Raw genomic sequence first — 50,483 nt, 5'->3', positions numbered from 1 at the left:
CCGAACGCGCCGAACGCGCCGAACACGCAGCCGGCCCCCACGCCGCAGCCCGCCGCCTCATCGCTCGATGCGCGCGCCGTCATGCCGACGCCGGCGCGTTCGACGAAGCCGAACGGCTCGCGCATCAGCATGCCGTCGTGCATGGCCCGACCGTCGACGCGTTCTATCTGCTGGGCCTGATCGCCGATGCGCGCGGCCGCAGCGCCGATGCCGCCGACTTCTATCGCAAGGCACTGTATCTGGACCCGGCGCACTACGAAGCGCTCACGCATCTGGCCGCGCTGCTCGACATCGGCGGCGACCGCGCGGGCGCGCATCACCTGATGCAGCGCGCGCGACGCTCGGCCGCACATATTGCGCAGTCGACGCACGCGGCCCCGAACACCATCGACGCGCCACGCTCACGAGGATTCGATGCTTCACGACGCTCCTGATCGCGCGAGCGCGCCGCTCTTGCGCGTCGACGACTGCTGGAATCGCATCGGCGTGCGAGGCGACCATTCGTGCCCGCATCTCGCCGAGTATTCGCGCTGTCTGAACTGCCCGGTGTTCGCGCAAGGCGCCGCGCGGCTGCTCGACCGGCCGTTGCGCGAGGCGGATCTGGTGCGCGGCGCGGACGCAGGCGCCGACATGCCGCGCGACCGCGCGCGCGAACACACGACGACCCATTCCGCCCTCGCCTTTCGCGTCGCGGGCGAATGGCTCGCATTGCCCACCCACGCGCTGCGCGAAGTCGACGATATCCGCGCGATCCATTCGCTGCCGCATCGGCGCACGCGCGCGGTGCTCGGCGTCGTCAATGTACGCGGCGCGCTGACCGTTGCCGTGTCGCTCGCCGAGCTGCTGAACATGGAGCGCGCCGCCGACGCGAGCCAGTCCGCGCGCAGCGGCTATCCGCGCATGCTGGTCGCGGCGCACGACAGCGAGCCGGTCGCGCTGCCCGTCGATGAAGTGGAAGGCGTCGTGCGCTACGCCGACGACGCGCTGCTGCCCGTGCCCGCGACGCTCGCACACGCGACGGCTTCGCACGCGCGCGGCGTGCTCGCCTGGCGCGAGCGCACCATCGGCCTGCTCGACCCCGCGCGGCTATTCGACTCGATCGCCCGGAGCCTGCGATGACGGATGACGACCTGAGCCGGCAGTCGCTGCTCGAGCTGTTCCGCGAAGAAGCCGCGACGCAAGCGCGCGTGCTGTCCGATGGTCTGCTCGCGCTCGAACAGCGTCCCGCCGATTCCGCCGCGCTCGACGCTTGCATGCGCGCCGCGCATTCGCTCAAGGGCGCGGCGCGCATCATCGGCTTGCAGGACGGCGTCGATATCGCGCACGTGATGGAAGAGTGCTTCGTCGGCGCGCAGCGCGGCGAGCTGTCGTTGACGCCCGCGCATGTCGACGTGCTGCTGCGCGTCGATCTGTTGCTGCGCGTCGGCGAAGCGAAACCGCAGATGGCCGACGCATCGGTCACGCGCGCCGATATCGACGGATTCGCGCAACGGCTCGCATCGCCTGCGAGCGGCGCGAGCCTGAGCCGCGACGACGCGGCGCCGCATGGCGGCGATGACGATGCCGATGCATACACGCAATTGCAGGCGCAATCGCAGGCACAATCGCAAGCCCAGTTGCAAGCCCAGTTGCAAGCGCAATTGCCACCGGATGCCCGCGCGCGGCACGACGAAACCGCCGTGCCGCAAGTCAGCGAGCCGATCGACGAAACCCGTGCCGCCGACGGCCACGGCACGCACGCCGCGCCTCGCCACGCAGATCGCATGCTGCGCGTGCGCGCCGCAAACCTCGACCGCGTGCTGAGCCTGTCCGGCGAGGCGCTCGTCGAATCGCGCTGGCTCAAGCCGTTCGCGGCGTCGATGCTGCGCGTGAAGCGCACGCAGCGCGAGACGTCGCTGGCACTCGACGCGCTCTACGACTCGCTCGCCGATCATCTCGACGACGCCGCATTGACCGCGCTCGCCGACGTGCGCGCCGCGCTCAATGGCGTGCAGCACACACTCGCCGCGCGTATCGACGAACTCGATCATTACGAGCGCGGCAGCGCCAACCTCGCGCAACGGCTGTACGACGAAGCGCTGCAATGCCGGATGCGGCCGTTCGGCGACGCGACGCATGCGTACCCGCGCGTCGTGCGCGACCTCGCGCGCTCGCTCGGCAAGCGTGTGAAGCTCGTCATCGTCGGCACGGCGACGCAGGTGGACCGCGACATTCTCGATCTGCTCGATGCGCCGCTCGGACACCTGCTGCGCAATGCGATCGATCACGGCGTCGAGCCGCCCGACGAGCGCGTCGCGCGCGGCAAGCCCGCCGAAGCGCAGATCACGCTCGAAGCGCGTCACAGCGCGGGCAAGCTGCTGATCAGCGTCAGCGACGACGGCGCGGGCATCGATCTCGATAACGTGCGCGCGTCCGTGATCCGCCGTCAGCTCGCCGATAGCGAGACGGCCGCGCGCCTGTCCGAACAGGAACTGCTCGACTTTCTGCTGCTGCCCGGCTTCTCGATGCGCGAACAGGTGACGGATGTCTCGGGACGCGGCGTCGGGCTCGATGCCGTGCACGAAATGGTCAAAGCCGTGCGCGGCACCGTGCGCATCTTCAACGAGCCGGGACGCGGCGCGCGCTTCGTGATGCAGTTGCCGCTCACGCTCTCCGTGGTGCGCAGCCTGCTCGTCGAAGTGAGCGGCGAAGCGTACGCATTTCCGCTCGCACATGTGCGCCGCACCCTCGAACTTTCGGGCGGCGACATCGACATGCTCGAAGGCCAGCAGCATTTCGCGTTCGACGGCAAACCGATCGGGCTCGTCACCGCGCATCAGCTGCTCGGCGCGCAGGCGCCGGGCGGTGCGCGCGAATCTGTTGCCGTGGTCGTGATCGGCGACGAGCGCGAAACCTATGGCATAGCCGTCGACCGTTTTCTCGGCGAGCGCATGCTCGTCGTGCAGCCGCTCGATGCGCGTCTGGGCAAGGTCAAGGACATCGCGGCGGCCGCGCTGATGGAAAACGGCGACGCCGTGCTGATCGTCGATGTCGACGACCTGCTGCGCTCCGTCGACAAGCTCGTGCGCGGCGGCCAGCTCGACAAGGTGAGCCGCGCGCGGCACGTCGCGGCGCGGCAGCGCAAGCATGTGCTCGTGGTCGAAGATTCGCTGACGGTGCGCGAACTCGAACGCAAGCTGCTGGAAAAGTGCGGCTACGCGGTGACGATCGCCGTCGACGGGATGGACGGCTGGAATGCGCTGCGCAACCCGACAAGCGGCTCGTTCGACCTCGTCGTCACCGATATCGACATGCCGCGCATGGACGGCATCGAACTCGTCACGCTGATCAAGCGCGACCCGCTGCTCAAGCCGGTGCCTGTGATGATCGTGTCGTACAAGGACCGCGACGAGGACCGGCGGCGCGGGCTCGAAGCAGGCGCGGACTACTATCTCGCGAAGGGCAGCTTCCACGACGAAGCGCTGCTCGATGCCGTGCGCGATCTGATCGGCGAGGCGCTCGAATGACATCGCGAACCGAGGCGCCGGCATGAACATCGGCATTGCCAACGACCTGCCCCTTGCCGTCGAGGCATTGCGCCGCGCGATCGCGCTGCGCCCGGAGCATCGCGTGCTGTGGGTGGCCGCCGACGGCGAGGAAGCCGTCGATTTCTGCGCCGCGCAGACACCCGACGTCGTGCTGATGGACCTCATCATGCCGAAGCTCGACGGCGTCGAGGCGACGCGCCGCATCATGGCGCGCACGCCCTGCCCGATTCTGATCGTGACGAGCAGCGTCGGCGCGAACACCTGGCGCGTGTACGAGGCGATGGGCGCGGGCGCGCTCGATGCCGTCGATACGCCGACGCTCGCCGGGCGCGGCGTTCACGAGCATGCGCAACTGCTGCTGCAGAAGATCGATCAGATCGGCCGGCTGGACAGGCCGTCGACGCTGCGCGAGACGCGCGCGGCGCCGTTGCGGCGGGACGCGCAGCGGCTCGTCGCGATCGGTGCGTCGGCGGGCGGACCGGCTGCTCTCGCAAGCGTGCTCGGCGCGCTGCCCGCGAGCTTCGAGGCACCCATCGTGATCGTGCAGCACGTCGACAAGGTATTCGCCGACGGCATGGCGCAATGGCTCGACGGACAGACATCGCTCGCCGTGCGCGCCGCCCGCGAGGGCGAGTCGCCGCGCGCGGGCGTCGCGCTGCTAGCGGCCACCAACGATCACATGCTGCTCACGCAACACGGCACGCTGCACTACACTCCCGATCCAGCCGAATTGCCATACCGCCCGTCCGTCGACGTGTTCTTTCACAGCGTCGTCGAGCATTGGCCCGGCGAGGCGCTCGGCGTGCTGTTGACGGGCATGGGCCGCGATGGCGCGATCGGATTGAAGGCGATGCGCGCGAAAGGGTACGACACGATCGCGCAGGACGAGACGACGAGCGCCGTCTACGGCATGCCGAAGGCGGCTGCCACGCTCGGCGCCGCGCGGCGCATCTTGCCGCTTGGCAGCATCGCGGACCAGCTCGCCGCCTTTGCGCGACGATGACGCACGACCATGAAGCGCGACCATGAAGCGCGACGCCCGACCATGACGCAAGCGGCGCCCGCGCGCACAAGGGCAACGACGGACCATTCAAGACAACGGCAGCACGCAGTCGAAGGTAAAAGCAGAGGCACAGGCCACGCATGAGCAGCATTTCCGACAGAGGTACGCAAATGGACTTCGATCAAATCGGGGCACGGGACCAGGGGGGTTCCACCTCCACATCGGCCGATCGCGCGAACGCCGCGCTCGAGGCTGCGCGCGCCGCGCTGGAGACGGCCGCGCTCTCCGATGTGCCCATCATGGTGCTGCTCGTCGACGACCAGGCAATCGTCGCCGAAGCCGTGCGGCGCGCGCTCGCGGACGAGGACGGCATCGACCTGCACTACTGCGCGAGCGCCGACGAAGCGATCCACGCGGCCACCCACACGCGTCCCACGGCGATCCTGCAGGACCTGGTGATGCCGGGCATCGACGGCCTCACGCTCGTCAAGGCGTACCGCGCGAACCCGAAGCTGCGCGACGTGCCCATCATCGTGCTGTCCACGAAAGAAGAGCCGACGATCAAGAGCGCGGCCTTCGCGGCGGGCGCGAACGACTATCTCGTCAAGCTGCCCGATCGCATCGAGCTGGTGGCGCGCATCCGCTATCACTCGCGCTCGTATGTGAACCTGCTGCAGCGCGACGAGGCGTACCGCGCGCTGCGCGAGTCGCAGCAGCAACTGCTGGAGGCGAATCTCGAACTGCGCAAGCTCACGCAGTCGGACGGCCTGACGGGGCTGTCGAACCGGCGCTATCTCGACGAATATCTGAACGCCGAATGGCGGCGCGGCATGCGCGCGCAGACGGAAATCTCGCTGCTGATGATCGACGTCGACAACTTCAAGCCGTACAACGATACCTACGGCCACGTCGCGGGCGACGAAGTGCTCAAGCAGATCGCGTCGACCGTCGAAGGCTGTCTCGGGCGGCCGGGCGACCTCGCCGCGCGTTTCGGCGGCGAAGAGTTCGCGGTGGTGCTGCCGGGCACGTCGGCGGGCGGCACGCGGCTGCTCGCCGAAAAAATCCGGCTCGAAGTGGAAGCGCTGCGCATCCCGCATGCGGGCTCGTCGTCGGGTCAGCAGGTGACGATCAGCGTCGGCTGCGCGACGCTCGTGCCCGCGCCCGACAGCCCGATGACGACGCTGATCGAAGCCGCCGACCTCGCGCTGTATCGCGCGAAACGCAATGGCAAGAATCGCGTTGCCGCGATGGAAAGCGGCCGCACGGACGTGCGCGGCGCGACGCAGTAACGGCGTCGCGACTCGCGGCCTGCGACTGCCGCCGCCGCTGACATGACATGCTGACACGCTGGCACCGCTGAGAACGCTGCGGCGCCCTAACCCGGCATGCCGTCCTCGCGCGGGCGCATCAACGGCAGCGCGTACGCGCCCGCATAGATCGCAAACGCAGCGATCCAGCACGCGCCCGCGCCCCAGATCCACGTCTGATAGTGGCCCGGCGCGACAAGCGGCCCGATGATCCGCAACACCGAACCCAGCGTGACAAGCGCGTAGCTCGCGATATCGCGTGTATCGGCAACGAGCGGCCGCCCTGTGTGGCCGCGCGCCGTGCGCGTGATCATCGCGATGATCGCGCCGCCGATCACGCCCGTCGTGAACGCGTGCATCGCGACGGAATGCGTCACGAGGCCCAGCGCGCTCAGGCCGAGCAGCGCGAAACCGACGGGCAGCCACGCATAGGCGCCGTGCAGGATCAGCAGAATGGCCGGGCCGCGCACCTTGTACGAGCGCCAGCCGATCAGCCGCGCGGCGTGAACGGCGCACGCGGCGAACGCCAGCGGCGCGACGACGGCAGCGGGCAGCGCGGCGGCATCGGCGAACAGCGCGACGAGCGTCAACGGCGCGGCGCTCGCTTCCACGGGCTGCCAGCGGCGCGTGACGAAGCCGGGAATCGCATTCGACGTGAACATCGGTATCACGCGCGCGCCGATCACGCTGACGAGCAGCACGACGACACCCGCTGCCGCGTAAAGGCAGCGCAACGCGAGATCGGGCCGGCCGGACTGGATCAGGGCGTGGAAGGCGGCGTCGAGCGCGCCGAACGTCAGCAGCACGGGCACGAGAAAGTAGTTGCGTCGATTGCCTGCCTTCGACAGCACGCGCAGCACCACGATGGCGACGGCGGGCAAAAACGCGCTGTCGACGATCGCGGCAGGCACGGCGGGCCCGCTCCACACCAGCACGCGCGCGCACAGCCATAGCAGCGCGAGCACGGCAAGCGTGCGCGGGCTCGTGGTCGCCATGCCCGTCCATGCGCGCACGGCGGTCAGCAGAAAGCCCGCGACGATTGCAGCCGCAAAGCCGAACACCATTTCGTGCGCATGCCAGCCGATGGGATCGAGCGCGAGCAGATAGCCGCCCTTCGCGGGCACGCCGGCCAGCACCATCAGCCATACCGTCAAGGCGAGCGCCGCGAAGCCGGCGCCCGCGAGGTAGAACGGGCGAAAGCCGAGGTTGAGCAGCGCAAAGCGCTGCGCGGGACGATGACGTCCGGGCGGCGGGATGAAGGTGGTGCGCGGCTCGACGGTTTTCATGGTGCGATTGGTCTCGGGCATGGAACGACACCACGACAGACAGGTTCCGTGCCAACGCCGGATGCACGCCAGTACAGGCGTTGGCGGGCGCGACTAGTCAGTTCGACCAGAGTCGTTGTGACTCGCTGCCGGGTCGGTTCGACTGGCACGCTGAAAACAAAAACCCCGCCGAAGCGGGGTTTCCCGTTTGAACCCTCCATCTTCGCTTATCGGCCCGTTGGCCCTGCCGCGGCGACGACCTGCGCCAACGCGACGCCTTGCTGGACCAGCGTCGTGATTTCTTGCGGCTTCACATTCGACGAAAGCGCGTTGATCGCGATCAGCGCAGCAGCGAAACCAAGCTGAAGGTGGGAAACGGCTTTTCTTTTCATCGCTCTCTCCTTTGCGAAATCTCAAAGTTAGCGAGATGCAATTGAGAGAAGGATAGGACTATTCTTAAACCCGTCGGCGGAACCTGCGGCGAATGGTCACTGATCACCGTGAGGACGCCGTCGCATCAGGCCGACTCCCGTTCCACCACGCTAAACCCCACGTCGACGAACGCGCGCTCGTGCACGCCGTTGAACCGGTCGAGCAGAAAGCGCGCGGCGCTCACGCCGATACGCGTGCCGTCGACGCGCACCGTCGTCAGTTGCGGCGTGGTTTCCGTTGCGAAGTCGAGATCGCCGAAGCCGCAGACGGCCAGTTGCGACGGCACCTGCAGCCCCATCTGCCTCGCCGCGCCCAGGGCGCCGATTGCGAGCAGGTCCGAGCCGCAAAACACGGCGTCCACATCCGGCGCGCCCTGCAGCAGTTGCGGCAACGCCGACTTGCCCGTTGCGAGCGAGCTGGGCGGCGCGACGATCACTTCGGCCACGGACGTCATGCCCGCCTGCGCGAGCCGGTCGCGAAAGCCGGCGCGGCGCGCCAGCGCGCGCGCATCGCTCGCCACGATCAAGGCCGGGCGCTTCATGCCGCGCGCGAGAAAACGCTCGGCGACGGCCTCGCCGATCCGGTAGTGCGAAAAACCGACCAGCATGTCGATCGGCGTGTCCGTCATGTCCCACGTTTCGACGACGGGAATGCCGACATTGCGCAGCCGCTCCCGCAGCGACTCCGTGTGCGCGACGCCTGTGAGCAGCACGCCTTCGGGACGGCGGCTCAACACGGTGTCGAGCAGGCTTTCTTCGTTCGTATCGCTGTAGCCGCTCAGCGCCAGCAGCACTTCGTAGCCCGCGCGCGACATGGTTTCGCTGAATACCTGAATGGTTTCGGAGAACAGCGAGTGCGCGATGGTCGGCACGATGGCCGCGATCAGCCGCGAGCGCGCCGACGACAAGCCGCCCGCCAGCCGGTTGGGCACATAGCCGAGCTTCTGCACGACCTGGCGCACGCGTTCGAGCGTTTCGGGCGCGACGGAGGCGGGATTGTTGAACACGCGCGACACTGTGATGGGCGAGACACCCGCCTGCGCCGCGACATCGGTGATGCGCAAGCCCTTGGTGCCGCCGCGCGTGCGACGCGCGGACGCGGTGCGGCCCTCGAGATCGATCGAAGCGTCGGTGGGCTTGGCAGTCGGCATGAACGTGGGCACCTGTTGGCGTGGCGCGGCTATTGTAGCCAATGCATCGCGGGCGCTATTCGGCGACGGCCGCGCCGTTGACGCTTTGCGACGGCCTGCCGCCGCGCCGCAGAACGAAGATCGTCACGAGCGCGAAGATCAGCATGCACGCGGCGGGAATCAGCATCGGCGCGCGCGTGCTGCCCGTCGTCTGCTTGACGAACGGCACGAGGTTCTGCGCGATGAAGCCGCCGATATTGCCGAGCGAATTGATGGCCGCAATGCCCGCGGCGGCGCGCGCGCCGAACAGGAACTTCGGCGGCAGCGTCCAGAAGCACGGAATCAGCAGGTACATGCACGGCGCGCCGAAACACAGCGCGACGAAGCGCAGCGTGTTGGTCGGCAGAAACACCGACGACAGGAAGAACATCATGCCGAGCAGCGCCGACGCGAGCATCGCGATAACGGCGCGATTGCCCGCGCGCAGCTTCGACGGCAGCCACGCGAGCACGATCGTCGCCAGCAGCCACGGGATGATGTTGAGAAAGCCGTTGGTCGTGTTGCTCACGCCGAAGCCTTTGACGAGCGTCGGCAGCCAGTAGCTCACGCCATACACGGAGATCGACAGCATCATGTAGTACAGCGCCATGCCGATCACGCGCGGCTCGGCGAGCACGGCGAGCAGCGTCGTGTGACGCGCGGCGCTCTTGCGCGCCTGCGCGCTTTCGCTGTCGAGCGTGCGCGTGAGCCAGGACTTTTCATCGTCGGTGAGAAACGTTGCCGCGCGCGGCGAGGCGGGCAGACAGAACAGCACGACGAGCGTCAGCAGCACGGAAGGAATTCCCGTGACGACGAACACCAGTTGCCAGCCTTGCAGCCCGAACAGTCCGCTCTTGTCGAGCAGCCAGCCGCAGATCGGCGCGCCGACCATGTTGCCGAGACTGCTGCCGACGGTGAAGTAGCCAAGCATCCGCACACGATGCCGCTGCGGAAACCATAGCGTCAGGTAGTAGATCACGCCGGGATACAGCCCTGCTTCCGATGCGCCGAGCAGAAAGCGCAGCACGTAGAACATTGTCGCGTTCTTCGTGAACGCGAGCAGGATGGTCACGACGCCCCACGTGAACATGATGCGCGCCATCCACTTCGGCGCGCCGTACTTGTGCAGCAGCACGTTGCTGGGCACTTCGAAAATCAGATAGCCGATGAAGAACAGCGACGCGCCCAATCCGTACGCCACTTCGGACAAGCCGAGACTGCCGAGCATCTGCAGCTTCGCGAAGCTGATGTTCGAGCGGTCGATATACGCGACGAGATACAGCACGCCGAGCAGCGGCATGAGCCGCAACGCGAGGCGATTGATGAGGCGCGATTCGTCGATGACTGAAGTGGCGGTGTTCACGTTGTCTCCCGGGTCCGGGCGTTTTCGCGCGGGCCTCGTTGTGCGAGTTGCGTTGTCGACGCTTGCGGTGACGCTTATGTGCCGCTGAGGCGACGCTTGCCGCGTTACGTCTTCTGCGCGTCGCGCCACGCCTTGTACGCGGCAAGCGTTTCCTCGTTCGGCGGATAGGTGCCGCGCAGCGGCCTGCCTTCGGCGATGCGTTGCTGGATGAACACTTCGAGCCGTTCCTGCTCGGTGGCATCGCGCGCGACCTCTTCGGCCATTTCGCGCGGCACGATCACGACGCCGTCCACATCCGCGACGACGATGTCGCCCGGATACACGGGCACGCCGCCGCACGCGATGGGCACGTTCATGTCGACGGCGTGATGCTTCGCGAGATTCAGCGGCGCGCTCGCGCCCGCGCACCAGATGGGCAACCCGAGTTCCGCGATCGTGCCGCTGTCGCGCACGGCGCCGTCGGAGACCATGCCCGCGACGCCGCGCTTCGCGAGGCGCAGCGCGAGAATCGAACCGACGGATGCGACCGTGCGGTCGCCGCGGCAATCCTGCACCAGCACGCTGCCCGGCGGCGCCGTTTCGACGGCCTTGCGTTGTGGGTGATCCGGGTTCTGAAACACGCCGACATGATCGAGATCCTCGCGCGCCGGAATATTGCGCAGCGTGAACGCGGGACCGACCAGGTTCGTCGCGCCCGGCGCCGGCTTCACGAGCGGCGCGACGCCTTGCAGAAACACATTGCGCAGGCCGCGCTTGAAGAGTTGCGTGGTGAGCGTCGCGGTGCTCACGTGACGGAGTTGTTCGAGCGCTTCGGCGCTCACGGTGGTGTCGGTCATTGTTCGGTGCACGTCGATCGGGTTAATGGATTTCCGGCTCGTTGCGGCTCGCTTCGCTGGTCACGGAGGTCGTCAGTGTTTCTTCGAGGAAGTCGAAATCGCAACCCTTGTTCGCCTGCGTAACGTGCAGCTGATGCATCACGCCGAAGCCGCGTTCGAACGGACGCTTCGGCGGCTGCCAGGCTTTCTTGCGCTTCGCGAGTTCCGCGTCGCTGACGTGGAGATGCAAACGGCGCGCCGCCACGTCGAGTTCGATGATGTCGCCGTCCTTCACGAGCGCGAGCGGCCCGCCGACGAACGATTCCGGCGCCACGTGCAGCACGCACGCGCCGTAGCTGGTGCCGCTCATGCGCGCATCCGAAATGCGCAGCATGTCGCGCACGCCCTGCTTCAAGAGCTTTTGCGGGATCGGCAGTTGTCCCCATTCGGGCATGCCGGGCGCGCCCACAGGCCCCGCATGCTGCAGCACGATCACGGAATCGGCCGTCACCTCAAGTGCTTCGCTATCGATGCGCGCGGCCATGTCGTTGTAGTCGCTGAACACGACGGCGGGACCGCGATGCTTCAGCAGATGCGATTCCATCGCGGCGGGCTTGATGACGGCGCCGTCCGGCGCGAGATTGCCCGTCAGCACCGCAAGACCGTCGCGCTCGACGAGCGGATTGGCGCGCTTGCGGATCACGTCGTCGTTGAAAATTTCCGCGCCCGCGATGTTCTCGCCGAGCGTGCTGCCGCTCACCGTCATCTGCGAGCCGTCGATCAGTTCGCCCAGTTCGACCAGCAGCGCGCGCAAACCGCCCGCGTAATAGAAGTCCTCCATCAGGTACTGGCCGGCGGGACGGATGTTGCCGAGCACGGGCGTGACGCGCGCGAGTTCGTCGAACCGGGTCGTGGTCAGATCGATCCCCGAGCGGCGCGCGACGGCCACGAGGTGCACGATCGCGTTGGTCGAACCGGACATCGCGAGCACGGTCGTGACGGCGTTATCGAAGGATTTGGCGGTGAGAATGTCGGACGGTTTCTGGTCGGTCCACACCATCTCGACGATGCGCTGGCCGGTGAGCGACGCGTATTGCGCGTGACGCGAATCGGCGGCGGGAATCGACGAGAAACCGGGCAGCGTGAGGCCCAGCGCTTCCGTCGCGCTCGTCATCGTCGATGCCGTGCCCATCGTCATGCAATGCCCCGGCGAGCGCGCGATGCCGCTCTCGATGCCCTTCCATTCGTGCTCGGTGATCTTGCCCGCGCGCAGTTCGGCCCAGTACTTCCAGGTGTCCGAGCCGCTGCCGAGCGTGCGGCCATTCCAGTTGCCGCGCAGCATCGGGCCGGCGGGCAGATAGATCGCGGGCAGATCCATGCTGATCGCGCCCATCAGCAGGCCGGGCGTAGTCTTGTCGCAACCGCCCATCAGCACGCAGCCGTCGAACGGATAGGACTTCAGCAGTTCTTCCGTCTCCATCGCGAGAAAGTTGCGATAGAGCATCGTGGTCGGCTTCTGGAATGGCTCGGCGAGCGTCATCACGGGCATTTCGACGGGAAAGCCGCCCGCTTGCCAGATGCCGCGCTTGACCTCTTCCACACGCTGCTTGAAGTGCGTGTGACACGAGTTGATCTCGCTCCATGTATTGACGACGGCGATCACGGGCTTGCCCATGTAATCCGACGAGTGATAGCCCATCTGCGCAGTGCGCGAGCGGTGGCCGAACGAGCGCAGATCGTTGACGCCATACCATCGGTAGCTGCGCAACTCGTCGGGCTTTTTGCGGGGTTTCTCGTGATCGGCGGGCAAAATCAGTCTCCTTGGTAGCGCTACCATTTGCGGTCGGGTGTTTCTCACGACGGCATGCGGCATGGACTCGCATTCGCTAGTACGGACTGGCAGCGGGATGAACCGATGGTAGCGTTATCATGCGCATCGTTGCGCCAGGGATAACACTTAAGTCACAGGCTCCGCGGGGCCATCGCTGTGGTCGGAAGGCAACGCGTGTTCTATACGCTCGACATGAAGAAAGTGCTTTCGGTAACGGCTCGCTGCATTAAGCATGCAGAGCAGGACCGCGGGAAATGGCCCGCATCCGGCGCCGATCCGGGCGTTTCAACCCAGCCAGGCGGTTCCCCAGCCACTAAAGCCACGTCAGCCGCGCGTCAAACTTCCTTCGTATCGAACACAAGCAGTTCGACGCCCGCCTGCGCGAAGTTCTGCAGATCGGCGGTGGTGGCTGCGGCTTCGGGCGTGTTCATCGCCTGCAGCAGCGAGTCGAAGGTGTCGAAGCTGAGGATGGCGGCGAGGCCGAACTCCGACTCGCCCTTGGCGCTCGCGATCGGCCCGACGCTCACCTCGTAGCGGCGCAGGCCGGGAATCGCCTTGGCGAGCGGAACGTGTTTGTCGAAGTAATGGGCGTCGAATGCGTTGCGGTCGGCTGGCTTTCTGTAGAGCGCGACGAGCTTTGCCATGTCATGCCTCCTGTAACGGACGATGCGCGATGCCGCTCGAACGGCTCATGGATTCTACGCTCGGACCACGCAAGCCCCGTGTCGAGGGGACGCCTTACGTTCGCGCCGTTCGCCACGTACACATCACCGCCACCCGGCCTCACGGACACGCGCCGCGAGCTTCCGCGAGGCGATTCAGCGCGTCGGGCGCCTGCGCAACGCCCACCAGCCCGCGAGCGCGGTAAAGCTGACGACGAGCAGCACCATCACCCAGAAGCCGTGCTTGTTCTCCGCGAGCGGCACGCCGCCGACGTTCATGCCGAACAGGCCCGCAATGATGTTGATGGGCAGCGCGAGCACCGTGACGATGGTCAGCGTGAACAGCGTGCGGTTGGTCTGCTCGTTCAGCCGCGCGGCGATTTCTTCCTGCAGCAGCTTGATGCGCTCCGCGAGACCCGACAGGTCGCCGAGCACCAGCGAGAACTCTTCCGTCGAATCGCGCAGGCTCTGCACATCGGCGGGCAACAGCCACGCCGGCGGGCGCACCAGCAGACGGAAGATCGAGCCCGGCTCCGGCGCCAGAAGCCGCTGCAGACGCACCAGCACGCGCCGCATCGCGCCGAGATCGCGATTGCTTTGATACACGCGCTGCGACAGGAAATGATCTTCGACACGGTCCACTTCGATGCTCGTCCGGCGCACGATTTCGACGAGCAGATCGGCCTGGTCGCGCAGCAGATGGACCAGCAGCTCGGCCGCCGTGTCGAAGCTCTCGCCGTCGCGCACCGACGCGCGCAGCCGGTCGACGGAACGCAGCTGCTTCAGTCGCGCCGTCACCATGATCCGCTTGTGCGTGTAGACCCACAGCGTGGCGATTTCGGAAGGCGTCTGCTCGAAGTCGTACATCACGTCGTTGACGACGGCGAGCAGCGCGCCGTGTTGATGCTCGATGCGCGTGGAGTGCGAGCCTTCGCGCAGGCCCTCGAAGAAGGCCTCGGGCAGATCGAGATGCGTGCGCATCCAGCGCTCGCTCGAGACATGCGCGAGATTGAAGTGAAGCCACAGGAACTCGCCCGGATTCGCGTTCGACGCCTTCGTCTGATCGGGCTGGCCCATTCCGGGCTGGGCCAGCCCGCTATGCGCCAGCCCGCTATGGGCCAGCCATTGCGCGGCTTCGTCGGTATCGACGGCAACGCCGGGCTGGTCGGGTGCAAAACGGAAGCCGCAAACGAGGCCGGAGCGGTCGGCCCCATACGTGGTGGGCGCCAGGTGCAGAGTCATGTGCGTTTCGAGGTGAATTCCACGAAAGCGCCATTCTGACATGAGCGTGCGGCAGGAGCGTTACGTGACAGCCGCTTGACGCTGATTTGACGCCCGCTTGATTGACGCCTGCCTGACAGGCGTTGGACAGATCCGGCTCGCAGCCTGGGCCGCGAGCGCCGTCATCGGGCCGCCCGCACGCTGGCGGACGGCCTCGCGCGGGCGCTCAGGCGTTGAAGCCGCCGTCGATCGTCAGGCTCGCGCCCGTCACGAAACCCGCTTCCGGGCTCGCCACATAGGCGACCATGCCCGCCACTTCTTCGGGCGTCGCGTGACGCTGGATCGCCATCAACGCATGCAGCGATGTGGCGAATTCGCTGTTTTCGGGGTTCATGTCGGTATTGGTCGGACCAGGCTGCACGTTGTTGACAGTGATGCCCTTCGGACCCAGATCGCGCGCGAGACCTTGCACGAGACCTTGCAGCGCCGACTTGCTCATCGCGTAAGCCGCGCCGCCCGCGAACGGAATGCGCTCGGCGTTGCAGCTGCCGATGTTGATGATCCGGCCGCCCTCGCCCATGTGCGAGATCACCGCCTTCGACGCGACGAACACGGCGCGCACGTTCACCTGCACGGTCGCGTCGAAGTCGTCGAGCGTGAACACGTCGAGCGTGCCCAGGCGCAGCACGCCCGCGTTGTTGACGAGGATGTCGATCTTGCCTAGCTGGCGGGCCGTCTCGTTGATCGCGTTGGTGAGCGACGCGGCATCGGCCACGTCCGCCTTCACGGCGACGGCGCGGCCGCCCGCCTTTTCGATGCTCGCGACCAGCTCGTTCGCCGACGCCGCCGAACTGTGATAGGTGAAAGCGACCGTCGCGCCGTCGTTCGCGAGCCGCCGCACGACTGCCGCGCCGATGCCGCGCGCGCCACCCGTGACGAAAGCAACCTTGCCTTGCAGATTCGTGTTCATGCTGTGCTCCAGATGAGTTGTGGTGATCGGTGAAGAGAGTATGGCGAGCGGATTAGGGTGCCGGTAGTATCGACTCACGACTAACAGTTTCAACCGCAGGTATAAAGCGAGCCACACTGACCCACGCAGGCTAGCAGGTACGCACAAACAAAGATGGAAGCCCTCAATCTGATCGAATCGTTCATCCACACGGCCGAAACAGGCAGCTTTTCGGCGGCGGCGCGGCGCCTCGGCCTGACGCCCGCCGCCGTCAGCAAGAACGTTGCGCGGCTCGAGGCACAGCTCGGCGTGCGGCTCTTTCACCGCAGCACCCGCAAGCTGACCATGACGCCCGGCGGCGAGCAGTTATGGGCCGACGCGGGCGGCCCGTTCGCCAGCCTGCAGGACGCGTTCGCGCGCGCCGCCGGCCATGGCGGCGCACCGTCGGGCGTGCTGAAGGTGGGCATGGCCGTTGCGTTCGGACGCGAATATCTCGTGCCGCTGCTCGGCGACTTTCTGCAGCGCTACCCCGACATCGTGCCCGACTGGCACTTCGACAACCGCGCCGCCGATCTGATCGCGGGCGGCTTCGATGCGGCAATCGGCGGCGGCATCGAACTGACGCAAGGCGTGATCGCGCGCGAGCTGGCGCGGCCCTGCACGATCGTCGCGGCGTCGCCGGCCTATATGGCGCGACGGCGGCTGCCCGCGCATCCGTCCGATCTCGCCGAACTCGATGGCATCGTGCGCCGCTCCAGCAACACGGGGCGCATCCGCGCGTGGACGCTGCGCAACCAGATCGGCGAGGAGGCGCTCGCCGAATGCCGCACGCGCATGATCTTCGACGACCCCGAAGCGATGGCGCACGCCGCGATGCAAGGTCTCGGCATCGCGTTCCTGCCCACGCCGCACGCCGCGCCCTGGCTCGAAAACGGCCGGTTGATGCGGCTTCTGCCCGGATGGCATGCCGAACTCAGCCCGCTCACGCTGTACTACCCGAACCGCAAGCTGCTGCCCGCGAAGACACGCGTGTTCATCGATTTCATCGTCGGCGCGTTCCGCGACGGCCGGCTCGCCGCGCGTTTCGACGCCCGCTGAAGCGCGTCGTGCCCGTCGCAGTGCTTTCTACGTGTAAGCGCTAACAGGGTTTCCCTCTAGCAAGACGCCGCCGCATCGGTCGATATATCAGGTGGAGAGACATGCGCGCTGAATCAGGCGCACCCACATTCCTATATCGCCCAATCAGAGAGGCGTTCGCATGGTGAAGCTGAGTTTTTCCCAGAAGCTGTGGCTGCCGCTCGTCATCAGCCTGATCGCGTTGCTGCTGGTGTCGGTGTCGGCGGCGTATCTGTCGCGCGAAACGCGCATCGAGGAACGCAAGAACGATCTTGTGAACGTCGCGCATGTCGGGTTGTCGCTGGTGCAGGAATATGCGGCGCTCGCGCAGAGCGGCAAGCTGAGCGAAGCGGACGCGCGCAAGGAGGCGCTCGCGCGGCTGCGCGACATCCGCTACGGCGAGGACGGCTACTTTCTCGTGATCGACTCGACGCCGCGCATGGTCATGCATCCGATCAAGCCCGCGACGAACGGCAAGGATCTCGCCGGCACCGCCGACGCCGACGGCCGCCACCATTACGTGAGCTTCGCGAAGGTCGCGCAGTCGCCCGAAGGCGGCTTCGTCGACTATGTGTTTCCGCATTCGAAAGCGGCTTCGGCATCGGGCCCCGCCGAGGCCGTCGGCAAGATCGGCTACGTCGTGCGCTTCGCGCCGTGGGACTGGATCATCGCGACAGGCGCGTATGTCGACGACATCGATGCCGCCTTCATGCGCTCGCTGTATCTGATCGGCGCCGTGTTCATCGCGATTGCCGTGCTGCTCGCCACGCTCGTCGCGCTGACCAACCGCAGCATCCTGCGCACGATCGGCGGTGATCCCGGCTATGCCGCCGACGTCGCGAACGCAATTGCCGTCGGCGACCTGACGGTGTCGATCGACACGCGGCGCGACGACGAACGCAGTCTGCTGCGCGAAATGCGCCGCATGCGCGACACGCTGACGGACACGGTCCGCTCCATCAAGCACGCCGCCGATCACGTCGCGACGGGCGCGAACGAAATCGCCAGCGGCAACGCCGATCTGTCGTCGCGCACCGAAAATCAGGCGGCGTCGCTGCAGGAAACGGCGGCCAGCATGGAGCAGATGACGTCGATGGTGCGGCAGACCGCCGAGAACGCGCGCACTGCGAGCGAGCTCGCCGCGAACGCCGAGCAGATTGCGAACCAGGGCAGCACGATGGTCGACGAGGCCGTCGCAACGATGCGCGACATCTCGACGGAATCGCGCAAGATGGTCGAGGTGATCGCCGTCATCGAAAGCATCGCGTTCCAGACCAACATCCTCGCGCTCAATGCCGCCGTCGAAGCGGCTCGCGCGGGCGAACAGGGACGCGGCTTCGCCGTCGTCGCGGGCGAAGTGCGCACGCTCGCGCATCGCAGCGCCGGCGCGGCGAAGGAAGTGCGGCAACTGATCAGCCGCGCAGTGGATCAGGTCGGCAGCGGCGCGGGACTGGTCGAGCGTACGGGCACGACGATCCAGCAGGCGCGCGATGCGATTGCGAGCGTCACGGGCGTGATGCAGGAAATCGCCGCCGCGGCCGCCGAGCAGAGCGCGGGCATCGATCAGGTGAATCTCGCCGTCACGCAGATGGACAGCCTCACGCAGGAAAACGCGGCGCTCGTCGAGCAGGCGGCGGCCGCCGCGCATTCGCTGACCGAGCAGGCCGGCCGGCTGAAAACTTCCGTCGACGCGTTCCAGGTGGCCGACGCCGCCTAGCGCCGTACCGTCGGCATCGCGCGGCTCTGGTTGGACCAATCGGCCGCGCGATCTCTACCGCTCAGAGCTTTCCTTCATCGACGTGAATGCGCACGTAATCGATGTGCGTGTGCATGGCCGTGCGCGCTTCTTCGGGACGCCGCGTGCAGATGGCGTCGCACACCGCGCGGTGCTGGATCAGCAGCTGATCGGCGCGGTCGCGGCCGAGCTGGCGCAGATCGGTGCCGCTGATCGTGATGTGCTCGCGCAGCATGCCGAGAATACTCGTGTGCAAATGGAGGAACATCGTGTTGTGCGACGCGAGCGCGATCGCTTCGTGCAACTGCGTATCGGCGGCGGCTTCGCTGACCTTGTCGTCGCACGCGTGCGAGCGTTCGAGTTCGCGCATCAGTGAACGGATGCGCGCGATATCCGCCCGGTTCGCGCGCATGGCCGCGAAATAGGCCGTCGCGCCTTCCAGCACGCGGCGGAATTCGATGATGTCGTCGCGCAGCGCGGGATGATCGGCGACAAGCTGCCCCCACGGCGACGCAATGCCCGCGCGCAGCTGGTCGGTCGCGAATACGCCAGCGCCGCGCCGGCTTTGCAGCAGGCCGCGCGCGGCAAGCCGCTGGATCGCCTCGCGCACCGTGTTGCGCGATACGCCGTACTGTTCGGCAAGGGTGCGCTCCGCGGGCAGCCTTGAACCCGGCGGCCATGTGCCGTCGAGCAACGCCGTTTCCATCCCGCGCATCACGCGCTCTACCGTGCCCCGCTGCAGCGTTCCCGTTGCCATGCGCTTTCTCCTTCGTTGCTCATTTTCTCGTCACTGGTCCAACCAATTTGAATTGTCGCGCACATTTGGCAATCATGCGTCAACGATTCAAGCGATCCGCGCCACCGCATGTCCCTCGATGCGGCCCGACAAAGCGGACGCATACTGGAGCGAGATATGAAGGAAAGGCACTACCCGGCGGCCCCGCGCGACGTCTATCTGTTCGCGACCTGCCTCGTCGATCTGTTCGTGCCCGAGGCCGGGCTCGATGCCGTCAGGCTGCTGGAACGCGAAGGCCTCGTCGTGCACTTTCCTCGTGAGCAAAGCTGCTGCGGCCAGCCCGCGTACAGCAGCGGCAACCCCGAACAGGCCCGCGACGTCGCGCGCGCCCAACTCGATCTGTTCTCCGAGCCTTGGCCCGTCATCGTGCCTTCGGGCTCGTGCGCGGGCATGATGCGCCACCACTGGCCGCGCCTGTTCGCCGATGATCCGGCGACCGCGGCCAAGGCCCAGGAGCTCGGCGAACGCGTCTATGAACTGAGCGAATTTCTGCTGCGCGTGCTGCACATCGAATTGCCGGACACGGCCGACGCACCCGCCGAATGCGTCGTGCTGCACACGTCCTGCGCGGCGCGCCGCGAAATGGGCACGCGCGTGCACGGCGTCGAACTCGTCGATGCGTTGCCCGGCGTCACGCGCATCGAGCACGAGCGTGAATCGGAATGCTGCGGATTTGGCGGCACCTTTTCGCTCAAGCATCCCGACATCTCCGGCGCGATGGTGCGCGACAAGGTCGGGTCGGCATGCGCGACGGGCTGCGAGCGCATCGTGTCCGCCGACTGCGGCTGTCTGCTGAACATCGGACACGCGGCGCGTCATCAGGGCGCGCCCGTGCAGGTTGAACACATCGCGAGCTTCCTGTGGCGGCGCACGCAACGCGCCGACGCACAAGGCAACGGAGACAAGGCATGAACGCGCGCGAACGCATGCTCGGGCGCTTGCGCGCCGCCGCGCCCGCCCAGATTGCTGAAGATCGGCTGCAGCAGCTCGATCAACGCATCGACATGCATTACGACAGCCGCCGCCCTGCGCGCCCTGAAGCGGCGGCACTCGTCGAATCGATGCAGGCTGCGCTGGTCGCGTCGCATGCCGAAGTGTTTCGCGCGACGGAGCGCACGTGGCCCACATTGATCGCACAACGCCTGCTCAGTGCCAACGTGAAGCGCATGCTGCTCGATACATCGCGCGCGGAAGGCGCGGCGTTGCAACAGGCGCTGCCCTCCTCCATCGCGACACGCACCTACGATCAGCCGATCGAAAGCTGGAAAGCCGAACTGTTCGACACGATCGACGCGGGCTTCACGGTCGCACGCTCGGGCATCGCGTCCACGGGTACGCTGGTTCTTGCGCCCGATGCCGGCTCGCCGCGCACGATGTCGCTGGTGCCGCCGCTGCATATCGCGCTCGTCTACGCGCATGCGCTGCATGCGGACCTGCACGCCGCGATGCGCGCCGAGCAATGGCAGGCGGGCATGCCGACGAACCTCGTGATGATCTCGGGCCCGTCGAAAACATCCGATATTCAGCAGACGCTCGCTTACGGCGCGCATGGTCCGCGCGAACTGTGGGTCGTGATCGTCGAACATCAGGCCGATACGGCTATCGGCACGCACGGAGACGCCGCATGAACGCCACCCCGATGCACTTCGTGCCCGCGCAGGACTTCAAGGCGCGCGCCCGCGCGGCGCTGGACGACCCGAAGCTGCGCAGCAGCTTTCGCGGCGCAATGGACTTTCTGCAAACCAAACGCCGCGCGCAGTTTCCCGACGACGACGAACTGCAGCATCTGCGCGATCTGGGCGAAGCGATACGGCAGCATGCGTTATCGCGCTTACCCGACCTGCTCGTGCGGCTCGAAGAGAAGCTCACGGCGCGCGGCGTTCACGTGCACTGGGCCGAAACAGCCGTCGATGCCACCGCGATCATTCACGGCATCGCGCAATCGCACGATGCGAAGCGCGTGATCAAGGGCAAGTCGATGGCGAGCGAGGAGATCGAGCTCAATCACTACCTCGAAGCGCGCGGCATCGATTGCATCGAATCGGATATGGGCGAGTACATCGTGCAGCTCGCGCACGAAAAGCCGTCGCATATCGTGATGCCCGCCATTCACAAAACCAGGGCCGATATCGCCGAACTGTTCGAACAGCACATTCCCGACACGCGCTATACGGAAGACGTCGACGAGCTGATCCAGACGGGACGCCGCGCGTTGCGCCGCGCTTTCGTCGATGCCGACATCGGGCTGTCCGGCGTGAACTTCGCCGCCGCCGATACGGGCACGCTGTGGCTCGTCGAAAACGAAGGCAATGGCCGCCTGTCGACGACCGTGCCCGACGTGCACATCGCGATCATGGGCATGGAGAAAGTGGTCGAGAAGCTGTCGCATATCGTGCCCCTTTCCAGCCTGCTGACGCGCTCCGCGACCGGGCAGGCGATCACCACGTACTTCAACCTGATTACGGGCCCGCGGCGCGAAGGCGAACGCGACGGTCCGCGCGAGATGCATGTCGTGCTGCTCGACAACGGCCGCACGCAAGCGTATGCCGACGAGCAATTGCGCGCGACGCTGCAATGCATCCGCTGCGGTGCGTGCATGAATCACTGCCCCGTGTACACGCGCATCGGCGGGCATGCGTACGGCACCACCTATCCCGGCCCGATCGGCAAGATCATTTCGCCGCATCTGCTCGGCCTCGAAGAAACCGCCGATCTGCCGACGGCATCGAGCCTGTGCGGCGCATGCGGCGAAGTCTGTCCCGTGCGCATTCCGATTCCCGAGTTGCTCGTGCGGCTGCGCACGGAAGCGAATCGTGATCCGGATGAAGTGGTCGCGCATCCGTTGCGCGGCCAGGGCGCGACATTCAGCCGCGAAGAACAGTTCGTGTGGCGCTTCTGGAGCGGCGCGTTTGCGCATCCGCGCGCGTACCGGATGCTGCGCTGGGCCGCAACGCGGCTGCGCGCGTTCGCTCCGAAGAACCAGATGGGCTGGACACGTCATCGCGAGCCGCTCAAGCCCGCGCCGCGCAGCCTGCACGACCTGATGCGCGAGCGCGGCCAGCCCGAATAGCGCTGCAAGCCCGCGCTGCACAGCCAGCCCAGACAACGCGGCTTTTTCGCTTCACCTCCTTTGCGTGCATCGCCCCGACGGACGATGCACCGGGAGCGGCTGCGCGCCGTCGAACAATATTCATTGACCGCATCTTTGGAGGAGACCGATATGCACCCGTGGTATCAGACCTATCTGCCCCTCGGCAGCCTATGGCTATCCGCCCTCGCGGCCAGCCTTCCCATCATCTTTTTCTTCGTCGCGCTGGCCGCGCTGCGCCTGAAAGGCCATGTCGCGGCGGCGGGCACGTTGCTGCTGTCGCTGGCCGTTGCGATCTTCGCGTACGGCATGCCCGCGCCGCAGGCGTTCGCGGCTGCGGGCTTCGGCTTTACCTACGGCATATGGCCGATCGCATGGATCATCGTCACGGCCGTGTTCCTCTACAAGCTCGTCGTCAAGACGGGACAGTTCGACATCATCCGCGCATCGGTGCTCGCGCTGACGGACGACCAGCGGCTGCAACTGCTGCTGATCGGCTTCTCGTTCGGCGCCTTTCTCGAAGGCGCGGCGGGCTTCGGCGCGCCGGTCGCCATCACGGCGGCGCTGCTGGTCGGGCTCGGCTTCGATCCCCTCAAAGCAGCGGGCCTGTGCCTGATCGCGAACACCGCGCCCGTCGCGTTCGGCGCAATGGGCATCCCCATCATCGTCGCGGGCCAGGTCACGGGCATCGATCCGTTTCTGATCGGCGCAACGGCAGGCCGTCAATTGCCGCTGCTCTCGCTCGCGGTGCCGTTCTGGCTCGTGTTCATGATGGACGGCAAGCGCGGCGTCAAGGAGACGTGGCCGGCCGCGCTCGTGGCGGGCGGCAGCTTCGCCATCACGCAGTACTTCACGTCGAATCACATCGGGCCTGAACTGCCGGACATCACGTCGGCGCTCGTCAGTCTCGTCGCGCTCGCGTCGTTCCTGAAGGTGTGGCAGCCGCGCCGCGCGCGCGACACGGCACGCGGCACCGTGAGCGGGGGCGCGCTTGCGCTGACGGGATTCGGTGCTGCAGGCGGCGGGTTTGGCGGATCGAACGGCGAATCAAATGGTGGATTGAATGGCGTGGCAGGCGCGAGCCGTCGCGCGTCACCGTACACGCTTGCGCAGACCGTGCGCGCGTGGGCGCCGTTCGGCATCCTGACCGCGGTCGTCACGGTCTGGAGCCTGCAGCCGTTCAAGGCCCTGTTCGCGGCGAAGGGCGCGCTGGCGTGGAGCATCATCAAGTTCAAGGTGCCCGCCCTCGATCAACTCGTGATGAAAACCGCGCCCATTGTCGCGACGCCCAAAGCGTACGAAGCGGTGCTCAAGATCGACTTGCTTTCCGCCGTCGGCACGGCGATCCTGCTGACGGCATTGATCTCGATGGTGCTGCTGCGCGTGAAGCCGCGTGACGCGCTCGCGACGTTCGGCGAGACGCTGATGGAACTGCGCCGTCCTGTGCTGTCGATCGGGTTGGTGCTGTCGTTTGCATTCGTTGCGAACTACTCGGGCATGTCGTCGACGCTCGCGCTGCTGCTCGCCGGCACGGGCGCTGCGTTCCCGTTCTTCTCGCCCGTACTCGGCTGGCTCGGCGTGTTCCTGACGGGCTCGGATACGTCGTCAAATGCACTCTTCTGCTCGCTGCAGCATACGACGGCGCATCAGATCGGCGTATCGGACACGCTGCTGGTGGCCGCCAATACGACGGGCGGCGTGACGGGCAAGATGATCTCGCCGCAGTCGATCGCCGTTGCGTGCGCGGCGACGGGCCTCGTCGGGCGCGAGTCGGAACTGTTCCGCTTCACCGTGCGGCACAGTCTGCTGTTCGCGCTGATCGTCGGATTGATCACGCTGTTGCAGGCGTACGTGCTGCCGGGCATGTTGCCGGGCTGATCGTCCACGTTCGCAGGTAGTCGGACAACGCCCGCTTTCATGCGGGCGTTGTGCTTAGGGCTCGCCGATGAACCACGCCTTCAGCGTCGCCGCGCCCGGCTTGAGGTCCGCCGACTTCGGATGCACGAGGTAATACGCGGTTTTCAGCGGCAACGCCAGATCGAACGGATCGATCAGCGAGTTCGCCGCGCGCTCCGCTTGCGTGAGCACCGCGCTCGTCAGCACGACGCCTTGTCCGCGCACGGCGGACTCGATGGCCATCAGCGACTGATCGAAATAAATTCCCGCGATCCCGTCGATCTGACGCGCGGACAGCTTGCCGAACTTTTTCAGCCACACCGCCCAGTGCGGATGCAGCGTGTTGTGCAGCAACGTGGCGCGCTGCAGATCCTCGGGCAGCTTGAGTTTCAGCCGCTTTGCGTACGATGGGCTGCAATAGACTCGCGCCTCGTCGGCAAACAGCAATTGCACGTCGAGTGCCGGCGCGACGCCGTCGAAGTAGCGCACGGCCAGATCGATCGACTGCAACTCGAAGTCGATCAACGCCGTTGTGGTGTTCAGTTCCAATGCGACGTCTGGATGCCCGATCAGGAAGTCCGTCATGCGCGGCGCAAACCATTTGGCCGCGAAGCTCGGCGGCATCGACACGCGTACGCCTTTGCCCTGATTCTCCCGCACGCGACGGCTGGCATGAACGATCTGCGCGAGCGCGGGCTGGATTTGCGCGTAGTAGGCGCGCGCATCGTCCGTCGGCACGATCTGCCGCACCAGCCGGGAAAACAGCACGACGCCGAGCCATGCCTCGAGCTTCCGGATCTGCTGACCGACCGCGCCCGGCGTCACATTCAACTCGGTGGCAGCTAGAGAAAAACTACTCGAACGCATCGCGGCTTCGAACGCAACGAGTGCTTTTAACGGTGGCATGCCTGACATAGGATAGTTTTTCTGCGCTATCGACGAGAACAAATGGTTTGTACCGCATCTGCGGCGCCCGCACAATCGGCTCCATCGTCCCTGCATTCGATGGTGCCTGTCATGAACCCCGCTTATCTCGCGTTCGCGCTGCTCGGCCTGATCTGGGGCAGCAATTTTCTTTTCATGAAATGGGCCAGCGCGCTGATTTCGCCCGCTCAAATCGTGTTCCTGCGCGTGCTGTTCGGCTTTTTGCCCGTGCTCGTCTATGCGCTCGCGACGAAGGCGCTCGCCTGGAAACAGTTGCGCCACGCGCCGCACTTCATCGTGATGTCGCTGCTCGCGACGAGTGTCTATTACTACGCGTTCGCCAAAGGCGCGTCGCTGTTGCTGTCGAGCGTCGCGGGCATGCTGAGCGGCGCGATACCGCTGTTCTCGTTCGTCTGCGCGTGGGCGTTGTTGCGCGCCGAACGTCCGACGGCACGGATGACAGGCGGTGTGCTGTGCGGCTTTATCGGCGTATTGCTGATTGCGCGTCCGTGGAGCGGCGCGGTCGCGAGCGTCGATCTGCGCGGCGTCGCGTATATGGCAGCGGGTTCGCTGAGCGTGGGCTGTTCATTCGTCTACGCGCGGCGCTTTCTGTCGATGCTCGACATGTCGCCTGTCGCGCTCTCAACATGGCAGATCGGCTTCGCGCTATTGACGATTGGCTGCGTGACGCCGTTCGGCGGCATCGCGCACATCGCGCACGACGCGCGTGCGGCAATCGGCATCGTGCTTGGACTGGGGCTGCTCGGCACAGGCGTTGCCTACATCCTGTACTACCAGATCGTGCAGCGGCTCGGCGCGCTGGCGGCGTCGAGCGTGACGTATATTCCGCCCGTGGTCGCGCTGGGGATCGGGGTGCTGTTTGCGCACGAACCGGTCCGTGCCCTCGATATGATCGCGATGGTGTGCATTCTTGGCGGCGTGTTCCTGCTGCAAAGCGGGCGCAGAACAGACAATCTGCACAAGCCGCACGAGTCCGCCGTCAATGCGCCGGCGGCACGGCGCACAGCATAGCGATCAGGTATCGCTCCACAGGCGCAGCAGGTTGTGGTAACAGCCCACCAGCGTGCGGCGCGCCGCATCGTCAGCATTCGATGCATTGAGCCGCTGGATGGCGCCGTCGAGATCGAATAGCATCGCGCGCTGCGTGTCGTCGCGCACGAGGCTCTGCGCCCAGAAGAAGCTCGACACGCGCGCGCCGCGCGTCACGGCGCGCACCTGATGCAGGCTCGTGCCCGGATACACGATGGCATGTCCGGCAGGCAGCTTCACTTCCTGCACGCCGAACGTATCTTCGATCAGCAGTTCGCCGCCGTCGTATTCGTTGGGCGGCGTGAGAAACAGCGTGATCGAAATATCGGTTCGCACGCGTACGCCGCTGACGGGCACGAGACGGATCGCACCGTCGACGTGACTGCCGAAATGCATCCCGCCTTCGTATCGGTTGAACAACGGCGGATACACCTTGTTCGGCAGCGCAGCGCTGATGAACAGCGGATGGCGCTCGAGCGACGCGATGATCCGGTCGCCCATTTCCAGCGCGATGGGCGAGCCCTCCGCGATCTGCTGGTTGCGCTTGACGGGCGCGCCCTGATAGCCCGCCGTCGCGCGGCCGTCGACCCATGCGTCGCTGGCTTCGAGCTGCGCGCGCATGTCGGCGGCTTCGGCGGGACTCAGTACATCCGGAATCGAGACAATCATTGTTCAACGTTCCTGCATAACGGTGCGACGCCGCGCGCTTCGCATGAACGGCTTCATGCCGAAAAGCGCGCGCCGTTCCGTGGACTATCGCCTGATGCGATCAGAAGAAGCGATAGTTTAACGTCGCAATGAAGGTACGGCCGTAACCCGGCACCGCGCGTCCGCCGTCGGACGGAATCAGCGCGTCGTAGTAGTTCTTGTCCGTCAGGTTCCATACGTTGAACTGGATGTCGTAGCGCTTTGCGTGATACGCCGCCATGGCATCCCAGCGCGTGTAGCCGCCGACCTGCACGAGGTTGTTGTTCGCCGCATAGCGCGACGACACATAGCTCGGGCCGCCGCCGATTTCCCAATGCGGCGTGAACGCATACGTGGACCACAACGTCAGCGTGTTGCGCGGCGTGTTCGCGGGCACCTTGCCTTGCGTGCCGTCGAATGCCTGCAGGATTTCGCCGTCCATATACGTGTAGCCGCCGAACACCTGCCACTTGTTCGTGATACGACCGGCAAGACCCATCTGGTAGCCGCGCACACGGACGTTGCCGTCGAGCGTATAGGTGCCGTCCGCATTCAGCGTGCGCGCATTCGTCTTCTCGATGTTGAACAGCGACTGCGTGACGGACAGACCGCCACCGAGCAGATCCCACTTCGAGCCGACTTCATACGACCTGTTGTGCTCGGGCGGCAGATTCTGCTGGCCGTTCGTCAACGTCAGCGCTTCGAGCGACGGATCGAACGACGTGCCGTACGACACATAGTACGACTGCCAGTCGGACGGCTGCCAGATGATGCCGCCGCGCACGCTGGTGAAGTAATTCGTCTGCGTCGCATAGCCCGGCTGGTTGATCGAGTTATGGATCGACGCTTCGTAGCGGTCCCAGCGCACGCCGCCCACCACCTTCCAGTGTTCGCCGATCGACACCGTATCGTTCGCATAGATGCCCACGCCATTGGCGCTCGACTCGGCGAGATTGGTCGCGACTTCCCGCACGTTTGCGGGACGCGTCGTGTAGGCGGGATTGAGCAGCGGCACCACTGCGAGCGTATTGGACGGCAAGCCCGGCGTTGTCGCGCTGAAGCTCTGGTTGCTATAGGTTTCGTGGCTCAGGTCGACGCCCGCGAGCACGTCGTGCTTGATGGGCCCCGTGTTGAACTTCCACTCGACATCGGTCGTGTTATAGACCGAGTGGTCGTTAATGTTGCGGTCCTTGCCTTGCAGCTTCACGAACAGCTTCGACGGATCGATTGTCGTGAAGTTGCCGTTCGACAATGCCGGCGACGTCGCGAGCGGTCCCGTCAGCACCGACGCCGCATTCGTCGCGCGCGCTTGCGTGCTGTAGTGGCTGAACTGCGTCTGGTTGCGCAGGGTCACGTCGTCGTTGAAACGGTGCTTGATGCGCGCGCTGAACGTCTGCACGTCCTGAATCGTGCGGTCGTCGGTGAAGCCGTAGAAGGTACCGCGATTCACGGGCGCGGGATGGCCGTTTAGCGGCGGAATGCCGTAGTCCGGCTGATCGCGGTTGTGCTGGATCAGCGCCGACAGCGTGATTTCCGTCGGCGTGCCGATGCCGAATTTCACTTCGGGCGCGACGCCGTAGTCCTTGTTCTTCATCACGTCGCGCGACGAGCCCAGGCTCTGGCCGAACGCGTTGATGCGAAACGCGGAGGTGTCGGTGATCGGCGCGTCGAGGTCGACCGTCGTGCGGTAACGGTCGTGCGTGCCCGCCTGCACGGAAACATCGGCGCGCTTTTTCAGCGACGGCTCCTTGCTGACCTGGTTGATCACGCCGCCCGTCGAACCGCGTCCGAAGTACAGCGACGAAGGACCGTACAGGACGTCGATCGATTCGAGATTGAACGTGTCGCGATAGTACTGGCCGCGATCGCGAAAACCGTCGAGATAGATGTCGGTGCGCGCCGAGAAGCCGCGCAGGTTGATGTTATTGCCGATCTGCCCGCCTTCCGCCCCGCCGATCGTGATGCCCGGCACATTGCGCAGCGCGTCGGTGAACGAACTCACGGCCTGCGATTGCAGCACGGCCTTCGGCACGACGGTGACCGCCTGCGGAATGTCGCGCAGCGCGGTCGGGACTTTCGCACCGACAGTCGACGTTTCCGGCTGGAAGTCGGCGGAATTGTCAGCGGCGCCCGTCACCTTGACGGCGGGCAGTGTGGCATTCTCGGTGGGCTGGCTGGCGGCGGGCTGGCTGGCGGGAGGCGTGGACGATGCGGCTTGTGCAATCTGTGCTGCTGGTGCGGCAGCCGTCGTCGTTTGAGCGTAGAGCGGCGTCGCAAAGACGGCCATGACGGCCGCTGCGAGTGGCGTAGTTCGATGCATCGCGATTCCCTGTCGTTGTGACTGATCTTCTTCTTGGCGCAACGGGCGGTGCCGCCCGTCCGGTTCGCGTGTGCGCGAACCGCCCCGCCGGGCGGAAACATCTTCCGGCCCATCTAAATGCGAATCGATATCATTACATGAACGGTAATGGTTCGCAATAATGTGGGGAGCACGGTGTGGTCATTCCGCGTCAGCCGTGGTCGGAATCGCGAGTTTTCCGGCCGCCACTGGAATCATGCGCGCACGGCGCTGCTTCAACGCTTTGCCGAATCGAAGCGGACCGTCAACAAAAAAAGGGCGATGTCTTTCGACACCGCCCGTCTGAACCTTCACGCCACTCTTTGCCTTAGCGGACCTTCCCGGCCTTCCACGCAGCCAGCAACTGATCATATTTGACCGTCTCGCCCTTCGGCTTTTCGTTGGCGAGTTTCTTCCACGGCGCATGCTGATCGGACAGCCACTTGGCCGGATCGCTTTCCGCATTCAGCTCCGGCGCGCACACTTTCATGCCGGCGCGTTGCAGGCGGCCCAGCACCTGGTCCATCTCTTTGGCCAGGTTGTCCATCGCGGCTTGCGGCGTCTTCTCACCTGCAGCCGCCGTCGCGACGTTCTTCCACCACAGCTGCGCCATCTTCGGATAGTCGGGCACGTTGTTGCCCGTCGGCGTCCACGCGACACGCGCCGGGCTGCGATAGAACTCGATCAAGCCGCCGTACTTGTCTGCGTTCTTCGTGAAGTAATCGCTATGAATGTCGGAATCGCGAATAAACGTGAGACCCACGATCGACTTCTTCAACGACACCGACTTCGACGTCACGAATTGCGCGTAAAGCCATGCGGCTGCGCGCTGATTCGCGGGCGTCGACTTGAAGAAAGTCCATGAGCCGACGTCCTGATAGCCGTTTTGCATGCCGTCCTTCCAGTATGGGCCATGCGGTGACGGCGCCATGCGCCACTTCGGTGTGCCGTCCGGGTTCGTGACGCTACCAGGTTTGAGCATCGACGCCGTGAACGCGGTGTACCAGAAGATCTGCTGCGCGATCTTGCCTTGCGCGGGAACCGGGCCCGCCTCGCTGAACGTCATGCCGGACGCTTCAGGCGGTGCATATTTCTTCAGCCAGTCGACGTATTTGGTCGTCGCGTAAACCGCGGCCGGGCTGTTGGTGCCGCCGCCGCGCGACACGGAAGCGCCCACGGGATGACAACCGTCCGGCGTCACGCGAATGCCCCACTCGTCGACGGGCATGCCGTTTGGAATGCCTTTGTCTGCTTCGCCCGCCATCGAGAGCCACGCGTCGGTGAAGCGCCATCCCAGCGACGGGTCTTTCTTGCCGTAGTCCATATGGCCGAAGACTTTTTCACCATCGATCGTCTTGACCTCGTTCGTGAAGAAGTCGGCGATATCTTCATACGCGGACCAGTTCACCGGCACGCCGAGATCGTAGCCGTACTTGGCCTTGAACTTGTCCTGCAGATCCTTGCGCGCGAACCAGTCGGCACGGAACCAGTAGAGGTTCGCGAATTGCTGGTCGGGCAGCTGATAGAGCTTTTTATCCGGCGCAGTCGTAAAGCTCGTGCCGATAAAGTCTTTGATGTCGAGGCCCGGATTCGTGTATTCCTTGCCTTCGCCCGCCATGTAATCCGAGAGCGGCATGATCACGCCGTAGCGATAGTGCGTGCCGATAAGGTCGGAATCGGAAATCCAGCCGTCGTAAATGCTTTGTCCCGACTGCATCGACGTTTGCAGTTTTTCGACGACGTCGCCTTCCTGAATGATGTCGTGCTTGACCTGAATGCCCGTAATTTCAGTGAATGCTTTGGCAAGCGTCTTCGATTCATACATGTGTGTGTCGATCGTTTCCGACACCACATGAATTTCCTTGACGCCTTGCGATTTGAGCTTCGCAGAAGTATCGATGAACCATTTCATTTCATCCATCTGCTGCTGTTTGGTCAGCGTGCTCGGCTGAAATTCGCTATCGACCCATTTCTGCGCTTCGGGCACGCCCGCAAGCGCGGCGTGACTCGCAAAAGCCCCCGCGACCACTCCTGCTACGGCGAGCGCGACGATCCGTCTCCTCTGTTGCATGGTCTTCTCCTGTGTCTCCACACCCCTTTTGGATCATCTGCCGATTGCCGCCCGGGGCATCAACGGAACCGGTTTGTTCTTAAGCGTTAGCCTTTCCACATGATCGCGAGCAGCACCACGACCGATGCCGCAAAGCCGGGCCATGCGCTCGCGCCTTCGCCGCTGACGGCGATCCACGCCAGATTTACGTAGGCAGCCGTCAACAGGCCGATAAAGAGCCGGTCGCCGCGCGTCGTTGCAATGGGCAGAAATCCTTTGCGCTCGATGGTCGGCATGCGCATTTCCCATACGGTCATGCCCGCCAGCATGACGGCTACACAGCCAAAGAAGATGGCTACTTCGGGTGTCCAGTACATCCACGTGAACATCACACTCTCCCCATCGCAAAGCCTTTGGCGATGTAGTTGCGCACGAAATAGATCACGAGTGCGCCCGGAATGATCGTCAGGACGCCCGCTGCGGACAGCACGCCCCAATCCATGCCCGCCGCCGACACGGTGCGCGTCATCACAGCCGCGATCGGCTTGGCATTGACGGTGGTGAGCGTGCGCGCGAGCAGCAGTTCGACCCAGCTGAACATGAAGCAAAAGAACGCCGTCACGCCGACGCCCGACTTGATCAATGGAAGAAAAATCTTGATGAAGAAGGTCGGAAACGAATAACCGTCGATATAGGCGGTCTCGTCGATTTCACGCGATACGCCCGACATGAAGCCTTCGAGAATCCACACGGCGAGCGGCACGTTGAACAGCATGTGCGCGAGTGCCACGGCAACGTAGGTGTCCATCAGCCCGACACTCGAATAGAGCTGGAAGAACGGCAACAGGAACACGGCGGGCGGCGTCATTCGATTGGTGAGCAGCCAGAAGAACATATGCTTGTCACCGAGAAAGCGATAGCGGGAAAACGCATACGCAGCCGGCAATGCGACCAGCACCGACATCACCGTATTCATCAGCACGTAGACGATCGAATTAATGTAGCCCCAGTACCACGACGGATCGGTGAAGATGACTTTGTAGTTGTCGAACGTGACGTGCTGCGGCCATGTGGCGAATGCCGACATGGTTTCCTCATTCGTACGCAGCGAGATCGACAGCATCCAGTACAGCGGGAGCAGCGCAAACGCGATATAGACGATCAATACGAGCGCGCGCGTCCAGCGGCGGTTATCACGCATTGTCTTCTCCCGTCGTGGCAGGACCGCCCTTGCCGACTCGCTCCATCCAGTTGTAGAGAATGAAGCAGAGCAGCAGGATGATCAGGAAGTAGATCAACGAGAAAGCGGCCGCAGGTCCGAGATCGAATTGACCCACGGCCTTTTGCGTCAGGTACTGGCTAAGGAATGTCGTGGAGTCGCCGGGACCGCCGCCGGTGAGCACGAACGGTTCCGTATAGATCATGAAGCTGTCCATGAAGCGCAACAGCACGGCGATCATCAGTACGCCGCGCATCTTGGGCAGCTCGATATGGCGAAATACGGCAAAGCGGCTCGCGCCATCGATTTCCGCAGCCTGGTAGAACGCATCGGGAATCGCGCGCAAGCCTGCGTAGCAGAGCAATGCGACGAGTGGCGTCCAGTGCCAGATGTCCATCACGAGCACGGTCACCCACGCATCGGTGGGGCTCGCCGTGTAGTTGTATTCCACGCCGATCCGATTGAGCGCATAACCGAGCAGACCGATGTCGGGCCGGCCGAAGATCTGCCAGATCGTGCCGACCACGTTCCATGGAATCAGCAGCGGCATCGCAAGCACGACGAGGGCAGCCGATGCGCGCCATCCCGATGCGGGCATCGCGAGTGCGAGTCCGACGCCGAGCGGGATTTCGAACAGCAGCACGCAGGCCGAAAAGATGATCTGCCTGCCCAGCGCGCCGCGCAGATCCGGATCGGTCATGATGTTGCGAAACCATTCGGTGCCGACGAACACATGCTGCGTCGGGCTGATGATGTCCTGCACCGAATAGTTGACGACCGTCATCAACGGCAGAATCGCTGAAAACGCAACGCAGATGAATACAGGCACGACGAGTAGCCACGCCTTCTGGTTGAGCGGCTTGTTCATCGCGCGCCTCCCGCGGCTCGCACCGCAATGCGTTCGTCATTGCTGAAATAAACGGTTTCGGGCGCGGCGACGCGCAACCACACGGGGCCATCCACGACGCGCAAGTTCGTCTCCATCTTCGCGTTGAACACGTGGCCTTCGCAGCTCGCCGTGACGAGCTGGTAGTTGCCGAGTTGCTGCGCGCGCGTGACTTCTGCCCTCACGGCGCCCGCTTCGCCGTCATTGGCAAGCCGCACGAACTCGGGCCGGATTCCGAGCGTGAGATCGCCGTTCGTATTCTTGAGCGTCGCGAGCGTCGCGGAGTCGACGGCAATGCGCTGCGCACCGAGCTTGATGCCGTCGCCGTCGAGACTCACGGGGCACAGATTCATGCCGGGACTGCCGATGAAATAGCCGACAAACGCGTGATCGGGCCTGAGGAATAGCGCTTCGGGACCGCCCTTTTGCACCACGCGCCCATTCGTCATCACCACCACTTCGTCGGCGAAAGTCAGTGCTTCGACCTGGTCGTGCGTCACGTAGATCAGCGTGAGTTTCAATTGCTGATGGATCTTCTTCAACTGACGCCGCAGCATCCACTTCATATGCGGATCGATGACGGTCAAGGGTTCGTCGAACAGGATCGCCGCGACGTCCTTGCGCACGAGCCCACGGCCGAGTGAAATCTTCTGCTTCGCATCCGCCGACAGATTGCTCGCCTTGCGCGGCAATTCGCGCGCCATGTCGAGAATGTCGGCGACTTCATGCACGCGCGTGCGCACTTCCGCTGCGGGGAGTCCGCGATTGCGCAGCGGAAACGCCAGGTTGTCGAACACGCTCATCGTGTCGTAGATCACGGGGAACTGAAACACCTGGGCAATGTTGCGTTCGCGCGCGCCTTTCGTCGTGACGTCGTGCCCGTTGAACAGAACCTTGCCTTCCGACGGTTTGATCAAGCCCGAGACGATGTTCAGCAGCGTCGATTTCCCGCAGCCCGAAGGACCGAGCAGCGCATACGCGCCGCCGTCTTCCCAAACCATGCTCATCGGTTGCAGCGCGTAATCGTCCAGCGACGCGGGATTCGGGCCATACGCATGCCCCAGATTCTGAAACTCAATGCGCGCCATATGCCACCTCCTGCACCTTCGGACGCGCGACAAGGTTCGAGTCCGCGCCGAACACGAACAGTTCATCGGGATCGACATAGACATCGAGCTGCGTGCCAAGCTCGATCTGATGCACACCTTGCAACTGCGCGACGAGATCGATGCCGCCGTGGCGCGTGTGCAGGTGCAGGTAGGTCTCGGAGCCGCTCAGCTCGGCGAGTTCGAGCAGGCAAGGCACGGCGATCGAATGCGCGTTGCGCGGCGCGAGCCGCAAGTGGCCGGGCCGTATGCCGATGCGGCAAGTGCCCGCGCCGACAGCGTCAGCCGCCGCGCGGCGCACGGGCACGTCGAAACCGATAGGCAGACGCGCGTCGCCGTTTTCAAGCAGTTCGCTCGTCAGCATGTTCATCGGCGGATCATTGAAGACGGCAGCCACGTCGACGTTGGCGGGCGCGTTGTAGACGTCGAGCGTCGGGCCGAACTGCAGCAGGCGGCCCTTGTCGACCACGGCCGTGTAGCCGCCAAGCAGCAGCGCTTCGAGCGGCTCCGTGGTCGCGTAGACCACAGTGGTCTTGCCGTCGGAAAAGAGTGTCGTGAGTTCGGCGCGCAGTTCTTCGCGCAGCTTGTAGTCGAGGTTCACGAGCGGCTCGTCGAGCAGCACCAGCGACGTGCGTTTGACGAGCGCCCGCGCCAGCGCGCAGCGCTGCTGCTGGCCGCCCGACAGTTCGCCGGGCCGCCGCTCGAGCAGATGATCGATATGCAGCTTCGCAGCGACTTCGTGCACGCGGCGGCGGATTTCCCCGGCGTCCGTCTTTTGCAGCCTGAGCGGCGATGCGATGTTCTCGAACACCGTCATCGCGGGATAGTTGATGAACTGCTGATAAACCATCGCGAGGTTGCGCTGACGCACACTCACGCCCGTCACATCCTGGCCGTCGACGATCACGCGGCCGGTAGTCGGCCTGTCGAGTCCTGCCATGACGCGCATCAACGTGGTCTTGCCTGCCTGGGTCGGACCCAGCAACACATTGATCGCCCCCGGGACGAGACGCAGATCGACGCCGTACAGATGCGTCATCCCGCCCGAAACGACGGTGACCCGCTCCAGTTCCAAGACCAAATTGCTCTCCTTGTTCGATGCTTCTGATGCAGCTCCGCTTTCTTTTGCTTGTTGTTCGTTCGACCGCGGCTTCGATGCGAAGGCGCACGCCGGGTTACGGCTACAGCAGTGATTCGACTACGCGTTCGCAATCGCCGGACTGCGCAACGCGCGGTCCGGTTCGCATACGAGAGGCAGGGCAAGGGATGGCGCCGCGCGAGCGCCGGGAATCTGTCGTCGATCCATTGTCCCGATTGTTTTTTATTCGCGTACTTCAAAAACGGGCCCACCGGCCAATGTTCAAATATGAAATCAAAACAACAGCAACAATGTTCTCTTTTGTTCGTTTACGTTTAAATCGGGGTTAACCATACAAACGATAAACATTCATCATCTACGGCACTTACGAACAGTAGAACAATCCATTACGCATTCGCGCTCATTTGCTTACATGGAGAAAGTAGGCGGTCAGCGTAACAGAAGAAAACCACCGCGCAGTCACGGCGAAATCATCGATCGGCGGCGGCATGCACGCGTCTTCTGACACTCGCTCCAGGCGATGCGCGATCGCGCTCGCCCGCGAGTGACGGGGCACCTGGCAACGCGCAGCGCTAGCGCATGCGAGGCGCGTACCAGTGATGCATCCGCGTCGCCGCTCACGCTTCGCACGCGAGCGCAATTCACGAAGTACTCCATTCCCGGCATCGTTCGAAAAACACCCTGTTTCATGGGCCTGTTTCGCGCCGATGTCCGTTTTTTGAAGGCGATGTCGATGCGCAGTCACGCGTACGGGTATACGTTAATTTGTGCGCGCCGGTCAGCCCCGTTTACTGAATGAAAGCCAGGTCGTCCGAACTACTTTGATCAGACATGATCGAGGGGTCCGGACGTTGTTCGTTCGTACCGGAGGTGTAGCATGGCGAAGCTGTCCAGCAGTGCAATCGATGAACTCAAAGCTCTCACGCGAGGCCAGGTCGTATTGCCCGGCGATCCATCGTTCGATGAAGCACGCAGTATCTGGAATGCGATGATCGACCGTCGTCCCGCGATCATCGTTCGCTGCGCAGGCACGGCCGATGTCCGGCGCGCCGTCAATTTCGCGCGCGACAACCAGTTGCTGCTCGCCGTGCGCGGCGGCGGCCACAACATCGCGGGCAGCGGCGTATGCGAAGACGGCATGCTGATCGACCTGTCGCAGATGAAGTCCGCGCGCATCGATCCCATCGCGCGCCGTGCGTACGTCGAACCGGGCTGCCTGCTGCGCGACTTCGATCACGAAGCGCAAGCTTTTGGCCTTGCCACGCCGCTCGGCATCAACTCCACCACGGGTGTCGCCGGTCTCACGCTTGGCGGGGGCTTCGGCTGGATCAGCCGGCGCTTCGGGTTGACGGTGGACAATCTGATTTCCGCCGACATCGTCACGGCCGACGGCCAACTGCTCCGTTGCAGCGCGGACGCTCACGAAGATCTGTTCTGGGCGATTCGCGGCGGCGGCGGCAACTTTGGCGTCGTCACGATGTTCGAATTCCAGTTGCACGAAGTCGGCCCTGAAGTGTTCGGCGGGCTCGTCGTGTTGCCGATGGATCAGGCGCGGGACGCGCTCGTCAAATACCGCGCCGCCGTCGATGCCTGGCCCGACGAACTGGCCGTGTGGGCGGTAGCGCGCTTTGCACCGCCGCTGCCGTTTCTGCCCGCCGACGTCCACGGCAAGCCGATCCTCGCATTTGCCGTCTGCTACACGGGCCCGGCGGCGAACCGGGAGAGCATCGCCGACGAAGTGCGCAAGTTCGGCACGCCCTATGGCGAGCACCTGGGACCGATGCCGTACACCGCATGGCAACAGGCCTTCGATCCCCTGCTCACGCCCGGCGCGCGCAATTACTGGAAGTCGCACAATCTGGCCACGATAGACGACGGTCTGATCGATGCCTTCGTCGACGCAATCGGCAATCTGCCGTCGCCTCAATGCGAGATCTTCTTCGGCGCGATTGGCGGGCAGACGGCTCGCGTCGGGCCCGACGCGATGGCCTATTCGAATCGCGACGCGAAGTACGTGATGAACGTGCATGGCCGCTGGACGGAAGCCGCCGACGACGAGCGCTGCATTGCGTGGGCACGTGCGTTCTTCAATGCATCGGCGCCGTTCGCGCTCGGCAGCGTCTATGTGAACTTCATGACGGAAGACGAAGCCGCGCGCGTGGACGCGGCATACGGTCCGAACTATGCGCGGCTCGTGGCCGTCAAGGACCGGTACGATCCGCACAATCTGTTCCGTCATAACCAGAACATCAAGCCGTCGGCGATGGCTTGAACAACGTGTCTGCACGCCCGCATGACGACAATGCGTTGCATGCAGCCCCAGGGCAAGGCCGGATAGCAATCGCGCTTCTCACGCTATTCGGCCTTGTCGTCTCGCCGCCGCCTTCTATAGGTCGCCGCTGTGTCGCGCCGTGCGCGCATGCGGCATCCCACGTCACAACATCGTGCCCACTTCAGACGCCCGTCTTTCCGCGCAACGGTCCATGCCCCGCATGCGCGTCGCGTTGCTGACCGTCATCGCGATGTTCGCCTTCGCCGGCAACTCGCTGCTGTGCCGCGTCGCGCTGAAAGGCACGTCGATCGATCCCGCTACGTTCACCACGGTACGCATCGCGTCGGCAGCGATCGTGTTGTGGCTCATCCTGCAGTGGCGCCGTGCCGCGCAGCCCGTTGCCGGCAACTGGATCTCGGCGCTTGCCCTGTTCACCTACGCGGCCGCCTTTTCGTTCGCGTATGTGTCGCTGGCCGCGGGCACGGGCGCGCTGTTGCTGTTCGGCGCGGTGCAGGCGACGATGATCGGCTATGCATTGTTGCGCGGCGAGCGTCTGCGCATACTTCAATGGCTTGGTCTTGGATGCGCGCTTGCTGGCCTCGTCGCACTCGTGCTGCCGGGCCTGAGCGCGCCGCCACTGTTCGCGTCGATACTGATGCTGTGTGCGGGCGTTGCGTGGGGAGTCTATTCGCTGCGCGGCAAACGCGCCGCCGATCCGACGGCCACCACGGCAGGCAACTTTATTCGCGCGATGCCGTTCGCGGCGCTCGTCAGCATGGCGATGTTCATGCGCGTGTCCATCGATAAAACCGGCCTGCTGTTCGCCGCGATTTCCGGTGCGCTCACGTCGGGCGTCGGCTATGCGATCTGGTACGCCGCGTTGAAAGATCTCAAGGCGTCCACGGCGGCCACTGTGCAACTGAGCGTGCCGCTGATCGCCGCCACGGGCGGCATCGTCTTGCTCGGCGAAGCACTGACCGCGCGCCTCGCGTTGAGCGCAGTCGCGATACTCGGCGGAATCGCGCTCGTCATTGCGCGCCGCTGAACAGGCGCACCTCAACGTAAATCCGCTCGTCGCGTCGATCTTCGCGCAGCGCGACTTTCCCGCTCGGGGCGCGATCGTGGCCGCCTGCTGGATACCCGTTGTGAAGCGCACTTCAAGCCTGGCGTTTGCCCAGATCTTCATGCAGCACGCGGGTTGACGCCTGCGCACGGGCATAGACGATGCCACCTGCAGCGATTTCATCGGCAGAGGCACCACGCCTTGTTTGCTGCGCTGCGCTATGCGTTGGCATCCCGGATGCTTCTGACGGAAGGACGAGCGAACCGTCACAAGGAGCCGCCATGGACACCATCGGATTGTCGCAACGCATCGAGGAAATCGAACTGGCCCTTGCAGGCACGTTCCCATCGCCGAAAGCGCCCGCCGTTAGCGCCTGGCAGGAAGGCGCGACGACGTACCTGACGGTTTCGTGGGTCGTCGGCACGGGGCGCGATACGACGCTGGACGCGCGCTGCGTTGCGTCGCTCAAGCTCCCGGACGCGCAGATCGATCGCTATGCCGCGCTCGATACCAACAAACGGCGCATCGTGCAGAGCCGGCTGAAGGATCTCGTGCGCCAGCACGTCGATGTGATGCGGGCGCAGCCCGGTGCGCAGGACAGCTGTTCCGTCGAGCTGGAAGCGGACGATGCGCTGTTCGACGTGCCCGACGAGCCGTACGAGACCCTCTGACGGCGGGCACGTCCGCGCCCTACCCGCGCTTTACCCGCGCCTTCCTGCCCGATGGCCGGGGCAATAGACTATGCTATCGCGCAAGCCGATGCGCTCGCGCCGCCGCGTCCGCGGCCGTCAACCCAAGCCTATTGCCCATGAATTCCGCTACCGACGATTCCCCGCGCCCTGCCATGCGCGCGCTCACGCCGCTCGAAGCCCGTGTGCTGGGTGTGCTGTTCGAGAAGCAGCACACGGTTCCCGACACGTATCCGCTCTCGCTCAACTCGCTCGCTGCGGGCTGCAACCAGAAGACTTCACGCTCGCCCGTGATGAACGTCAGCGAAACCGAGATTCTCGACGCGATCAACAGTCTCAAGCGCCTGTCGCTGGTGCTCGAAGGCAGCAGCAGCCGCGTGCCGCGCTACGAGCACAACATGGAGCGCGTACTGGGCCTGCCGCGGCAGTCCGCGGCGCTGCTGACCGCGCTGCTGCTGCGCGGCGCACAGACAGCGGCCGAACTGCGTCTCGCGACCTCGCGGCTGCACAGTTTCGCCGACACGTCGTCGGTCGAAGCGTTCCTCGAAGAACTCGCGGGCAACGAACCGCCGCGTGTCGTCAAGCTTGCGCGCACGCCGGGCGAGCGCGAAAGCCGCTGGATGCATCTGCTGTGCGGCGAGCCCGCCGCCGATCAGCTGCGCGGCGACGGCACGGCGCTGGCCGACGAGTCGCTGCCGCCGGGCGAACTGGAAGCGCTGCGCGCGCAGCAGCGCGAGCTTGCCGGACGCGTCGAGCGGCTCGAGGCGCTCGTGGCGCACCTGGCGGGAGAACTTGGCGTGTCGCTCGACGAACTGAAGGGACGCCTGTAAGGGGCATCCACAAAAGGACACGCCCATGTTCGTCGTCTACTGGCTCGAACAACAAGGCTCGCCGACGGCAACCGCGCGCTTCGCACGGTTCGCCGACAGCGAGATGACACAGGCGCTCGCGTTCACCGAGACGCTGCGCAAGCAGCAGGCGGCCGGCGACGACGTCAGCTTCGTCACGCTCTGCAGCGAGAACCCGCGCTCCGTCGGCAAGGCGGGCGTGTCGGACGCACCCGCTGATTACGCCTGGAAAAAGCGCCGCCCCTGACTATCGCCCGCGCGGGCGGCGCTCCTGCGCCCGCTTTCACGGACAACTTGCAACACAATCGTGCCCGGATAATGCACAAACTCGAATCCCTGTAAAACATTCAGGATTCCGTAAATAAAAGTCAGCGTTTGTTGTCGAATGCGCGTTCTACGGTTCCGGACGGCGGCCGCGCGGGTCAGCGCGTTCTACGGTTCCGGACGGCGGCCGCGCGGGTCATCTCCCCGCCCGCGGCTCCCCCAACCACACGAGGAATGACGACATGACACACACGCGACCGAAGCGCCGCGCACTCAGGCTGCCGCGCGCGAGCCTTGCCATGCTGCTGGCGATCGGCGGCTGCACGTCGGTGCCCTGGCAGATGACGCCCGAAGACCGTTCGCTCGCGCATGCGCCGCAGGCGACGGCCGCGCCGCCTCACGCCGCGCCGCGCGCGACGGCCAGCGCCGACAAGTCGCCCGCTGCCGTCAAGGACAGCTACTACCGCGTGAAGCCCGGCGACACGCTCTATCGCATCGCCACCGATCACGGGCAGCGCAGCGAGGACATCGTCAAATGGAACAATTTGCCCGACGCCAATCACATCGAAACGGGTGGCGTGTTGCGGGTGACGCCGCCCGCCGATGCACCGGCGGCTAACAAGAGCGCCCCGCCCGCGCCCGTCACACGCGACGACGTCAACGCCAGAAGCAGCAAAAGCGACAAGAACGACAAGAACGTCAAGGCAAAGGCCGTCCAAGCCGACTCATCCCGCTTCGGCTGGCCCGCGAACGGCACGCTGAGCGCCGTGTATGGCCAAGGCAAATCGAAAGGCATAGTGATCGCGGCCAAGGCGGGCGCGCCCGTCAAAGCGGCCGCTGCCGGACGCATCGTGTTCGCGGGCGACGCCGGCAAGCCGTACGGAAAGCTGATCGTGATCAAGCACGACGACACGTTGGTGACGGCCTACGGGCACAACGGCAAACTGCTGGCGAAGGAAGGCGCGACCGTTACGCGCGGCGAAACGGTCGCTGAAATGGCGGAAACCGCTCACGGCGAAGGCTCATTGCAGTTCGAAGTGCGCAAGAACGGCAGGCCCGTCGACCCCGCGCCCTACCTGCCGCGCGTCGGTTCGTGACGCTCGCGCGCGCATCAAAAAGCCGCAAACGGCGCGCTGCCGTTTGCGGCTTCTTCGTTGCAGCGCGTGTTAGCGCAGCGCGTTCGCTTCCAGCAGCGGATCGAGGCGCCCCGCTGTCTCCAGTGCGTTCAGATCGTCGAATCCGCCCACATGCGTTTCACCGACAAAGATCTGCGGCACCGTGCGGCGACCCGTGCGTTCCATTAGCGCGAGCGCCGTCGGCCGATCGTTCTGTACGTTGATTTCCTTGTACGACAGACCTTTGTTCGCGAGCAGCGCCTTCGCGGCGAGACAGTACGGGCAGGTCGGCGTCGTGTAGATCGTAATAGCGGACATGGGTGTCTCCGTGTGGATGAGATGGGTGGCTTAGGGTGGCGTTAGAGCTTGCCCGACATTTGAGCGTGGCTCGCGAGCGGCAGCCCCCATGCCACCGCGACGACGACAACCTGATACACACGTTTCATGTTGAGCACCTCTGACAAAGTTGCCGTCGGCGACGGGTTAGCTCAACTGTAAATGCGCATCACGCCGGCGTGAATACCGGCGCGTCTCATGCAGATGCTCGATCGGCTCACCGGCTCGCTGCGCGAGCTCGGTCGCAGCGCGCGGGCAATCGCCGCGAGCCTTATGCGACAAGGGTGGAGAGGCGAAGCGCGGATGCGCGTCAGCGCGCGCGTGGCGCACTGCACGTTTTCTGGAATTCTCTATTTCGCGGCGGCGCCTGCCGCTTCGTCGTCGACGGCCTCTTCGGCCACTGCATCCTGCGCGGTCTGCAGATGTCCGCCCGATGCGCGCCAGCGGGCCGGCGTGATGCCGATCTGCTTCTTGAACACACGCTGAAACGCCGCTTCGGACTGGTAGCCGACCGTCTCGCCGATATCGCCGACAGGCGTCGACGATTCGAGCAGCATGCGCCCCGCGATCGTCATGCGGACTTCGGTGAGGACATCGGTGGCCGAGCGGCCGATCGCTTCCTGGAACTGCCGCACAAAGGTCGCGCGCGACATGTTGCACAGCGCCGCGAACTGGTCCAGCGTCCACGGCTTGCCGGGCGACTCGAACATCGCCGACACGGCCGCCTGCAGGCGCGGACGGCCCGCCAGCGCCAGCAGGCCGTGCGGCGGCTGGGCCGACTCGCTCGCAAAGCGCAGCGTCAATGCGAAGAGCGCCGCCGACAGATGGTTCACGAGCGTTTCGCTGCCAGGCGATTCGTCGACGGCTTCCTCGCGCATCAGCTCGATCAGGCGCGCGAGCCGCGAGCCCGCGACGCTGTCGGGCGAGTCCGGCTCGTCGACGTTGCCTGCCGGCTGCCCGTCGGGCCTTGCATGCGCGCCGCTGCGCACCACCAGCCGCGCGGGCAAATGATCGCGCAGCAGCCGGTCCGGCACGGCGCCCAGCAGAAAGCGGCCGCACAGGATATCGGCGGACTCGCCCGTGCCGCCGTTTTCCGACACCGTCAGCGTAATGTTGCGGCGCTGCGTGGCGGGAACCGGCTTCTCGCCGCTGCCGTCGTGAATGCGATGCGGGCTGCCCGTCGGAAACACGATGATGTCGCCCGCCTGCAAGCGCTGCGGCGGCCCGTTGCTGTCTTCGAGCACCGCGCGGCCCGACAGCAGCACGTGATACGGCACTTCGCGCACGCCCGCCGGGCCTTCTTCGATGGCCCACGGCGCGCCGAAATGACAGCGGACATCGACGCGCCCGCTCACGGGCATCAGCGACAGGAAACGGCTTAGCAGGTCCATTTGAGCCGAAAGAGCATGTTTTTGAATCGTTCGAGGATTAGCACGGCGCGCGGCCGACCGTACAGTGACACCGTGCAATGCAAACCGATTCTACTGGACGGCAGCGGCGCGCGCGGTGCAGGTGTCTGACTCCGCCCCCCTTCGTCCGAAAGGAAAAATCATGAAGACGCTTAATATCGATGTCGCCGTGATTGGCTCAGGCAGCGCCGGCCTGCCGGCATTTCGCGCGGCGAAGGCGGCGGGCGCGAGTGTCGTGCTGATCGAAGGCGGCGCATACGGAACCACCTGTGCGCGCGTCGGCTGTATGCCGTCGAAGCTGCTGATCGCCGCCGCCGAGGCCGCGCATGCCGCGCGCAACACCGCGCCGTTCGGCGTGCATGTCGACGGCGGCGTGCGGATCGATGGACGCGAAGTGATGGCGCGAGTCAAGCGCGAACGCGACCGCTTCGTCGGCTTCGTCGTCGAGTCGACGGAGAGCATTCCCGCCGAAGAGCGTCTGATCGGCTACGCGAAGTTCATCGACGACAACGTACTGGAAGTCGGTGACCACACGCGCGTGCACGCGAAGAGCATTGTCATCGCGACGGGCTCGTCGCCGTATGTCCCCGCGATGTACCAGGCGCTCGGCGAGCGCGCCGTCGTCAACGACGACGTCTTTGCATGGGACGACCTGCCGCGCAAGGTCGCCGTGGTCGGCGCGGGCGTGATCGGGCTGGAACTCGGCCAGGCGCTGGCGTGGCTGGGCGTCGACGTGACGATGCTCGGCGCGCGCGGCCGCGTCGGCCCGTTGAGCGACCCCGCGATCAAGGATTACGCACGCCGGGTGTTCAGCGACTCGTTCCGTTTCGAAGCGAACGCGCAAGTGGAAGCGGCGACGCGTGAAGGCGACAGCGTGCATCTGCGCTATCGCGACAGCGCGGGCAATCTGCGCGACGACACGTTCGACTACGTCGTTGTGACGGCGGGCCGCCGGCCGAACATGGACAAGCTCGCGCTGCACAACACGACGCTCGAGCTCGACGCGCGTGGCGTGCCCGTGTTCGATCCCGTGACGTTGCAAGCGGGCAATCACGCCGTGTTCATCGCGGGCGATGCGAACAACGTGCTGCCGCTGCTGCACGAAGCCGCCGACGAAGGCCGCATGGCGGGCCACAACGCCGCGCAGTATCGCAATGCGAGCCCCGCGTTGGCGCCGCTCGTGCGCCGCGCGCCGATCTCGCTGGTGTTCTCGGAGCCGGGCATCGCGATGGTGGGCGCGCGTCACGCGGATCTCGCAGCCGGCTCGTTCGTGACGGGCGAAGTGAGCTTCGAGGATCAGGGCCGCAGCCGCGTGATGCTGCGCAATCGCGGGCTGATGCACGTGTACGTCGACGCCGCGTCGCGCCGTTTCGTCGGGGCTGAGTGGATCGGGCCGGATGCCGAGCATATTGCGCATCTGCTCTCGTGGGCGTTGCAGATGAACCTCACCGTCGACGCGATGCTCGCGATGCCCTTCTATCATCCCGTAGTGGAAGAAGGGTTGCGGACGGCGTTGCGCAATGCCGCGGCGCAATTGACGGCCGCGTGAGGTTTGTCAGCCGTTGCGATGCTGGCGGGCTGCGGGTAGAAGACCGCCAGCGTTGCAGACGAAACGACATTCACGTTCCTTCGGCGTGGGGCGGCAAAATACTCCATATGCGCTTCTTCATTCAACCGGAAGCTAAAGCGAGCGCTCAAAAAAAAAACGCGGCCAAGGCCGCGTTCAAGCGTGTTGTCCGCTGCGTGCAGACAGGATGAAACAAATCAAGTGTAGAACATTGCGCGAAACGAAAAACCCCGCAAGCCGAAATTCACTATCGTCGTTCTCGCAATATTCCTTTAGCGAGGATGATCGAAAGAAATAATTGCGCTCATTGCGCGCATTTTTCGTTCGCAAAAAAACAATAAACCGCGGCGTGGCTGAATACAAACGATGCTTCGCAAAACAGTTTGTACGAGGTCGGAATAATCACAATGTGACGTGTTGTGAATTTCACTCACGCCGCTTATTGGCGTTTTTACATTTCCTGCTTGCGCCCTTAGGCTCTCGTTCAATCGAGAATTACCACACAAGCAGGAGAATAGAAGCATGAAGCGCACTGCCCTTTCAATGATTTCACTGGCCGCGCTGGGCACGGCCGCGAGTGCCGCACACGCTCAATCCAGTGTCACGCTGTACGGCACGATCGACACGAGCATCACGTACGTCAACAAGGCTGCCGGCGATAATCATCTGTGGTCGCTCGGCAATACCAGCGCAGGCAATCTGTCAGGCACGCGTTGGGGCCTCAAAGGAAGCGAAGATCTTGGCGGCGGATTGAAAGCGATCTTTCAGCTCGAAAGCGGCTTCGATCCGAGCAACGGCAAGTTGGGCCAAGGCAGCCGGCTGTTCGGCCGTCAGGCATTCGTCGGCCTCGCGCAGGACCAATACGGCTCCATCACGCTTGGGCGTCAGTACGATCCCCTCGTCGATCTCGTGCAAGGCATCACCGCCGACAACTACTTCGGCAGCGCATTCGCGACGGCAGGCGACGTCGACAACTACGACAACAGCTTCCGCGTGAACAATGCGGTCAAGTACACATCGCCTGTGTTCTCGGGCCTGCAGTTCGAAGCAATGTACTCGCTCGGCGGCGTGGCGGGCAGCACAGGCGCCGAGCAGTCGTATTCGGCTGCCGTTGCGTATAACAACGGTCCCATCGGTCTCGCGGCGGGCTACTACTACGCGACGAACAGCCCCGCATCGGATGGCCTTCGCACGACGTGGAACAGCACGTCGGACGGCACGTTCGACGGCCCTGTCAATCTCGGCTATCAGACGGCACACTCGATCGGCATCGCGCGCGTCGCGGGCCAATACACGGCGGGCCCGTTCACGTTCGGCCTCGGTTACAGCAACGCGCAGTATCGCCGCGACGACAGCTCCGTGTTCGGCTCGAACGAACGCTATAACACGGGCCAGGGCTTCCTGAACTTTCAGGCGACGACGGCCGTGCTGCTCGGCGTCGGCTATAGCTATACGCACTCGAACGGCGACACGTCGGCGACCTATCATCAGGTCTCGCTCGGCGCAGACTACTCGCTGTCCAAGCGCACCGACCTGTACATGACGGCCGCATGGCAGCACGCAAGCGGCCAGACCCGTGATGCGACCACGAACACGATCACCGACGCGCAGGCTTCCATCGGTTCGTATGGCTACGCGGGCACGAGCCATCAGGAAATGGTCAATCTGGGCATCCGTCACAAGTTCTGACACGAAGCGGCGGCGAGCGGCGCGAAGCGCCGTTTTCTGCAACGATCGACAACCGATAATGGCTCGGTCAATCTGTCGATAATGGCTCTTACTTCGAGCCATTATCGGCCGTAGTCTCCGTGAATGCGGGCCGTATGGCCCGGCACATACGGAGATCGACGGGTGAATACGACAGTCTTTCTGGCGGGCGCGGCGGGTGCAGTCGGCAGCGCGCTCGTGCCGCTGCTGGTCGAAGCGGGCTATACCGTCCATGGCAGCACGCGCCGTCCGGAGCGCGCGGCGTCAATCGAGCGCGCGGGTGCGACGCCCGTGATCGTCGACGTTTTCGACGCGCGCGCACTCAACGACACACTGCAACGGATCGCCCCCGCAAGCGTGATCCATCAGCTGACCGACCTGCCGCCCGCGCTCGATCCCGCCAGGATGCCGCAAGCGATTATCGGCAACGCGCGAATCCGCGACGAAGGCACGCGCAATCTGCTCGCAGCGGCGTTGGCGGCGGGCAGCACGCGCTTCATCGCGCAAAGCATCGCGTGGGCGTACCGCGAAGGGCGGCAGCCTTACGACGAAACCGATCCGCTCGACACGGACGCCGAGGGCAATCGCCTCGTCACGGTACGCGGCGTCGCGTCGCTCGAAACGCAGGTGTTGAACGCACCGCTGATCGGCACGGTGCTGCGCTATGGGCAACTGTATGGTCCGGGCACGGGCACGGATGCGCCCGGCGGCGCGAGTCCGTTACATGTCGCGGCGGCTGCGCACGCCGCGCTGCTCGCGTTGCATCGTTCGCAAGGCGGGGCGTTCAACATCGCCGAAGACAACGCCGTCGTGTCGACTGCCAAAGCGAAGCGCGAGCTCGGCTGGTCGCCGCACTGGCGGCATGCAGCAAGTTCATCCGTGGGAGTCACGCGATGAACGCCGCTCGAACGATGGTGGGCGCGAACATCATGCATGCGCAGCACGTACCGCACGTACCGCACGCGCAATACGCGCAACTCGCCCGGCGCGCGCGTACCTTCGCGACGCTCGCGCTCGTCGCGCTTGCGCCGCTTGCTGCGCTACCGACGCGCACCGCGATCCCGTGGCTCGATGCCCTATGCAGCACGCCGCTCTTCAGCAGCGCGCCATCGTCTAGCGATGCCGCCGCACGCCCGACATCGACCTCGCGCACGCTATCGTGCGAGCCGCTGCCCAACGTGCCCGGCAAGTCCGTGACGACGGTGCTGGTCGACTTTCCGCCACATGCCTTCACAGGCGCGCATCGGCATCCGGGCTCGGTGACGGCCTTCGTCATCTCGGGCGCGCTGCGTTCGCAACTCGACAGCGGCCCCGTTGTCGACTACCGCAGCGGGAAGACGTGGTTCGAGCCGCCCGGCACGCTGCACGACTTCGTCGAAAATACCGACGCCACGCAGCCCGCGAAGCTGCTCGCCGTCTTCGTCACGGATGCGAATTGCGGGCCGCTCGTGCTGCCGCCCTGAACGACGCGCGCGGTCACGTCCTGTACAGCATCTTCTGCAGCACGCGGGCGAGCGCACGTGCGCCCGCGTCGATCTCGTCGACGCCGACGCACGCAAAGCCCAGCACCAGACCCGCAGGCGCCGCGCGCCCGACGGCATACGCCGATAGCGGCCGCGTCTCGACGCCCGCTTCGGCCGCGAGCCGCGCGGCGAGCGCATCGTCGGTGCCGGCGGGCAGAAATGCGGGCGCATCCAGTCCGGCGACGATGGGCGGCAACGCGAGCAACCCCGTCCAGTGCCGCCGCGCCGCTTCAGCGAGCGCTTGCGCGCGCTCGCCGTACAACTCCCGCATGCGCCGCACGTGACGGCCCGCATGCCCTTCCGCGATGAACGCGTGCAACGTCGCCTGCTGATCGAGCGGCGCGTGCCGGCTCGTCAACGAAAGGGCCGCGACGAACGGCTCGACGAGCCGCTCCGGCAGCACGGCATACGCAATGCGCAACGCCGGAAACAGCAGCTTGCTGAACGTGCCGCAGTAGATCACATGGCCCGCTTCGTCGAGACTCTTGAGCGCGGCGAGGGGACGCCCCTCGAAGCGGTACTCGCTGTCGTAATCGTCCTCGATGACGAGCGCGCCGCTTGCGTGCGCCCAGTCGAGCAATGCGAGCCGCCGTTCCAGCGACAGCGCGGGACCGAGGGGCGCCTGCCGCCCCGCTGTCACGTACGCGAGACGCGCATGCGGCGCGAGCCGCCGGCCAGCCGCCACGTCGATCCCATTCGTGTCGACGGGGACGGCGGCGATGCGCGCGCCCGCCGCCGCCAGCACGCGCTGCGCGCCCTGGTAGCCGGGATCTTCCATCCAGGCGGCGTCGCCGGGATCGAGCCACAAGCGTGCGGACAGATCGAGCACCTGCTGCACGCTGCCGACGACGGCGACATGATCTGCCGTGCACGCAATGCCACGCGTCACGCGCACATGCTCCGCGATCGCCTCACGCAACGGACGGTAGCCCTGCGCCTCGCCGTCCGTGAGGATCGAGCGATTGGACAGGCGCGAGCGGCGCGCGGCGACGCGCGCCCACAGCGCGAACGGAAACGCGGCCAGGTCAGGGTGGCTCGGACGAAACGCGCGCGCCGGAAACGAGCGGCCTTCGAGCGCGAACGCGCTGCGGGCGAGCAGCCGGCCGCGCTCGGACAGGCCGATGCCCGCCCCGTGTGCGTCGCCCGAGTCGATGCGCGACCGCGCACGCTTGCGCGCCAGGCGCGCCGCGTCGGGTGCGGCAGGCGATTCGAAGCGCCCGTCCGGCAATTCGCTCGCAACGAAGCTGCCTCGCCCGACTGCTCCCGTCAGATAGCCTTCCGCCGCGAGTTGCGCGAACACGCCGAGCACGGTCCCACGCGACACGCCGTGGCGCGCGGCCAGATCGCGCGTTGCCGGCAACCGGGCACCCGGCCCGAGCCGCCCAGCGAGAATCGCCGCGCGCAGTTCGCCATAGAGCCAGCGCTGCAAAGGCATGCCCTCGGGCCGCGCGTTGAGCGCGAGGTCGATTTCAGTGGCGCGGCGCATGTCGGTTTTCTCCTAAATGGCTTATCGACTGACCGACCATTGCTTCATTCGACCAGGCCAATTTCCGCATTATGCCGGCTCTGCTCTGTCATGCGGCCCGAAGGGGTGACGCCCGTCGCTTGCTACACTGGCACGAACGCGCGGCGCGCGTCGGGGCACTTTTTGGTCCGGGCCTGGGTTTTGCTTGAGCTTGCCTGACTGAGCTTGCTTGACACCGTTGCCGGCCTGCACCGAGCGCCTGAGCATGCGGCCTGCAAAGCCGTCGTGCTCTTGCGGACAAACTTGCCATGCGCTGCGCCAGCGCATCCTTTCGACGAACTCATGAAACTTCCGCTCCCTCCGCAACGGCACGCCGCCAACCGCGTTTATCCTCCCGGAACGCCCGGTCTGCACGGTCTCACGTCGGTGATCACGTTCGTCGTGGTCGTCTGCGGGCTGTACTTCGCACGGGAAGTGCTGATTCCCATCACGCTCGCCGTGCTGCTGAGCTTTCTGCTCGCGCCGCTCGTCGGCCTGCTGCGGCGCCTTCATTTCGGCCAGTTGCCGTCGATCTTCGTCGCCGTGCTCACGGCCCCAATGGCGGCAGCATGCGCCGGAATGCCTGCGGAATCACCACATAACGCATCATCTGGCCATGCGTGAGGCCCAGTGACAAGCTGGCTTGACGCTGG

General features: G+C 65.1%; 45 protein-coding genes and 2 pseudogenes. 24 read left to right on the top strand and 23 right to left on the bottom strand.

Translation table 11 applies throughout. The features are described 5' to 3' along the window. Positions 1–137 precede the first annotated feature (137 nt). From H3V53_RS28865 to H3V53_RS28845, 5 genes are all read left to right on the top strand, one after another. A complete protein-coding gene (locus H3V53_RS28865) occupies positions 138–434 on the top strand; it encodes a tetratricopeptide repeat protein (protein WP_419539589.1) in 297 nt (98 codons plus the stop codon). Next, positions 415–1,119, top strand: a complete 705-nt coding sequence (locus H3V53_RS28860; RefSeq protein WP_336600824.1) for a chemotaxis protein CheW — start codon at positions 415–417, stop codon at positions 1,117–1,119. Before H3V53_RS28865 ends, H3V53_RS28860 begins: the two co-directional genes overlap by 20 nt. Next, positions 1,116–3,506: a hybrid sensor histidine kinase/response regulator gene (locus H3V53_RS28855; RefSeq protein WP_336600823.1), complete on the top strand. Its 2,391-nt coding sequence runs from the start codon at positions 1,116–1,118 to the stop codon at positions 3,504–3,506. The genes H3V53_RS28860 and H3V53_RS28855 overlap by 4 nt, the downstream gene beginning before the upstream one ends. A gap of 22 nt (positions 3,507–3,528) precedes the next feature. Beyond that, positions 3,529–4,530 carry a chemotaxis response regulator protein-glutamate methylesterase gene (gene cheB, locus H3V53_RS28850; protein WP_336600822.1) on the top strand — a complete coding sequence of 334 codons (1,002 nt, stop codon included), beginning with the start codon at positions 3,529–3,531 and terminating at the stop codon, positions 4,528–4,530. 170 nt (positions 4,531–4,700) lie between these two features. Then, positions 4,701–5,819, top strand: a complete 1,119-nt coding sequence (locus H3V53_RS28845; RefSeq protein WP_336600821.1) for a GGDEF domain-containing response regulator — start codon at positions 4,701–4,703, stop codon at positions 5,817–5,819. A gap of 86 nt (positions 5,820–5,905) precedes the next feature. On the opposite strand, the gene H3V53_RS28840 is transcribed toward H3V53_RS28845, so the two are convergent. The 9 genes from H3V53_RS28840 to H3V53_RS28800 form a co-directional block, all read right to left on the bottom strand. Beyond that, positions 5,906–7,123 carry an NnrS family protein gene (locus H3V53_RS28840; RefSeq protein ID WP_336600826.1) on the bottom strand — a complete coding sequence of 406 codons (1,218 nt, stop codon included), beginning with the start codon at positions 7,121–7,123 and terminating at the stop codon, positions 5,906–5,908. Positions 7,124–7,329: 206 nt separating this feature from the next. Next, positions 7,330–7,494 carry a hypothetical protein gene (locus H3V53_RS28835; RefSeq protein ID WP_336600820.1) on the bottom strand — a complete coding sequence of 55 codons (165 nt, stop codon included), beginning with the start codon at positions 7,492–7,494 and terminating at the stop codon, positions 7,330–7,332. 125 nt (positions 7,495–7,619) lie between these two features. Beyond that, positions 7,620–8,684: a LacI family DNA-binding transcriptional regulator gene (locus tag H3V53_RS28830; RefSeq protein ID WP_336600819.1), complete on the bottom strand. Its 1,065-nt coding sequence runs from the start codon at positions 8,682–8,684 to the stop codon at positions 7,620–7,622. Between the two features lie 55 nt (positions 8,685–8,739). Then, entirely contained in the window at positions 8,740–10,065 is a 1,326-nt protein-coding gene (locus H3V53_RS28825) for an MFS transporter (RefSeq protein WP_336600818.1), read from the bottom strand. A gap of 104 nt (positions 10,066–10,169) precedes the next feature. Continuing rightward, on the bottom strand, positions 10,170–10,901 hold the full coding sequence (locus H3V53_RS28820; RefSeq protein WP_336600817.1) for a ribonuclease activity regulator RraA: 732 nt from the start codon (positions 10,899–10,901) through the stop codon (positions 10,170–10,172). A 22-nt stretch (positions 10,902–10,923) separates the two neighbouring features. Continuing rightward, complete coding sequence (gene araD, locus H3V53_RS28815) at positions 10,924–12,717, bottom strand: L-arabinonate dehydratase (RefSeq protein WP_336600816.1); 1,794 nt, start codon at positions 12,715–12,717, stop codon at positions 10,924–10,926. Positions 12,718–13,046: 329 nt separating this feature from the next. Beyond that, the gene (locus tag H3V53_RS28810) at positions 13,047–13,355 is read right to left on the bottom strand and encodes an EthD family reductase (protein ID WP_054925670.1); all 309 of its coding nucleotides are present in this window, start codon (positions 13,353–13,355) and stop codon (positions 13,047–13,049) included. Positions 13,356–13,529: 174 nt separating this feature from the next. Further along, positions 13,530–14,615, bottom strand: a complete 1,086-nt coding sequence (locus H3V53_RS28805) for a transporter (protein WP_336600815.1) — start codon at positions 14,613–14,615, stop codon at positions 13,530–13,532. Between the two features lie 205 nt (positions 14,616–14,820). Next, positions 14,821–15,564, bottom strand: coding sequence for an SDR family oxidoreductase (locus H3V53_RS28800; protein ID WP_336600814.1), 744 nt, complete (start codon positions 15,562–15,564; stop codon positions 14,821–14,823). Between the two features lie 153 nt (positions 15,565–15,717). Here H3V53_RS28800 and H3V53_RS28795 point away from each other — a divergent pair, with 153 nt between their 5' ends. Both H3V53_RS28795 and H3V53_RS28790 read left to right on the top strand, forming a co-directional pair. Then, entirely contained in the window at positions 15,718–16,641 is a 924-nt protein-coding gene (locus tag H3V53_RS28795) for a LysR family transcriptional regulator (RefSeq protein WP_336600813.1), read from the top strand. Positions 16,642–16,801: 160 nt separating this feature from the next. After that, the gene (locus H3V53_RS28790; RefSeq protein ID WP_336600812.1) at positions 16,802–18,376 is read left to right on the top strand and encodes a methyl-accepting chemotaxis protein; all 1,575 of its coding nucleotides are present in this window, start codon (positions 16,802–16,804) and stop codon (positions 18,374–18,376) included. Between the two features lie 61 nt (positions 18,377–18,437). On the opposite strand, the gene H3V53_RS28785 is transcribed toward H3V53_RS28790, so the two are convergent. Further along, entirely contained in the window at positions 18,438–19,151 is a 714-nt protein-coding gene (locus H3V53_RS28785; RefSeq protein WP_336600811.1) for a FadR/GntR family transcriptional regulator, read from the bottom strand. Positions 19,152–19,307: 156 nt separating this feature from the next. Between H3V53_RS28785 and H3V53_RS28780 the strand changes: the two genes are divergently transcribed. From H3V53_RS28780 to H3V53_RS28765, 4 genes are all read left to right on the top strand, one after another. Next, complete coding sequence (locus tag H3V53_RS28780; protein ID WP_336600810.1) at positions 19,308–20,102, top strand: (Fe-S)-binding protein; 795 nt, start codon at positions 19,308–19,310, stop codon at positions 20,100–20,102. Further along, a complete protein-coding gene (locus H3V53_RS28775) occupies positions 20,099–20,818 on the top strand; it encodes a LutC/YkgG family protein (RefSeq protein WP_336600809.1) in 720 nt (239 codons plus the stop codon). Before H3V53_RS28780 ends, H3V53_RS28775 begins: the two co-directional genes overlap by 4 nt. Next, entirely contained in the window at positions 20,815–22,260 is a 1,446-nt protein-coding gene (locus H3V53_RS28770; RefSeq protein WP_336600808.1) for a LutB/LldF family L-lactate oxidation iron-sulfur protein, read from the top strand. The genes H3V53_RS28775 and H3V53_RS28770 overlap by 4 nt, the downstream gene beginning before the upstream one ends. A gap of 150 nt (positions 22,261–22,410) precedes the next feature. Then, the gene (locus H3V53_RS28765) at positions 22,411–24,156 is read left to right on the top strand and encodes a lactate permease LctP family transporter (protein WP_336600807.1); all 1,746 of its coding nucleotides are present in this window, start codon (positions 22,411–22,413) and stop codon (positions 24,154–24,156) included. 54 nt (positions 24,157–24,210) lie between these two features. On the opposite strand, the gene H3V53_RS28760 is transcribed toward H3V53_RS28765, so the two are convergent. Beyond that, on the bottom strand, positions 24,211–25,089 hold the full coding sequence (locus tag H3V53_RS28760) for a LysR substrate-binding domain-containing protein (protein ID WP_336600806.1): 879 nt from the start codon (positions 25,087–25,089) through the stop codon (positions 24,211–24,213). A gap of 102 nt (positions 25,090–25,191) precedes the next feature. Here H3V53_RS28760 and H3V53_RS28755 point away from each other — a divergent pair, with 102 nt between their 5' ends. Next, entirely contained in the window at positions 25,192–26,130 is a 939-nt protein-coding gene (locus H3V53_RS28755; protein ID WP_336600805.1) for a DMT family transporter, read from the top strand. A 3-nt stretch (positions 26,131–26,133) separates the two neighbouring features. Here the strand turns inward: H3V53_RS28755 and H3V53_RS28750 are convergent, their stop codons facing one another. The 8 genes from H3V53_RS28750 to H3V53_RS28715 form a co-directional block, all read right to left on the bottom strand. Further along, the gene (locus tag H3V53_RS28750; protein WP_336600804.1) at positions 26,134–26,817 is read right to left on the bottom strand and encodes a Fe2+-dependent dioxygenase; all 684 of its coding nucleotides are present in this window, start codon (positions 26,815–26,817) and stop codon (positions 26,134–26,136) included. A 100-nt stretch (positions 26,818–26,917) separates the two neighbouring features. Then, entirely contained in the window at positions 26,918–29,155 is a 2,238-nt protein-coding gene (locus H3V53_RS28745) for a TonB-dependent receptor (protein ID WP_336600803.1), read from the bottom strand. Positions 29,156–29,501: 346 nt separating this feature from the next. Then, entirely contained in the window at positions 29,502–31,244 is a 1,743-nt protein-coding gene (locus H3V53_RS28740; protein ID WP_054925635.1) for an extracellular solute-binding protein, read from the bottom strand. Positions 31,245–31,330: 86 nt separating this feature from the next. Then, the gene (locus tag H3V53_RS28735) at positions 31,331–31,612 is read right to left on the bottom strand and encodes a DUF2160 family membrane protein (RefSeq protein WP_054925633.1); all 282 of its coding nucleotides are present in this window, start codon (positions 31,610–31,612) and stop codon (positions 31,331–31,333) included. Continuing rightward, positions 31,612–32,424 carry an ABC transporter permease subunit gene (locus tag H3V53_RS28730; protein WP_054925631.1) on the bottom strand — a complete coding sequence of 271 codons (813 nt, stop codon included), beginning with the start codon at positions 32,422–32,424 and terminating at the stop codon, positions 31,612–31,614. Before H3V53_RS28730 ends, H3V53_RS28735 begins: the two co-directional genes overlap by 1 nt. Next, complete coding sequence (locus H3V53_RS28725) at positions 32,417–33,310, bottom strand: carbohydrate ABC transporter permease (protein WP_336600802.1); 894 nt, start codon at positions 33,308–33,310, stop codon at positions 32,417–32,419. The genes H3V53_RS28730 and H3V53_RS28725 overlap by 8 nt, the downstream gene beginning before the upstream one ends. Next, positions 33,307–34,416, bottom strand: coding sequence for an ABC transporter ATP-binding protein (locus H3V53_RS28720; RefSeq protein WP_336600801.1), 1,110 nt, complete (start codon positions 34,414–34,416; stop codon positions 33,307–33,309). Before H3V53_RS28720 ends, H3V53_RS28725 begins: the two co-directional genes overlap by 4 nt. Next, positions 34,403–35,515 carry an ABC transporter ATP-binding protein gene (locus tag H3V53_RS28715; RefSeq protein ID WP_336600800.1) on the bottom strand — a complete coding sequence of 371 codons (1,113 nt, stop codon included), beginning with the start codon at positions 35,513–35,515 and terminating at the stop codon, positions 34,403–34,405. Before H3V53_RS28715 ends, H3V53_RS28720 begins: the two co-directional genes overlap by 14 nt. Positions 35,516–36,410: 895 nt before the next feature. On the opposite strand from H3V53_RS28715, the gene H3V53_RS28710 reads away from it, so the two are divergent. From H3V53_RS28710 to H3V53_RS28680, 7 genes are all read left to right on the top strand, one after another. Then, positions 36,411–37,805 (top strand): FAD-binding oxidoreductase, encoded by a 1,395-nt coding sequence (locus H3V53_RS28710; protein WP_336600799.1) that lies wholly within the window; start codon positions 36,411–36,413, stop codon positions 37,803–37,805. 211 nt (positions 37,806–38,016) lie between these two features. Continuing rightward, positions 38,017–38,850 (top strand): DMT family transporter, encoded by an 834-nt coding sequence (locus H3V53_RS28705; RefSeq protein ID WP_336600798.1) that lies wholly within the window; start codon positions 38,017–38,019, stop codon positions 38,848–38,850. After that, positions 38,837–39,007, top strand: a complete 171-nt coding sequence (locus H3V53_RS28700) for a hypothetical protein (protein ID WP_336600797.1) — start codon at positions 38,837–38,839, stop codon at positions 39,005–39,007. The genes H3V53_RS28705 and H3V53_RS28700 overlap by 14 nt, the downstream gene beginning before the upstream one ends. 142 nt (positions 39,008–39,149) lie before the next feature. After that, positions 39,150–39,539 carry a DUF3022 domain-containing protein gene (locus H3V53_RS28695; protein ID WP_336600796.1) on the top strand — a complete coding sequence of 130 codons (390 nt, stop codon included), beginning with the start codon at positions 39,150–39,152 and terminating at the stop codon, positions 39,537–39,539. Positions 39,540–39,676: 137 nt separating this feature from the next. After that, positions 39,677–40,387 carry a YceH family protein gene (locus H3V53_RS28690; RefSeq protein ID WP_336600795.1) on the top strand — a complete coding sequence of 237 codons (711 nt, stop codon included), beginning with the start codon at positions 39,677–39,679 and terminating at the stop codon, positions 40,385–40,387. 25 nt (positions 40,388–40,412) lie between these two features. Next, positions 40,413–40,652 (top strand): hypothetical protein, encoded by a 240-nt coding sequence (locus H3V53_RS28685; protein ID WP_336600794.1) that lies wholly within the window; start codon positions 40,413–40,415, stop codon positions 40,650–40,652. Between the two features lie 259 nt (positions 40,653–40,911). Then, on the top strand, positions 40,912–41,766 hold the full coding sequence (locus H3V53_RS28680) for a peptidoglycan DD-metalloendopeptidase family protein (RefSeq protein ID WP_336600793.1): 855 nt from the start codon (positions 40,912–40,914) through the stop codon (positions 41,764–41,766). A 69-nt stretch (positions 41,767–41,835) separates the two neighbouring features. Here H3V53_RS28680 and grxC read toward each other — a convergent pair whose 3' ends face one another. Continuing rightward, the gene (grxC, locus tag H3V53_RS28675; protein WP_336600792.1) at positions 41,836–42,102 is read right to left on the bottom strand and encodes a glutaredoxin 3; all 267 of its coding nucleotides are present in this window, start codon (positions 42,100–42,102) and stop codon (positions 41,836–41,838) included. Positions 42,103–42,470: 368 nt separating this feature from the next. After that, entirely contained in the window at positions 42,471–43,511 is a 1,041-nt protein-coding gene (locus H3V53_RS28670) for an AraC family transcriptional regulator (protein WP_336600791.1), read from the bottom strand. A 160-nt stretch (positions 43,512–43,671) separates the two neighbouring features. Between H3V53_RS28670 and H3V53_RS28665 the strand changes: the two genes are divergently transcribed. The 4 genes from H3V53_RS28665 (at position 43,672) to H3V53_RS28650 (ending at position 48,266) form a co-directional block, all read left to right on the top strand. Then, positions 43,672–45,078: a dihydrolipoyl dehydrogenase gene (locus tag H3V53_RS28665; RefSeq protein ID WP_336600790.1), complete on the top strand. Its 1,407-nt coding sequence runs from the start codon at positions 43,672–43,674 to the stop codon at positions 45,076–45,078. Between the two features lie 540 nt (positions 45,079–45,618). Continuing rightward, positions 45,619–46,785 (top strand): porin, encoded by a 1,167-nt coding sequence (locus H3V53_RS28660; protein WP_336600789.1) that lies wholly within the window; start codon positions 45,619–45,621, stop codon positions 46,783–46,785. 162 nt (positions 46,786–46,947) lie between these two features. Continuing rightward, complete coding sequence (locus H3V53_RS28655) at positions 46,948–47,700, top strand: NAD-dependent epimerase/dehydratase family protein (protein WP_336600788.1); 753 nt, start codon at positions 46,948–46,950, stop codon at positions 47,698–47,700. A gap of 32 nt (positions 47,701–47,732) precedes the next feature. After that, a complete protein-coding gene (locus tag H3V53_RS28650) occupies positions 47,733–48,266 on the top strand; it encodes a cupin domain-containing protein (RefSeq protein WP_336600825.1) in 534 nt (177 codons plus the stop codon). Positions 48,267–48,279: 13 nt separating this feature from the next. Here H3V53_RS28650 and pdxR read toward each other — a convergent pair whose 3' ends face one another. After that, positions 48,280–49,812: a MocR-like pyridoxine biosynthesis transcription factor PdxR gene (gene pdxR / locus H3V53_RS28645; protein ID WP_336600787.1), complete on the bottom strand. Its 1,533-nt coding sequence runs from the start codon at positions 49,810–49,812 to the stop codon at positions 48,280–48,282. A 321-nt stretch (positions 49,813–50,133) separates the two neighbouring features. Here pdxR and H3V53_RS28640 point away from each other — a divergent pair. Next, positions 50,134–50,385, top strand: a pseudogene (locus tag H3V53_RS28640) (AI-2E family transporter); the annotation flags it as partial. Here the strand turns inward: H3V53_RS28640 and H3V53_RS28635 are convergent. Further along, a pseudogene (locus H3V53_RS28635) lies at positions 50,384–50,483 on the bottom strand (nickel transporter); the annotation flags it as partial. The pseudogenes H3V53_RS28640 and H3V53_RS28635 sit on opposite strands and share 2 nt — an antisense overlap.

It is taken from the genome of Paraburkholderia bengalensis (assembly GCF_037126505.1).
In the GTDB taxonomy this organism is placed as follows: domain Bacteria; phylum Pseudomonadota; class Gammaproteobacteria; order Burkholderiales; family Burkholderiaceae; genus Paraburkholderia; species Paraburkholderia bengalensis.
Note: the sequence above shows the minus strand (reverse complement) of the source record. Positions and strands in the feature narration are given on the sequence as shown.

Coding starts and splice junctions, on each gene's coding strand:
- H3V53_RS28800 (WP_336600814.1), bottom strand. CDS start 15,564: ATGAACACGAATCTGCAAGGCAAGGTTGCTTTCGTCACGGGTGGCGCG.
- H3V53_RS28665 (WP_336600790.1), top strand. CDS start 43,672: ATGAAGACGCTTAATATCGATGTCGCCGTGATTGGCTCAGGCAGCGCC.
- H3V53_RS28685 (WP_336600794.1), top strand. CDS start 40,413: ATGTTCGTCGTCTACTGGCTCGAACAACAAGGCTCGCCGACGGCAACC.
- H3V53_RS28730 (WP_054925631.1), bottom strand. CDS start 32,424: ATGCGTGATAACCGCCGCTGGACGCGCGCGCTCGTATTGATCGTCTAT.
- H3V53_RS28840 (WP_336600826.1), bottom strand. CDS start 7,123: ATGAAAACCGTCGAGCCGCGCACCACCTTCATCCCGCCGCCCGGACGT.
- H3V53_RS28820 (WP_336600817.1), bottom strand. CDS start 10,901: ATGACCGACACCACCGTGAGCGCCGAAGCGCTCGAACAACTCCGTCAC.
- H3V53_RS28705 (WP_336600798.1), top strand. CDS start 38,017: ATGCCCCGCATGCGCGTCGCGTTGCTGACCGTCATCGCGATGTTCGCC.
- H3V53_RS28745 (WP_336600803.1), bottom strand. CDS start 29,155: ATGCATCGAACTACGCCACTCGCAGCGGCCGTCATGGCCGTCTTTGCG.
- H3V53_RS28695 (WP_336600796.1), top strand. CDS start 39,150: ATGGACACCATCGGATTGTCGCAACGCATCGAGGAAATCGAACTGGCC.
- grxC (WP_336600792.1), bottom strand. CDS start 42,102: ATGTCCGCTATTACGATCTACACGACGCCGACCTGCCCGTACTGTCTC.
- H3V53_RS28775 (WP_336600809.1), top strand. CDS start 20,099: ATGAACGCGCGCGAACGCATGCTCGGGCGCTTGCGCGCCGCCGCGCCC.
- H3V53_RS28830 (WP_336600819.1), bottom strand. CDS start 8,684: ATGCCGACTGCCAAGCCCACCGACGCTTCGATCGATCTCGAGGGCCGC.
- H3V53_RS28760 (WP_336600806.1), bottom strand. CDS start 25,089: ATGTCAGGCATGCCACCGTTAAAAGCACTCGTTGCGTTCGAAGCCGCG.
- H3V53_RS28755 (WP_336600805.1), top strand. CDS start 25,192: ATGAACCCCGCTTATCTCGCGTTCGCGCTGCTCGGCCTGATCTGGGGC.
- H3V53_RS28855 (WP_336600823.1), top strand. CDS start 1,116: ATGACGGATGACGACCTGAGCCGGCAGTCGCTGCTCGAGCTGTTCCGC.
- H3V53_RS28710 (WP_336600799.1), top strand. CDS start 36,411: ATGGCGAAGCTGTCCAGCAGTGCAATCGATGAACTCAAAGCTCTCACG.
- H3V53_RS28670 (WP_336600791.1), bottom strand. CDS start 43,511: ATGGACCTGCTAAGCCGTTTCCTGTCGCTGATGCCCGTGAGCGGGCGC.
- H3V53_RS28845 (WP_336600821.1), top strand. CDS start 4,701: ATGGACTTCGATCAAATCGGGGCACGGGACCAGGGGGGTTCCACCTCC.
- H3V53_RS28805 (WP_336600815.1), bottom strand. CDS start 14,615: ATGACTCTGCACCTGGCGCCCACCACGTATGGGGCCGACCGCTCCGGC.
- H3V53_RS28690 (WP_336600795.1), top strand. CDS start 39,677: ATGAATTCCGCTACCGACGATTCCCCGCGCCCTGCCATGCGCGCGCTC.
- H3V53_RS28660 (WP_336600789.1), top strand. CDS start 45,619: ATGAAGCGCACTGCCCTTTCAATGATTTCACTGGCCGCGCTGGGCACG.
- H3V53_RS28680 (WP_336600793.1), top strand. CDS start 40,912: ATGACACACACGCGACCGAAGCGCCGCGCACTCAGGCTGCCGCGCGCG.
- H3V53_RS28720 (WP_336600801.1), bottom strand. CDS start 34,416: ATGGCGCGCATTGAGTTTCAGAATCTGGGGCATGCGTATGGCCCGAAT.
- H3V53_RS28810 (WP_054925670.1), bottom strand. CDS start 13,355: ATGGCAAAGCTCGTCGCGCTCTACAGAAAGCCAGCCGACCGCAACGCA.
- pdxR (WP_336600787.1), bottom strand. CDS start 49,812: ATGCGCCGCGCCACTGAAATCGACCTCGCGCTCAACGCGCGGCCCGAG.
- H3V53_RS28650 (WP_336600825.1), top strand. CDS start 47,733: ATGCATGCGCAGCACGTACCGCACGTACCGCACGCGCAATACGCGCAA.
- cheB (WP_336600822.1), top strand. CDS start 3,529: ATGAACATCGGCATTGCCAACGACCTGCCCCTTGCCGTCGAGGCATTG.
- H3V53_RS28780 (WP_336600810.1), top strand. CDS start 19,308: ATGAAGGAAAGGCACTACCCGGCGGCCCCGCGCGACGTCTATCTGTTC.
- H3V53_RS28785 (WP_336600811.1), bottom strand. CDS start 19,151: ATGGCAACGGGAACGCTGCAGCGGGGCACGGTAGAGCGCGTGATGCGC.
- H3V53_RS28740 (WP_054925635.1), bottom strand. CDS start 31,244: ATGCAACAGAGGAGACGGATCGTCGCGCTCGCCGTAGCAGGAGTGGTC.
- H3V53_RS28860 (WP_336600824.1), top strand. CDS start 415: ATGCTTCACGACGCTCCTGATCGCGCGAGCGCGCCGCTCTTGCGCGTC.
- araD (WP_336600816.1), bottom strand. CDS start 12,717: ATGGTAGCGCTACCAAGGAGACTGATTTTGCCCGCCGATCACGAGAAA.
- H3V53_RS28790 (WP_336600812.1), top strand. CDS start 16,802: ATGGTGAAGCTGAGTTTTTCCCAGAAGCTGTGGCTGCCGCTCGTCATC.
- H3V53_RS28835 (WP_336600820.1), bottom strand. CDS start 7,494: ATGAAAAGAAAAGCCGTTTCCCACCTTCAGCTTGGTTTCGCTGCTGCG.
- H3V53_RS28725 (WP_336600802.1), bottom strand. CDS start 33,310: ATGAACAAGCCGCTCAACCAGAAGGCGTGGCTACTCGTCGTGCCTGTA.
- H3V53_RS28750 (WP_336600804.1), bottom strand. CDS start 26,817: ATGATTGTCTCGATTCCGGATGTACTGAGTCCCGCCGAAGCCGCCGAC.
- H3V53_RS28770 (WP_336600808.1), top strand. CDS start 20,815: ATGAACGCCACCCCGATGCACTTCGTGCCCGCGCAGGACTTCAAGGCG.
- H3V53_RS28765 (WP_336600807.1), top strand. CDS start 22,411: ATGCACCCGTGGTATCAGACCTATCTGCCCCTCGGCAGCCTATGGCTA.
- H3V53_RS28795 (WP_336600813.1), top strand. CDS start 15,718: ATGGAAGCCCTCAATCTGATCGAATCGTTCATCCACACGGCCGAAACA.
- H3V53_RS28735 (WP_054925633.1), bottom strand. CDS start 31,612: ATGTTCACGTGGATGTACTGGACACCCGAAGTAGCCATCTTCTTTGGC.